General features: G+C 61.6%; 61 protein-coding genes (1 of these 61 cut by a window edge). 31 read left to right on the top strand and 30 right to left on the bottom strand.

From position 1 onward, the window contains the following. The 3 genes in view from AC19YR_RS12620 to AC19YR_RS12610 are tightly spaced (at most 48 nt apart) and all read left to right on the top strand, a layout consistent with a single transcriptional unit that may run on beyond the window. Positions 1-239: the end of a methionine ABC transporter ATP-binding protein gene (locus AC19YR_RS12620; protein WP_095110270.1), read on the top strand. The gene continues 769 nt to the left of window position 1, outside the view; only the last 239 of its 1,008 coding nucleotides appear in the window; its start codon lies off the left edge, out of view; the stop codon is at positions 237-239. After that, on the top strand, positions 239-913 hold the full coding sequence (locus AC19YR_RS12615) for a methionine ABC transporter permease (RefSeq protein WP_095110269.1): 675 nt from the start codon (positions 239-241) through the stop codon (positions 911-913). The genes AC19YR_RS12620 and AC19YR_RS12615 overlap by 1 nt, the downstream gene beginning before the upstream one ends. A gap of 48 nt (positions 914-961) precedes the next feature. Further along, positions 962-1,735 carry a MetQ/NlpA family ABC transporter substrate-binding protein gene (locus tag AC19YR_RS12610; protein ID WP_095110267.1) on the top strand — a complete coding sequence of 258 codons (774 nt, stop codon included), beginning with the start codon at positions 962-964 and terminating at the stop codon, positions 1,733-1,735. Positions 1,736-1,803: 68 nt separating this feature from the next. Here the strand turns inward: AC19YR_RS12610 and AC19YR_RS12605 are convergent, their stop codons facing one another. The 5 genes from AC19YR_RS12605 to AC19YR_RS12585 are packed head-to-tail and all read right to left on the bottom strand — an operon-like array spanning position 1,804 to position 5,709. Then, positions 1,804-2,439, bottom strand: coding sequence for an SCO family protein (locus tag AC19YR_RS12605; protein ID WP_095110266.1), 636 nt, complete (start codon positions 2,437-2,439; stop codon positions 1,804-1,806). Then, entirely contained in the window at positions 2,436-3,335 is a 900-nt protein-coding gene (cyoE, locus tag AC19YR_RS12600; protein ID WP_095110264.1) for a heme o synthase, read from the bottom strand. Before cyoE ends, AC19YR_RS12605 begins: the two co-directional genes overlap by 4 nt. Further along, a complete protein-coding gene (locus tag AC19YR_RS12595; protein ID WP_500598678.1) occupies positions 3,323-4,402 on the bottom strand; it encodes a COX15/CtaA family protein in 1,080 nt (359 codons plus the stop codon). The genes cyoE and AC19YR_RS12595 overlap by 13 nt, the downstream gene beginning before the upstream one ends. Before the next feature lie 10 nt (positions 4,403-4,412). Next, on the bottom strand, positions 4,413-5,006 hold the full coding sequence (locus tag AC19YR_RS12590) for a PA_0111/PP_0108 family redox-active disulfide protein (RefSeq protein ID WP_500598676.1): 594 nt from the start codon (positions 5,004-5,006) through the stop codon (positions 4,413-4,415). Continuing rightward, positions 4,972-5,709 (bottom strand): SURF1 family protein, encoded by a 738-nt coding sequence (locus AC19YR_RS12585; RefSeq protein ID WP_095110372.1) that lies wholly within the window; start codon positions 5,707-5,709, stop codon positions 4,972-4,974. Before AC19YR_RS12585 ends, AC19YR_RS12590 begins: the two co-directional genes overlap by 35 nt. Before the next feature lie 70 nt (positions 5,710-5,779). Here AC19YR_RS12585 and AC19YR_RS12580 point away from each other — a divergent pair, with 70 nt between their 5' ends. Further along, positions 5,780-5,983, top strand: coding sequence for a twin transmembrane helix small protein (locus tag AC19YR_RS12580; RefSeq protein WP_500598674.1), 204 nt, complete (start codon positions 5,780-5,782; stop codon positions 5,981-5,983). An 8-nt stretch (positions 5,984-5,991) separates the two neighbouring features. Here the strand turns inward: AC19YR_RS12580 and AC19YR_RS12575 are convergent, their stop codons facing one another. The 4 genes from AC19YR_RS12575 to coxB all read right to left on the bottom strand — a co-directional run bounded on the left by AC19YR_RS12575 (position 5,992) and on the right by coxB (position 10,401). Then, a complete protein-coding gene (locus AC19YR_RS12575) occupies positions 5,992-6,879 on the bottom strand; it encodes a cytochrome c oxidase subunit 3 (protein WP_095110259.1) in 888 nt (295 codons plus the stop codon). 41 nt (positions 6,880-6,920) lie between these two features. Continuing rightward, on the bottom strand, positions 6,921-7,463 hold the full coding sequence (locus AC19YR_RS12570) for a cytochrome c oxidase assembly protein (RefSeq protein WP_095110258.1): 543 nt from the start codon (positions 7,461-7,463) through the stop codon (positions 6,921-6,923). A 138-nt stretch (positions 7,464-7,601) separates the two neighbouring features. Further along, complete coding sequence (ctaD, locus tag AC19YR_RS12565; protein ID WP_095110256.1) at positions 7,602-9,191, bottom strand: cytochrome c oxidase subunit I; 1,590 nt, start codon at positions 9,189-9,191, stop codon at positions 7,602-7,604. A gap of 82 nt (positions 9,192-9,273) precedes the next feature. After that, positions 9,274-10,401, bottom strand: a complete 1,128-nt coding sequence (gene coxB / locus AC19YR_RS12560; RefSeq protein ID WP_095110255.1) for a cytochrome c oxidase subunit II — start codon at positions 10,399-10,401, stop codon at positions 9,274-9,276. Positions 10,402-10,772: 371 nt separating this feature from the next. Here coxB and AC19YR_RS12555 point away from each other — a divergent pair, with 371 nt between their 5' ends. Then, the gene (locus tag AC19YR_RS12555) at positions 10,773-11,420 is read left to right on the top strand and encodes a hypothetical protein (protein WP_095110253.1); all 648 of its coding nucleotides are present in this window, start codon (positions 10,773-10,775) and stop codon (positions 11,418-11,420) included. A gap of 43 nt (positions 11,421-11,463) precedes the next feature. Here AC19YR_RS12555 and AC19YR_RS12550 read toward each other — a convergent pair whose 3' ends face one another. From AC19YR_RS12550 to AC19YR_RS12540, 3 genes are all read right to left on the bottom strand, one after another. Then, on the bottom strand, positions 11,464-12,996 hold the full coding sequence (locus tag AC19YR_RS12550; protein ID WP_500598671.1) for a SulP family inorganic anion transporter: 1,533 nt from the start codon (positions 12,994-12,996) through the stop codon (positions 11,464-11,466). 89 nt (positions 12,997-13,085) lie between these two features. Next, positions 13,086-13,817 (bottom strand): carbonic anhydrase, encoded by a 732-nt coding sequence (locus tag AC19YR_RS12545; protein ID WP_095110251.1) that lies wholly within the window; start codon positions 13,815-13,817, stop codon positions 13,086-13,088. Positions 13,818-14,054: 237 nt separating this feature from the next. Beyond that, complete coding sequence (locus AC19YR_RS12540) at positions 14,055-15,128, bottom strand: PA0069 family radical SAM protein (RefSeq protein WP_500598670.1); 1,074 nt, start codon at positions 15,126-15,128, stop codon at positions 14,055-14,057. A gap of 176 nt (positions 15,129-15,304) precedes the next feature. Here AC19YR_RS12540 and AC19YR_RS12535 point away from each other — a divergent pair, with 176 nt between their 5' ends. Next, positions 15,305-15,607: a hypothetical protein gene (locus AC19YR_RS12535; protein ID WP_500598669.1), complete on the top strand. Its 303-nt coding sequence runs from the start codon at positions 15,305-15,307 to the stop codon at positions 15,605-15,607. Positions 15,608-15,702: 95 nt separating this feature from the next. Beyond that, positions 15,703-16,257, top strand: coding sequence for a hypothetical protein (locus tag AC19YR_RS12530; RefSeq protein ID WP_141233998.1), 555 nt, complete (start codon positions 15,703-15,705; stop codon positions 16,255-16,257). Between the two features lie 50 nt (positions 16,258-16,307). Here AC19YR_RS12530 and AC19YR_RS12525 read toward each other — a convergent pair whose 3' ends face one another. Both AC19YR_RS12525 and prlC read right to left on the bottom strand, forming a co-directional pair. Continuing rightward, the gene (locus AC19YR_RS12525; protein WP_095110249.1) at positions 16,308-16,583 is read right to left on the bottom strand and encodes a YheV family putative zinc ribbon protein; all 276 of its coding nucleotides are present in this window, start codon (positions 16,581-16,583) and stop codon (positions 16,308-16,310) included. Further along, complete coding sequence (gene prlC, locus AC19YR_RS12520) at positions 16,580-18,658, bottom strand: oligopeptidase A (RefSeq protein WP_500598666.1); 2,079 nt, start codon at positions 18,656-18,658, stop codon at positions 16,580-16,582. Before prlC ends, AC19YR_RS12525 begins: the two co-directional genes overlap by 4 nt. 75 nt (positions 18,659-18,733) lie before the next feature. Here prlC and AC19YR_RS12515 point away from each other — a divergent pair, with 75 nt between their 5' ends. Further along, positions 18,734-19,279: a gamma carbonic anhydrase family protein gene (locus AC19YR_RS12515; protein WP_095110248.1), complete on the top strand. Its 546-nt coding sequence runs from the start codon at positions 18,734-18,736 to the stop codon at positions 19,277-19,279. Positions 19,280-19,308: 29 nt separating this feature from the next. Beyond that, a complete protein-coding gene (locus tag AC19YR_RS12510) occupies positions 19,309-19,959 on the top strand; it encodes an HAD family hydrolase (RefSeq protein WP_095110246.1) in 651 nt (216 codons plus the stop codon). 52 nt (positions 19,960-20,011) lie between these two features. Here AC19YR_RS12510 and AC19YR_RS12505 read toward each other — a convergent pair whose 3' ends face one another. Next, a complete protein-coding gene (locus AC19YR_RS12505; protein ID WP_095110365.1) occupies positions 20,012-21,034 on the bottom strand; it encodes an aminopeptidase in 1,023 nt (340 codons plus the stop codon). A 168-nt stretch (positions 21,035-21,202) separates the two neighbouring features. On the opposite strand from AC19YR_RS12505, the gene AC19YR_RS12500 reads away from it, so the two are divergent. Beyond that, the gene (locus AC19YR_RS12500) at positions 21,203-21,625 is read left to right on the top strand and encodes a PA0061/PA0062 family lipoprotein (protein ID WP_095110244.1); all 423 of its coding nucleotides are present in this window, start codon (positions 21,203-21,205) and stop codon (positions 21,623-21,625) included. Positions 21,626-21,631: 6 nt separating this feature from the next. Here AC19YR_RS12500 and AC19YR_RS12495 read toward each other — a convergent pair whose 3' ends face one another. Then, positions 21,632-21,865 (bottom strand): DUF1161 domain-containing protein, encoded by a 234-nt coding sequence (locus tag AC19YR_RS12495; protein WP_095110243.1) that lies wholly within the window; start codon positions 21,863-21,865, stop codon positions 21,632-21,634. A gap of 90 nt (positions 21,866-21,955) precedes the next feature. After that, on the bottom strand, positions 21,956-22,387 hold the full coding sequence (locus AC19YR_RS12490; protein ID WP_500598665.1) for an OsmC family protein: 432 nt from the start codon (positions 22,385-22,387) through the stop codon (positions 21,956-21,958). Between the two features lie 244 nt (positions 22,388-22,631). Between AC19YR_RS12490 and AC19YR_RS12485 the strand changes: the two genes are divergently transcribed. Then, positions 22,632-23,633, top strand: coding sequence for an LLM class flavin-dependent oxidoreductase (locus tag AC19YR_RS12485; protein WP_500598663.1), 1,002 nt, complete (start codon positions 22,632-22,634; stop codon positions 23,631-23,633). A gap of 197 nt (positions 23,634-23,830) precedes the next feature. Here AC19YR_RS12485 and AC19YR_RS12480 read toward each other — a convergent pair whose 3' ends face one another. Beyond that, complete coding sequence (locus AC19YR_RS12480) at positions 23,831-24,055, bottom strand: DUF1161 domain-containing protein (RefSeq protein ID WP_500598661.1); 225 nt, start codon at positions 24,053-24,055, stop codon at positions 23,831-23,833. Between the two features lie 111 nt (positions 24,056-24,166). After that, entirely contained in the window at positions 24,167-24,382 is a 216-nt protein-coding gene (locus AC19YR_RS12475; protein ID WP_095110237.1) for a dodecin, read from the bottom strand. A gap of 154 nt (positions 24,383-24,536) precedes the next feature. Here AC19YR_RS12475 and AC19YR_RS12470 point away from each other — a divergent pair, with 154 nt between their 5' ends. Beyond that, the gene (locus AC19YR_RS12470) at positions 24,537-24,863 is read left to right on the top strand and encodes an ElaB/YgaM/YqjD family protein (RefSeq protein WP_095110235.1); all 327 of its coding nucleotides are present in this window, start codon (positions 24,537-24,539) and stop codon (positions 24,861-24,863) included. On the opposite strand, the gene AC19YR_RS12465 is transcribed toward AC19YR_RS12470, so the two are convergent. After that, positions 24,860-25,753, bottom strand: a complete 894-nt coding sequence (locus AC19YR_RS12465) for a LysR family transcriptional regulator (protein WP_095110234.1) — start codon at positions 25,751-25,753, stop codon at positions 24,860-24,862. The two genes, AC19YR_RS12470 and AC19YR_RS12465, sit on opposite strands and share 4 nt — an antisense overlap. A 112-nt stretch (positions 25,754-25,865) precedes the next feature. On the opposite strand from AC19YR_RS12465, the gene trpB reads away from it, so the two are divergent. After that, complete coding sequence (trpB, locus tag AC19YR_RS12460) at positions 25,866-27,098, top strand: tryptophan synthase subunit beta (RefSeq protein WP_500598659.1); 1,233 nt, start codon at positions 25,866-25,868, stop codon at positions 27,096-27,098. Continuing rightward, positions 27,098-27,910 carry a tryptophan synthase subunit alpha gene (trpA, locus tag AC19YR_RS12455; RefSeq protein WP_095110232.1) on the top strand — a complete coding sequence of 271 codons (813 nt, stop codon included), beginning with the start codon at positions 27,098-27,100 and terminating at the stop codon, positions 27,908-27,910. Before trpB ends, trpA begins: the two co-directional genes overlap by 1 nt. A 175-nt stretch (positions 27,911-28,085) precedes the next feature. Here trpA and AC19YR_RS12450 read toward each other — a convergent pair whose 3' ends face one another. The 3 genes from AC19YR_RS12450 to AC19YR_RS12440 all read right to left on the bottom strand — a co-directional run bounded on the left by AC19YR_RS12450 (position 28,086) and on the right by AC19YR_RS12440 (position 30,365). Next, on the bottom strand, positions 28,086-28,439 hold the full coding sequence (locus AC19YR_RS12450) for a DUF6124 family protein (RefSeq protein WP_095110231.1): 354 nt from the start codon (positions 28,437-28,439) through the stop codon (positions 28,086-28,088). 614 nt (positions 28,440-29,053) lie between these two features. Further along, entirely contained in the window at positions 29,054-29,380 is a 327-nt protein-coding gene (locus AC19YR_RS12445) for a DOPA 4,5-dioxygenase family protein (protein ID WP_500598657.1), read from the bottom strand. Positions 29,381-29,420: 40 nt separating this feature from the next. Continuing rightward, positions 29,421-30,365, bottom strand: a complete 945-nt coding sequence (locus AC19YR_RS12440; RefSeq protein WP_500598656.1) for a choline sulfate utilization transcriptional regulator — start codon at positions 30,363-30,365, stop codon at positions 29,421-29,423. Positions 30,366-30,479: 114 nt separating this feature from the next. Here AC19YR_RS12440 and betC point away from each other — a divergent pair, with 114 nt between their 5' ends. The 3 genes from betC (at position 30,480) to AC19YR_RS12425 (ending at position 34,738) form a co-directional block, all read left to right on the top strand. Next, positions 30,480-31,994 (top strand): choline-sulfatase, encoded by a 1,515-nt coding sequence (gene betC, locus AC19YR_RS12435; protein WP_095110226.1) that lies wholly within the window; start codon positions 30,480-30,482, stop codon positions 31,992-31,994. A gap of 15 nt (positions 31,995-32,009) precedes the next feature. Then, complete coding sequence (gene choX, locus AC19YR_RS12430) at positions 32,010-32,930, top strand: choline ABC transporter substrate-binding protein (protein ID WP_095110223.1); 921 nt, start codon at positions 32,010-32,012, stop codon at positions 32,928-32,930. A gap of 239 nt (positions 32,931-33,169) precedes the next feature. Further along, complete coding sequence (locus AC19YR_RS12425) at positions 33,170-34,738, top strand: SulP family inorganic anion transporter (protein WP_500598654.1); 1,569 nt, start codon at positions 33,170-33,172, stop codon at positions 34,736-34,738. A gap of 132 nt (positions 34,739-34,870) precedes the next feature. Here the strand turns inward: AC19YR_RS12425 and aroE are convergent, their stop codons facing one another. Beyond that, positions 34,871-35,692, bottom strand: a complete 822-nt coding sequence (gene aroE / locus AC19YR_RS12420; RefSeq protein ID WP_095110217.1) for a shikimate dehydrogenase — start codon at positions 35,690-35,692, stop codon at positions 34,871-34,873. 15 nt (positions 35,693-35,707) lie between these two features. Continuing rightward, on the bottom strand, positions 35,708-36,616 hold the full coding sequence (hemF, locus tag AC19YR_RS12415) for an oxygen-dependent coproporphyrinogen oxidase (protein ID WP_500598652.1): 909 nt from the start codon (positions 36,614-36,616) through the stop codon (positions 35,708-35,710). A gap of 166 nt (positions 36,617-36,782) precedes the next feature. Here hemF and AC19YR_RS12410 point away from each other — a divergent pair, with 166 nt between their 5' ends. Then, on the top strand, positions 36,783-37,760 hold the full coding sequence (locus AC19YR_RS12410; RefSeq protein ID WP_500598650.1) for an NADPH:quinone reductase: 978 nt from the start codon (positions 36,783-36,785) through the stop codon (positions 37,758-37,760). A gap of 25 nt (positions 37,761-37,785) precedes the next feature. Here AC19YR_RS12410 and tsaC read toward each other — a convergent pair whose 3' ends face one another. Next, positions 37,786-38,343, bottom strand: a complete 558-nt coding sequence (gene tsaC, locus AC19YR_RS12405) for an L-threonylcarbamoyladenylate synthase type 1 TsaC (RefSeq protein ID WP_095110211.1) — start codon at positions 38,341-38,343, stop codon at positions 37,786-37,788. Positions 38,344-38,398: 55 nt separating this feature from the next. After that, a complete protein-coding gene (gene dprA, locus AC19YR_RS12400) occupies positions 38,399-39,499 on the bottom strand; it encodes a DNA-processing protein DprA (protein WP_500598648.1) in 1,101 nt (366 codons plus the stop codon). A 283-nt stretch (positions 39,500-39,782) separates the two neighbouring features. Between dprA and def the strand changes: the two genes are divergently transcribed. The 5 genes from def to AC19YR_RS12375 all read left to right on the top strand — a co-directional run bounded on the left by def (position 39,783) and on the right by AC19YR_RS12375 (position 44,383). Further along, a complete protein-coding gene (gene def, locus AC19YR_RS12395; protein WP_095110206.1) occupies positions 39,783-40,289 on the top strand; it encodes a peptide deformylase in 507 nt (168 codons plus the stop codon). A gap of 69 nt (positions 40,290-40,358) precedes the next feature. After that, positions 40,359-41,318, top strand: coding sequence for a methionyl-tRNA formyltransferase (gene fmt / locus AC19YR_RS12390; RefSeq protein WP_500598646.1), 960 nt, complete (start codon positions 40,359-40,361; stop codon positions 41,316-41,318). Then, complete coding sequence (gene rsmB / locus AC19YR_RS12385; protein WP_095110203.1) at positions 41,315-42,640, top strand: 16S rRNA (cytosine(967)-C(5))-methyltransferase RsmB; 1,326 nt, start codon at positions 41,315-41,317, stop codon at positions 42,638-42,640. Before fmt ends, rsmB begins: the two co-directional genes overlap by 4 nt. A 21-nt stretch (positions 42,641-42,661) precedes the next feature. After that, positions 42,662-44,035 carry a Trk system potassium transporter TrkA gene (gene trkA / locus AC19YR_RS12380; protein WP_095110201.1) on the top strand — a complete coding sequence of 458 codons (1,374 nt, stop codon included), beginning with the start codon at positions 42,662-42,664 and terminating at the stop codon, positions 44,033-44,035. 33 nt (positions 44,036-44,068) lie between these two features. Further along, on the top strand, positions 44,069-44,383 hold the full coding sequence (locus AC19YR_RS12375) for a tetratricopeptide repeat protein (RefSeq protein WP_095110199.1): 315 nt from the start codon (positions 44,069-44,071) through the stop codon (positions 44,381-44,383). Between the two features lie 9 nt (positions 44,384-44,392). Here AC19YR_RS12375 and AC19YR_RS12370 read toward each other — a convergent pair whose 3' ends face one another. From AC19YR_RS12370 to AC19YR_RS12360, 3 genes are all read right to left on the bottom strand, one after another. After that, positions 44,393-44,632 (bottom strand): pilus assembly protein PilZ, encoded by a 240-nt coding sequence (locus AC19YR_RS12370; protein WP_095110197.1) that lies wholly within the window; start codon positions 44,630-44,632, stop codon positions 44,393-44,395. A gap of 75 nt (positions 44,633-44,707) precedes the next feature. Then, a complete protein-coding gene (locus tag AC19YR_RS12365; RefSeq protein ID WP_500598643.1) occupies positions 44,708-45,595 on the bottom strand; it encodes a lysophospholipid acyltransferase in 888 nt (295 codons plus the stop codon). Between the two features lie 42 nt (positions 45,596-45,637). Continuing rightward, the gene (locus AC19YR_RS12360) at positions 45,638-46,195 is read right to left on the bottom strand and encodes a DNA-3-methyladenine glycosylase I (RefSeq protein ID WP_500598641.1); all 558 of its coding nucleotides are present in this window, start codon (positions 46,193-46,195) and stop codon (positions 45,638-45,640) included. An 80-nt stretch (positions 46,196-46,275) separates the two neighbouring features. Here AC19YR_RS12360 and glyQ point away from each other — a divergent pair, with 80 nt between their 5' ends. The 8 genes from glyQ (at position 46,276) to AC19YR_RS12320 (ending at position 54,921) form a co-directional block, all read left to right on the top strand. After that, positions 46,276-47,229 carry a glycine--tRNA ligase subunit alpha gene (glyQ, locus tag AC19YR_RS12355; RefSeq protein WP_003213601.1) on the top strand — a complete coding sequence of 318 codons (954 nt, stop codon included), beginning with the start codon at positions 46,276-46,278 and terminating at the stop codon, positions 47,227-47,229. Beyond that, a complete protein-coding gene (gene glyS / locus AC19YR_RS12350; protein WP_095110191.1) occupies positions 47,226-49,280 on the top strand; it encodes a glycine--tRNA ligase subunit beta in 2,055 nt (684 codons plus the stop codon). The genes glyQ and glyS overlap by 4 nt, the downstream gene beginning before the upstream one ends. 22 nt (positions 49,281-49,302) lie before the next feature. After that, complete coding sequence (gene gmhB, locus AC19YR_RS12345) at positions 49,303-49,824, top strand: D-glycero-beta-D-manno-heptose 1,7-bisphosphate 7-phosphatase (RefSeq protein ID WP_500598714.1); 522 nt, start codon at positions 49,303-49,305, stop codon at positions 49,822-49,824. Between the two features lie 81 nt (positions 49,825-49,905). Continuing rightward, a complete protein-coding gene (locus tag AC19YR_RS12340; RefSeq protein ID WP_500598640.1) occupies positions 49,906-50,676 on the top strand; it encodes a lysophospholipid acyltransferase family protein in 771 nt (256 codons plus the stop codon). Positions 50,677-51,234: 558 nt separating this feature from the next. Next, on the top strand, positions 51,235-52,287 hold the full coding sequence (locus AC19YR_RS12335; protein WP_500598638.1) for a glycosyltransferase family 2 protein: 1,053 nt from the start codon (positions 51,235-51,237) through the stop codon (positions 52,285-52,287). A gap of 82 nt (positions 52,288-52,369) precedes the next feature. Then, positions 52,370-53,383 carry a glycosyltransferase gene (locus AC19YR_RS12330; RefSeq protein ID WP_500598637.1) on the top strand — a complete coding sequence of 338 codons (1,014 nt, stop codon included), beginning with the start codon at positions 52,370-52,372 and terminating at the stop codon, positions 53,381-53,383. Continuing rightward, positions 53,383-54,537, top strand: coding sequence for an FAD-dependent oxidoreductase (locus tag AC19YR_RS12325; protein ID WP_500598636.1), 1,155 nt, complete (start codon positions 53,383-53,385; stop codon positions 54,535-54,537). Before AC19YR_RS12330 ends, AC19YR_RS12325 begins: the two co-directional genes overlap by 1 nt. A gap of 3 nt (positions 54,538-54,540) precedes the next feature. Beyond that, complete coding sequence (locus AC19YR_RS12320; RefSeq protein ID WP_500598634.1) at positions 54,541-54,921, top strand: hypothetical protein; 381 nt, start codon at positions 54,541-54,543, stop codon at positions 54,919-54,921. Positions 54,922-55,030: the final 109 nt, after the last annotated feature.

Here is a 55,030-nt window from a genome sequence, read left to right as displayed (position 1 = left end):
TCGCCCACGTGCCAGGCCGCATCGTACGTCTGACCTTCCAGGGCGACGCGACCTACGCACCATTGCTGGGCACCGTCGCCCGCGAAACGGGGGTGGACTACAGCATCCTCGCCGGCCGTATCGACCGCATCAAAGACACGCCTTACGGCCAACTGACCCTGGCCATCACCGGCGGTGACATGGAAGCGGCCTTTGCCCGCTTCACCGCGGCCGATGTCCACATGGAGGTGCTGCGCTGATGGAAGCGTTTGTGAGTTTCTTCGCCAATATCGACTGGTACGAAATCTGGCTCGCCACCGGCGACACCCTGATGATGCTCGGCGGCTCGCTGCTGTTCACCGTCCTGCTGGGCCTGCCCCTGGGCGTGCTGCTGTTTTTGTGCAGCCCGCGCCAACTGCTGGAGCAAAAAAGCCTCTATGCCCTGCTGTCGCTGATCGTGAACATCCTGCGCTCGCTGCCGTTCATCATCCTGTTGATCGTGATGATTCCGTTCACGGTGCTCATCACCGGCACGTCGCTGGGTGTGGCGGGCGCGATTCCCCCCCTGGTGGTCGGCGCCACGCCGTTCTTCGCGCGGCTGGTGGAAACCGCCCTGCGGGAAGTGGATCGCGGCATCATTGAAGCGACTCAGTCCATGGGCGCCACCACACGGCAGATCATCACCAACGCGCTGCTGCCCGAGGCTCGCCCCGGCATCTTCGCGGCGATTACGGTGACAGCGATCACGCTGGTTTCCTACACGGCAATGGCCGGTGTGGTCGGCGCCGGTGGCCTGGGCGACCTGGCGATCCGCTTCGGCTACCAGCGCTTCCAAACCGATGTGATGGTGGTCACCGTGGTGCTGTTGCTGGTGCTGGTCCAAGTTCTGCAAACCGTCGGCGATAAGCTGGTGGTGCACTTTTCCCGAAAATAAAGACAACCGCCGGTTTGGCCGGACCTGTCTGAACAAGGAGTCTGCTGGATGAAAAAACTACTCGTCGCATTCGCTGCCGTTGCAGCCTTTTCCGCTCAGGCCGCCGAGACCCTGACCGTGGCCGCCACACCGGTGCCCCACGCCGAGATTCTCAACTTCCTCAAACCGGCCCTGGAAAAAGAAGGCGTGACCCTCAAGGTCAAGGAGTTCACCGACTACGTGCAGCCCAACGTGCAAGTGGCCGAAAAACGCCTGGACGCCAACTTCTTCCAGCACCAGCCGTACCTGGATGAGTTCAACAAGGCCAAGGGCACTCACTTGGTGAGCGTGGCTGGTGTGCACCTGGAGCCCCTGGGCGCCTACTCCAGCAAATTCAAAAAACTGGCCGAACTGCCAAGCGGCGCCACCGTGGTGATCCCCAACGACGCCACCAACGGCGGCCGCGCCTTGCTGCTGCTGGATAAGGCTGGCGTGATTAAGTTGAAGGACGCCACGAACATCCTGGCGACCATCAAAGACATCACCGTGAACGAAAAAGGCCTCAAGTTCCGCGAACTGGAAGCCGCCACCATCCCACGCGTGCTGACCCAGGTTGACCTGGCGCTCATCAACACCAACTACGCACTGGAAGCCAAGCTCGACCCGGCCAAGGACGCCCTGGTGATCGAAGGCAAAGACTCGCCTTACGTGAACATCTTGGTGGCCCGCCCGGACAACAAGGACAGCGAGGCCATGAAGAAGCTGGTCACCGCGCTGCATAGCCCGGAAGTAAAAGCCTTCATCTTGGAAAAATACAAAGGCGCGGTCGTGCCGGCGTTCTGATTGCTGCGTTAACACGAAAAAAGGGGGCGCATCGATTGCGCCCCCTTTTTTTGCGCAACGGCCCAGGCTTAAGGGCGTTTGAGCAGTTCCGGCAACTGGGCCACCAGTTTCTGGTTGTTCAACGGCGCGCGAATGAAGCCGCGCTGGGTGCCGTCCGGGCCGATCACGGCGAGGTTGCCGCTATGGTCCACCGTGTAGTTGGGCTTGTTGATGTCGGCCGGGATGAACGGGATGCTTACCGCGTTAGCGACCTTCTGCACATCCTCCACGTTAGCGCCGGTCAGCCCCACGAACTGCGGGTCGAAGTAGCCCAGGTATTGCTTGAGCTGCGTGGGGTTGTCGCGGTTGGGGTCGACGCTGACCAGCACGATTTGCAGGTTGTCCACCGCCTCCTTGGGCAGCTCGCTCTTGATCTGGCGCAGTTGGGCCAAGGTGGTGGGGCAGATGTCCGGGCAAAAGGTGTAGCCGAAGAACAACAGGCTCCATTTGCCCTTGAGTTCATTGACCGTGACGCTCTGGCCTTCCTGGTTGGTCATCTGCACATCCGGCAGGTTGCGGCTTTGCGGCAGCAGGATGATGCCGGCGTCGATCAGCGCGGTGGGGTCGCCCTGGCCCTTGCCCGTGAGCACTTTATTGACGGTCAGGCCCATGACCAGGGCCACCAGGGCGACGAGGATGAAAACGGTTTTCTGAGTTCGAGTCATAGGTTCAACACTAGGTAGTGGTCTACGAGCAGGGCGATAAACAGCAGGAACAAGTAGTAGATAGAGTACTTGAAGGTGTTGATCGCCGCGTGCGGCCGACCGCCACGGTACAACACCCAGGCCCAATGCAGAAACTTCGCGCCCAGGCCCAGGGCACACAGCAGATAGAGCATGCCGCTCATGCGGATCACGTAGGGCATCAGGCTCACGGCCAGCAGCACGCAGGTGTACAGCAGGATATGCACCTTGGTGTAGTGCTCGCCGTGGGTCACCGGCAGCATCGGGATGTCAGCCTTGGCGTATTCCTCCTTGCGGTGGATGGCCAGGGCCCAGAAGTGCGGCGGCGTCCAGGCGAAGATAATCAGCACCAGCAACAGCGGTTCGGCGCTGATGTGCCCGGTCACTGCCACCCAGCCCAGCAGCGGCGGCGCGGCCCCGGCCAGGCCCCCGATGACGATGTTCTGCGGCGTGGCACGCTTGAGAAACCCGGTGTAGACCACCGCGTAGCCGAGCAGCGAGGCCAGGGTCAGCCAGGCTGCCAACGGGTTGGTGAACGCCAGCAGCAAGGCCAGCCCCAGCACCGCCAGGGCCATGGCAAAGGTCAGCGCGGCGGCGGGCGACACCCGGCCCTCGGCCAGGGGCCGCTTGTGGGTGCGCGCCATCACGGCATCGATGCGCCGGTCCACCACGTGGTTGACCGCCGCCGCGCCGCCAGCACACAGGGCGATGCCCAGGTTACCGAACACCAGCACCGTCCACGGCACCCCGGCGCGGGTGGCCAGGAACATGCCGACCAACGAGGTGATGAGCATCAGCACCACCACTTTGGGTTTGGTCAGCTCCAGGTAGTCGCGCCAGATCGCCTGGCTGTGACGTTCGCCGATCAAGGTCGCCATGGCATCTCTCCTTTGATTGTGATGAGGCCGTTGGCCTGTTTGCGCGGGCTGAGCCGCCAACCCGCGAATGCTGGGCGCCGCACCCGCACCAGGCTGGTGCGTGCGTGGTAATTGACCAGCACCAGGGTCAGCAGCAGCGCCGCCCCCCCGGCGTTGTGGGCCACTGCCACCGGCAGCGGCAGGTGAAACAGCACATTGCTGATGCCCAGGCCGACCTGCGCCGCCAACGCCACCAGCACCAGGGCGGCCAGGCGCGTCATGCCCACCGCGCGCAACTGCCACGCCAGGCCTAGCAACACCAGGGTCACCAGCAACGCACCGAGGCGGTGGGTGACGTGGATGGCGGTGCGCGCCTCGCTGTCGAGTTGGCCGCCCAGGTAATTGGGGCCGATGTGCTGGGTGAGGTGAAAGCCGTTGGCAAAATCCGCCGGGGGCAACCATTGCCCGTGGCAGGTGGGGAAGTCGATGCACGCCACCGCCGCGTAGTTGGAACTGACCCAACCGCCCAGGGCGATTTGCCCGATCACCAACAACAGCCCTGCCGTCGCCCAATGCTGCAGGCGCCGGGGCACGGTCAGGGCCGGCAGCACGCCGGAGAGGCGCAAGGTCAGCAAAAACAGCAGGCTCAAGGTAGCGAAGCCGCCGAGCAAATGGCCGGTGACCACTTGCGGCCAGAGTTTGAGGGTCACCGTCCACATGCCGAACGCGGCTTGGGCAATCACCACCGCCAACACGAACAGCGGCAGTTTCAGCGGTTGCTCCGGCCGGTGCCGATGGCGATAGGCCCGCGCCGCTAAAAGCAGAATCACCAGCCCCAGGGAGCCGGCGAAATAGCGGTGGACCATTTCGTTCCAGCCCTTGTGGGCCTCCACCGGGGTGTCGGGAAAGTGCAGCTCGGCATGGGCCAACTGGGCTTCGCTCTTGGGCACGCTGATAAAGCCGTAGCAGCCGGGCCAGTCCGGGCAGCCGAGGCCGGCGTGGGTCAGGCGGGTGTAGGCGCCCAGCAGCACGACCACCAGCGCCAGCAAGGTGGCAAACAACGCGAGGCGAAATCCAGGTTTGGCCATGACGATGCCCTTATCCGATGTTCGACAGTTTCAGCAGGTGGCGCAGGTCGTTGAGCAGCGCCTTGCCCTTGATCGTGGCGTCGTAGCGCAGCACCAGGTTGCCGTGGGGGTCGACGATCCACAGGCGCGGCCCCTGCTCGGCACCCGCGCCCTTGAGGTAAGCCGCGCGGTCCAGCGGGTAGCGCTGTAATTGCGGGTATTCGCGCTGCAACTGGGCGTCATAGGCCGCGGCCACCGGGGCGGCGCTGGCCAGGGCATGGCTGGCGCGCGAGGCATCGCGGCCCAGGCCGATCTGGATCTGCCGCGCCAGGTACACCAGTTGCTGGCAATCGGCGGCGCAGGCATCGGGCGCGGTCACCAGTATTTGCCAGCGCTGCTCCTGGGCGGGCACGCCGATGTCGGCGCGGGTCTGGCCGTTGCCGATCAGTTCGCCGTGGTAGCTGCGGCTTTGCGGCACCCAGAACTGCAATTTGTACATGCCGGTGGCCAGCACCATCGGGCCGATCACCAGCGCCAGGATCAGGATCAGTTGCAGGCGCCCGCGCGCGCGGCTGCGCGGGGCTTGCGTGTCAGACGTGTTGGGTGGATTCATGGCCGCTCCCATGGTGTTTCTCCCTTGCGTTGTGCCATCCGAGGTAGAGGTAAAGTGCCAGCAGCGCCAGCGCCATGGCGAACCACTGCACGGCATAGCCCAGGTGTTTTTCCGGCCCCATGGCCACCACCGGCCAGTCCGTGCGGTAGGTGCCCGGGCCGCTTTCGGCGCGCAGTTGCCAGGCAACGCCCTCGCGGCCCAACTCGGCCCAGAGCGCGGGCGGGGCCACTGCGGTTATCAGGCGAGGCCACGTGGCGTTGGCCGGGTCGGCGTGCAATTGGAAGGTGGCGCCCGGCGCGACATAGACCCAGGCATTGATAGCCAGGGCCTGGGCCGGGGTGCTGAATTGGGGTGGCGTACGCCGATCCGGCCAGGGCAACCAGCCACGGTTGAGCAACACCCATTGGCCGCTGGCCTGGTCGAGGAAGGGTTGCAGCAGTTCGACGCCGACCTTGCCGTCGCGGGTGCTGTTGTCCAACAGCAGGCTGTGGCGGGTGTCGAACTGGCCGTGCAGGCGCACGCGGCGAAAGGCCGGGTCGGCGGGCTGCACCTGGCTCAGCGCCACAGGCGTGGCGGCGCGGCGCTCGGCGTAGCTGTCGAGCAGCAGGCGTTTTTGCTCGCCCCGGCCCAATTGCCAGAAGCCGAGAAACACCAACAGCGGTAACAGCGCCAGCACCACCAAGGTCGGCACCACGCCTGGGCGAAAAGTCTTCATGGCGTTGCCGCACACGTAGAAAGCGGACTAGCTTTACTCCATTGCATCCCGTCCCCCTGGAGTCCCCACCATGCTCAAAGCAGCCATCGTCCTGATGCTGATTGCCACGGTTGTCAGCCTGTTCAGCGGCTTGTTCTTCTTGGTCAGGGACGACAGCAGTTCCAAACGCCTGCTGACGGCCTTGATGGTTCGTGTCGGCCTGGCCACCGTCACCGTCGGCCTGATCACCTGGGGTTTCTACAGCGGCCAACTGGTGAGCCACGCGCCCTGGTAAGCGGCGCGTCAGAGCACGTAGACGAAAACAAACAAACCGATCCACACCACATCGACAAAGTGCCAGTACCAACTGGCGGCTTCAAAACCGAACTGGTGCTCGTTATTGAAGTGCCCGCGCATCACCCGCATCAGCATCACGAACAGGATGACGGTGCCGATGGTCACGTGGGCCCCGTGGAACCCGGTGAGCATGAAGAACGTCGCGCCGTACACGCCCGAACCCAGGGTCAGCCCCAGCTCCTTGTAGGCGTGGATGTACTCTTCGGCCTGAAAACCGAGGAAGGCACAGCCCAACAGCACGGTGAGGGCCAGCCAGATTTTCAGTGCGCCGCGATGGCCTTTTTTCAAGGCGTGGTGGGCGATGGTGATGGTCACGCTGGAGCTGACCAGCAACACCGTATTGAGCAGCGGCAAGCCCCAAGGGCTGATGATGCCCTTGGGCGCGGGGTAGAGTTTCGGGTCCGGGGTGTTGAGCAGTGGCCAGGTGAACTCGAAACCGGGCCACAGCATGTTGGCCAGGCCCTTGGCGCCATCGCCGCCCAGCCATGGGCCGGACAGGTGCCGTACATAAAACAGCGCGCCGAAGAAGGCGATGAAGAACATCACTTCGGAAAAGATGAACCAGGTCATGCCCCAGCGAAACGAACGGTCCATCTGCGGGCTGTAGAGCCCGGCGTGGCTTTCTTTGATGACCGCGCCGAACCAGCCGAACAACATGTACGCCAGCACCAGGCTGCCGGCGAAAAATACCCAAGGGCCGTGGGAATCGGCGCGGGCGGCCTTGAGGTCGTTGAACCAGATGCCCAGGCCCACCACCGTGACCAGCATGCCGACCGTGGCGATGATCGGCCATTTACTCTGGGCCGGAACGTAGTACGTCTCGTGAGTTGCCATCTTATTGTTCTCCTTATCGGGCACGCTTGGACTCGCCGGGGTCAGTTGGTCGCGACCGGCGGGTGGCGAGCGGTGATATCGAACAGCGTGTAAGCCAGCGTCAGGTGTTTGACTTGCTTGGGCATGTCGCGGTCAACGATGAAACGCACCGGCATCTCGATGCGCTCCCCGGGTTGCAGAATCTGCTGGGTGAAGCAGAAGCACTCGGTCTTGTGGAAATACATTGCCGCCTCGGCCGGGGAAATGCTGGGGATGGCCTGGGCCGTCATCGGGCGGTTGGTCGGGTTGTGCGCCACGAACACCATCTCGTTCACCGCCCCGGGGTTGACCAACAGTTCATCGGCCTTGGAGTGAAACTCCCAGACCATGTCCACGGCATTGGTGGACAGGAACTGCACGCGCACCTGGCGCGACAGGTCGCTCACCTGCTCGCCCTCGTACTGCCCGGCGGTTTTGCCATTGATGCCGAACGCGGCGCACATCACGTCGTAGATCGGCACCAGGGCAAAGCCGAAGGCAAACATGGCCACCACTAGGATCAGCAGGCGGGTAACCAGGCGTTTGTTGGTGGCGGGTTCAGCCATGGCGCCCACCGTGTATACCTAAAACAACTGTGGGAGCGAACTTGCTCGCGATAAGCGCATCACCGTGAATATCGCTGTCGCGCAGTCTGTCATCGCGAGCAGGCTCGCTCCCACATGGGAACTCCAAACCCCGAATATTCATTTCACCTCCGGCGGCGTGGTGAAGGTGTGGTAGGGCGCGGGCGACGGAATGCTCCACTCCAGCCCCTCGGCACCGTCCCACGGCTTGGCCGGGGCGGGTGCGCCGCCACGGATGCACTTGATAACGATGAACAGGAACAGGAACTGGGTAGCGCCGAAGGTGAAGGCGCCAATGGAGGACACCATGTTGAAGTCGGCAAATTGCAGGTTGTAGTCCGGAATGCGGCGCGGCATGCCCGCCAACCCCACGAAGTGCATCGGGAAGAACGCCATGTTCATGCCCACGAAGGACAACCAGAAATGCAGCTTGCCCAGGGTTTCGTCGTACATATGGCCGGTCCACTTCGGCAGCCAGTAGTAGGCCGAGGCGAAGATCCCGAAGATCGCCCCCGGCACCAGCACGTAGTGGAAATGCGCCACCACGAAGTAGGTGTCGTGGTACTGGAAGTCTGCCGGGGCGATGGCCAGCATCAGCCCGGAGAACCCGCCGATGGTGAACAGGATCACGAACGCCACGGCGAACAGCATGGGCGTCTCGAAGGTCAGCGAGCCTTGCCACATGGTGCTGGCCCAGTTGAACACCTTGACCCCGGTGGGCACCGCGATCAGCAGGGTCGCGTACATGAAGAACAACTCGCCCACCAGCGGAATGCCCACCACGAACATGTGGTGCGCCCAGACAATGAACGACAGGAACGCAATGCTCGCCGTGGCGTAGACCATTGAGGTGTAGCCAAACAGCGGCTTGCGCGAAAAGGTCGGGATGATCGAGCTGACGGCGCCGAACGCCGGCAGGATCATGATGTACACCTCGGGGTGGCCGAAGAACCAGAACACGTGCTGGAACAGCACCGGGTCGCCGCCGCCCGCCGCGCTGAAGAAACTGGTGCCGAAGTGGATGTCCATCAGCATCATCGTCACGCAACCGGCCAGCACCGGCATCACCGCGATCAGCAGGAACGCGGTAATCAGCCAGGTCCAGACGAACAGCGGCATTTTCATCAGCGTCATACCGGGGGCGCGCAGGTTGAGGATGGTGGCGATCACGTTGATCGCGCCCATGATCGAGCTGATGCCCATCAGGTGAATGGCGAAGATGAAAAAGGTCACGCTTTCCGGCGCGTAAGTGGTCGAGAGCGGGGCATAGAAGGTCCAGCCAAAATTCGGCCCGCCGCCAGGGGAAAACAGCGTCGAGACCAACAACAGGAACGCCGCCGGCAGCAGCCAGAAGCTGAAGTTGTTCATCCGCGGCAGGGCCATGTCCGGCGCGCCGATCATCAGCGGGATCATCCAGTTGGCTAGGCCGACGAACGCCGGCATCACCGCGCCAAAGACCATAATCAGCCCGTGCATGGTGGTCATCTGGTTGAAGAATTCCGGCTGCACGATCTGCAGGCCCGGCTGGAACAGCTCGGCACGGATCACCATGGCGAACGAGCCGCCGAGCAGGAACATCGCGAAGCTGAACCACAGGTACATGGTCCCGATGTCTTTGTGGTTGGTGGTCAGCACCCAACGCATCAGGCCTTTGGCGGGGCCGTGGGCGTGGTCACCGGCATGGCCGTGGTCATCGATCACTGCGCTCATGTCCTTTCTCCTGCAAAGAAGTGGGCGAGGCGGTCATGGGCGCATCGCCGCGACCGTGGGCGGGGGCCTGCATTGGGCGCGCTCATTTGTTTTCAGCCTCTTTGAGGGCCAGCACATCCTTAGGCGTAACCATGTCGCCCTTGTTGTTGCCCCACGCATTACGCTCGTAGGTAACGACCGCAGCGATATCGACTTCCGACAGTTGCTTGCCGAACGCGGCCATCGCGGTGCCCGGTTTGCCGTGGTAGACGATGCTCAGGTGCTCGGCCGCAGGGCCGGTGGCGATTTTCGAACCCTTGAGCGCCGGGAACATCGGCGGCAGGCCCTGGCCCTCGGCCTGGTGACAGGCCACGCAGGTGGTGTGGTAGACCTTGTCGCCACGGGCCACCAGCTCTTCGAGCGTCCACTCTTTGGAGGTCAGTTCCTTGAGCTTGGCCGCCTCGGCCTTGCGCTCGCCGAGCCAGGTGTCGTAGTCAGCCTTGGACTTGACCTCGACCACGATGGGCATGAAGCCGTGGTCCTTGCCACACAACTCCGCGCATTGGCCACGGTACAGGCCGGGTTTTTCGACGCGGGTCCAGGCCTCGTTGACGAAGCCGGGAATGGCATCGCGCTTGACCGCAAAGGCCGGCACCCACCAGGAGTGGATCACATCCGCCGCCGTCACCAGAAAGCGCACCTTGGCCCCCACCGGCAACACCAGCGGCTGGTCGACTTCCAGCAGGTAGTGCTCGCCCTTGGTGGCCTTGTTGTGGATTTGCTCCGCGGGAGTGGCCAGGTTGCTGAAGAACTCGACGTCCTGGCCCAGGTATTTGTAATGCCACTTCCACTGATAGCCGGTGACCTGGATGTCCACATCCGATTCCGAGCTGTCGTAGATATTGATTAACGTTTTGGTGGCGGGAATGGCCATGGCCACCAGGATCAGGAAAGGTACGACGGTCCACAGAATCTCGACCGTGGTGCTCTCGTGAAACTTAGCCGGTACCTGGCCGGTGGAGCGGCGGTGGACCATCATCGACCAGAACATGGCACCGAAGACGATGATGCCAATCACCACACAGATCCAGAAAATGGTCATGTGCAGGTCGAAGACCGCGTTACTCACCTCAGTGGCCCCTGGCGTCATATTCACCGTCCAGGCGGCTTGCGCCTGGCTGAATACTGACCACAACACAAGGCCCATCCAAACATGTGGATGTCGCGTCATTGCGGGTTCCCCTTATCGTTCTTGTTATCCCGTCAGGCGTTACACCTGCGGCCAAGGGAGCGGCTCAGATACTGCAAATCACCGCCAAGCCTTGCCTGCACAGCAGTCGGGCGTCATCAGCTAATCGCGTACAGAAGCGAGTATAGACAGCGACCGGGACCTCGCAACGCGATGGCGTAAAACAGCTGATACAAATGCAATGGACCCGGTAGGCCCAATGAATGAAGGGAGATAACGGACGAATGGTGGCATTTCGATATAACGGCAGAGCATAACCGTGAAATAATTATGACAAAGCCGTCTTAGTAAGTTTTGTAAGCAAGCTAACTTGTGTCTTCCCTCATCAACTGCCTTCGCTTCCTGGAGTTTTCATGAACACCGCCGCATTGCGCGAGCAGATCCAACGTGCCCACCAACATGAGACCCAAACCGGTCAACTTGCGCGCCAGTTGGAAACCCAATTACCGCACCTGCACTCGGCCATCCAACTGCCGCAGGCCAACGCCAAAGGCGCGATGACCGGTTTTGTCACCGCCTATATCGACCAAGTGCCCGACCTGCTGGACGCCGCCAATGGCGTGGCGCGCGAGGCTGGCATCGAGTCGCAGATCAAGCCGGTACTGAAGATCGCCGAGCAGTTCTTCCTCCAGCCCCTGAAAATCATGGACGGCCACGTCGGCCTCGCTGGCCTGCTGGATGAAGCCTACCTGGCCCATCGCCTGGTAGAAGAAGTCAACGACCTGTACATCAAGCACTTCGGCCAACCGCTGATCCCCCTGGACATGACGGTTGCCAACCTGATCGCCCATCAATTGATCGGCGAAGCCTTTGCCAACCAGTTGGACGAGGCGGTACACCACGCCGTGGACGAAATGCTCAACGAAGAGAGCTTCGCCCTGGAGTCGGTCGAGGCCTACCGCGACAAGCTCGCCAGCCCCGACACCGGTGCCGCGTGGAAGCGCTGGCCATGCCTGTCGCGCCAACTGGGCGTGGTCCTGGAGCTGGACCCGCCCGCCTGATGCCACCGTAGCCATTGGCGCGGCCTCGGGTCGCGCCAACCCGCTATGCCCGCACGCCCACACCGGTGGTTGTGCGCAAACGCCCCTCTAGCCGCCGCTTCAAGCCCCGCGCCTCAATCAGCAGTGTCGAGCCTTTGGCCGCGTTGGCCCGTGCCCATTCCTCCAGCAACTCCAGGCACGCATGATCGATGTAGCTCAAATGGCCCAACGGCACATGCACCCTCGCCCCGGGCGGGATCTGCGCCAACACCCGGGTCAGGGCCGGAACCTTGAGAAAGGTCGCTGCGCCGGATAGGCGCAACTCCATCTCACCGGCCATTGGCAGGTCCACCAGGCTGATTTTCAAGCGCGAAGCCTTCCAGGCCAATTTCGCCAGCGTCAGGCCGAAGCCGATCAGCACCCCGGTCAATAGGTCGGTAAAGATGATCGCCAGCGCCGTGGCGCCGTAGGTCAGCATCGGCATGCGGCCATAGCGGCCCAAGCCGCGGAACACTTTCAGGTCCACCAATTTGCACCCGGTGTACACCAACACCCCGGCCAGGCTGGCTACCGGGATGCTTTGCAGCACGCTGGACAGCAACAACACGAAGGCCAGCAACCAGGCACCATGAAAGATCGTCGATAACCGCGTGCTGGCACCGGCCTGCACATTCGCCGAACTGCGCACGATCACCCCGGTCATCGGCAACGCGCCGAGCACGCCGCACAGCATATTGCCCACGCCTTGGGCGCAGAGCTCACGATCGAAATCCGAGCGCGGGCCACTGTGCATACGATCGACCGCCGCAGCCGACAACAGCGTTTCGGCACTGGCGATAAACGCTACGGCGAACGCGGCGACCAACAGGTCCGGGTTGGCCAGGTTGAGCAAGTCCGCCGGGCGCAGCCAATCGATAGCCTCGGCCAGATTGGCCGGCACCTCCACCCGCCGCACCTGCAACGCCAGCAGCAGGCTCGCCGCCGTGGTCACGCCCACACCCAGCAGAGCGCCCGGCACAAAGCGCAGCGCCTGGGGCCGCCATTTATCCCACAGCCACATCACCGCAATCGTCGACAACCCTAACAACCCGGCTTGCCAGCCCAAGCCACCTCCAAGGGTCGGCCACGCCTCAGCCAGGGCGCCCGGGAACCCCGCCAAGTTATCCAGCCCGGAAGGCTTGGGCACACCATCGAGCATCACATGCACCTGGGACAGCACGATCAGCACGCCAATCCCGGCCAACATCCCGTACACCACCGCTGGCGCCGTCACCCGGAACCAGCAGCCCAGGCGAAAGCGCCCGGCCAGCAATTGCAGCAACCCCGCCAGCAGCAGGATCGGCCCCAGCATCGCCACGCCATGCTGGCGCACCAGCTCGAACACCAACACCGCCAGCCCCGCGGCCGGGCCACTGACCTGCAACGGCGACCCGGCCAGCCAACCCACCACCAAGCCGCCGACGATCCCGGTAATCAGGCCCTTGGCCGGTGGCATACCAGACGCGATGGCAATGCCCATGCACAAGGGCAGGGCCACCAGAAACACCACCACCGAAGCCAACAGCTCCCGTGGCAAAACCGCTTTGAACGCACCCATAAAAAGGCTCCCGAACATTTCTTCAGGCGTGGCGAAGCCGACCGCTAAAACAGCAGTCCAGGCTAAGCCAGGCAGGAACTAAGGAAGATCTAGAAGCGCGCTTTGGGCGTCGCTACAGGTATCGGATGGCTGCCATCGAGCGGCAGGAAGCAGCCTTTGTCGGCATCGTAGGCTTTGATTTCGCTGGTCTCGATGCTGTAGACCCAACCATGGATAAACAGATGACCGTTGGCCATGCGCGAGGCCACCGAAGGGTGAGTGCGCAAGTGCTGGAGTTGGGCGATGACGTTCTCCTCGGTCAGCACATGCATGCTTTCGTTTTCATCGGCGCAATTGCAGTTTTCCTGAACCATGGTCTTGGCGACTTCAGCGTGGCGCAGCCAGGCTTTGACCGTAGGCATTTTCTCCAGGCTTTGTGGGTTGAGCACCGCCCGCATCGCGCCGCAATCGGAGTGGCCGCAAATGATGATGTGCTGCACGCCCAACGCCAGCACCGCGTATTCGATGGCAGTCGAAACGCCGCCGTTCATCTGCCCGTAGGGCGGCACGACATTGCCCACGTTACGGGTCACGAACAGATCCCCCGGGGCACTTTGGGTAATCAGCTCAGGCACGATGCGCGAGTCAGCGCAGGCAATGAACATCGCCCTGGGCCGCTGGGCCGTGGCGAGCTTCTTGAAGAGCTCTTCCTGTTCAGGAAAGACCTCATGATGAAAGTGCAGAAAACCATCGACGATATGCTGCAACGCTGCATCGGCGCTTTCGGCGTCCGGAAGGACAGAAGCCGACGCAGCCAACGGCTGTTTATCCTTGTCACTCATGATTCATCCTCTTTTATTGACGGATTTTTGGAATCTTCCCGTGTTCACCGGTGCGAAGCCAGCTATTGACTAGAAAATAATCAACTCGCGAAATGCGACTGACCGGTCAGTCGACGAACAGCGTACCCGTCGAAACTTAACTAAACCTGAACCAACCGCTCTAGCCTAATGCTTACAGGTTAGCCAAAACGTGACTACGGTTAAGATGCCCAAGCACTTGCAGGAGACCTCCGTAGTCTAGAGCAGCGACATCTGACTGCCCGGTGGGCAAAAGGCATTGCAGTCCAAGTTGAAACCCTCGCGTCGATCCAGCCCCAACCGCTTGAGCGCCTTGGCGAAACGCTGGGCCAGCAAATCGGCGAACGGCCCTTCACCCCGCATCCGCGCGCCAAAACGGCTGTCATACAGTTCACCGCCACGGCTTTGGCGCACCAGGCTCAACACATGGGCCGCCCGCTGCGGGTAGTGGGCGGCCAGCCACGCCTCGAACAGCGGCGCTACCTCCAGCGGCAGGCGCAACATCATGTAGGCCGCGCTCTGCGCGCCCGCGCCGTGGGCCTCTTCCAGCAGGTGCTCCAGCTCGCTGTCGTTAATCATCGGAATCATCGGCGAGCACAACACCCCCACCGGCACCCCCGCTTCGCGCAACACCCGGATTGCCCGCAGCCGGGCCTTGGGTGCCGCTGCGCGCGGTTCAAGAATGCGTTTTAGCTCGTCATCGAGGGTGGTCAGGCTAATCATCACCGCCGCCAACCGTTGCTGGGCCATTTCGGCCAAGAGGTCCAGGTCGCGCAGGATTAGCGAACCCTTGGTGACGATGGTGACCAGGTGGCGGTAGCGCAACAGCACTTCCAATGTCTGGCGCGTGATTCGATGTTCGCGTTCGATGGGTTGGTAAGGGTCCGTATTGGAGCCCAAATTGATTGGCGCACATTGATACCCGGGCTTACTTAGCTGCTGCTCCAGCACCTGCGCCGCGTTGGTCTTGGCGATCAACCGGGTTTCAAAATCCAGCCCTGGCGACATGTCCCAATAGGCATGGCTGGGCCTGGCGTAACAGTAAATGCAGCCGTGCTCACAGCCTCGATAGGGGTTGATCGAGCGATCGAAGGGCAAGTCCGGGGAGCTGTTGCGAGTGATGATGGTTTTCGCCGTTTCGATGCGTACCTCGGTGCCCTGGGTCAGCGGGGCTTCCTGATACCAGCCGTCATCCTCGGCCACCGAGTGCCTGGGCGCGAACCGGTTGTGCGGGTTGGTGGCAGTGCCACGACCACGTGGGGGCAAGGGGGTAAGGGGGTAAGCATCATGCAAATCTCTTGACTGTATAAACGTACAGTAACCGAGCTTTTGCCTCCCTGCCAGTACCGCCGGGCATTTGGCCGAGCGGCGAGGAAAAATAATGAAATACATGGCGGTTCCCGACAAAAAAAACTCATCTAATGTTAGCCAAGCAACAGCCAATACAACTTACCTTGAAGGGAATCAATATGTCTGTATTTAATTCGCGCGGTATCTTCCTGCGGCTTCTTGCACCATCGATTGTTAGCCCTAACAAGGCAGAGGTTTCGATGAAGCTGGGACTAGAAGTTCTCGGTTACAACGAAGAAACCGAAGAGCAAACCCACACATTTGTCGATATAACTGAACTAACAGCGCTCTCCAACGATGGCGGTAAAACATTCACCCTACGCACGGTCAGGGATATTGACGGTGACGGTGATATTGACGAAGCCGACAAGGAAAAACTCCTAGCACTGGCCAGTGCCTATGCCCGAATTCTTAATCCTTGATATGCACTCGATGAGCTCTGCGCAAAATATCGCATCTCGAGTTCCAATGTAACGCAACCACCATAGTTATATTTAGTAATCCAGAGGTACATCAAATGGAAGGTCCAAAAAATCGAGGGGTATTTCTTCAGCGTGTTGATGAAGGAAATGAGACCAAGATCCTCGGCCAGCTTGCGGGTACGGTTTCAACCATAGACGAATCAACACAGCAACCAGCAGATACCTTGACTGAGTCCACGTATTTCACGTTGTCGGTAAAAAATGATGGAGACACACATAATCTTACATACGGCCCCTGGGACGATGTAGATGTAAACTCAGATAACATGATTGATGATCGAGACGAGCAAGCCATGACGGAACTTGCACTGTCCTACTATCACCAAATAACACTAAAGGCGCCACACGGTATATTTCTATACCTTATCAATAGTAACCATACAACACTTCAAGTACTGGTGCAGATTTCGAAAAAAGCCGGAAACCTGCTCACAGACTCCACATCATTTACTGCAATCAGCACTGATGGCGGATCAAGCTTTACCATACCGGACTTTTCTATCGACGTAGATGGAGACAATCAAGCTAACCATGACGATAAAACCAGCATAGAACGGCTGGTATCGGCGTTCACTTCCTTTAAACTTTGAACTTAGGCAAACCTGCCAGGTTGTAATTAAACCTGGCAGGTTTGAATCTATCAGTTGTTTTTTTTCAATTTCGGATTGGGGAAAAACTGCACAGCCTGCACCTTCGCATCCGGCACCTTCAATGCGGTGGTGTTGACCCGCGTGCCCAACTCCTTGGGCACCGACAGGCCCTGTTCGTTGAGCACATCCGAGTAACCGCAGGCGACGCATTCGCGGTGCGGGACATCGTCCTCGCTCCACATCATCAACTTGTCCGACTCGCTACACGCCGGGCAGACCGCTCCGGCGATAAAGCGTTTTTTCGTTATCACTGGCCCTTCACTCATGCTGCTGCGTCCTCGGTCAGGCCGCTATGGCGCAAGAGTGCGTCAATCGACGGCTCGCGGCCGCGGAAATCGACGAACAGCACCATCGGGGCCTGGGAGCCACCGCGCGCCAGGATCGCCTCGCGGAACGCACGGCCAGTCTGCGGGTTAAGCACGCCATCTTCCTCGAACTTGGAAAACGCATCGGCCGACAGCACTTCCGCCCACTTGTAGCTGTAGTAACCCGCCGCGTAACCGCCGGCAAAAATGTGGGCAAAGCTGTTGGGGAAGCGGTTGTAGGCCGGTGGACGCATCACCGAAACCTCGTCGCGTACGCCTTCGAGCACCTGCGCCACGCTGCGGCCATCGCCGTGGGTGGCGTGCAGTTCGAAGTCGAACAGCGAGAACTCCAGTTGGCGCACCATCATCAGGCCGGACTGGAAGTTTTTCGCCGCCAGCATCTTTTCCAGCAGGTCTTGGGGCAGCGGTTCGCCGGTCTCGAAGTGACTGGAAATCAGCGCCAGGCCTTCAGGCTCCCAGCACCAGTTCTCCATGAACTGGCTCGGCAGCTCGACCGCATCCCAGGCCACGCCGTTGATGCCCGAGACACCGGCGTGTTCGACGCGGGTCAGCAGGTGGTGCAAGCCATGGCCAAACTCATGGAATAGGGTGGTCACTTCATTGTGGGTCAGCAGCGCAGGCTTGCCGCTGTCAGCGGGGGTGAAGTTACATATCAGGTTCGCCACCGGGCTTTGCAACACGCCCTCCAGGGTGCGGCGGCGGTCGCGGGCGCCGTCCATCCAGGCGCCACCGCGCTTGTTGGCCCGGGCGTAAAGGTCGAAGAAAAAGCGCCCCACGTGCTGGCCGTTTTCCTTGATCTCAAACAGGCGTACATCCGGGTGCCAGGTGTCGAAACCGCTCAGTTCGGTGATTTCGATGCCGTACAGGCGTTGCACGATGGTGAACAGGCCGCCCAACACCTTGTCGATCGGGAAGTAGGCGCGCAGGGTTTCCTGGGCCACGCTGTAGCGCTGTTCGCGCAGTTTTTCGCCGTAGAAACCGCTGTCCCAGCTTTGCAGGTCGGGGCAACCCTGTTCGGCGGCGTAAGCCTTGAGCTGTTCCAGGTCTTGGGCGGCAAATGGCTTGCTGCGCTTGGCCAGGTCACGCAGGAAACTCAACACCTGATCGCTGGAGTCAGCCATTTTGGTGGCCAGGCTCAGTTCGGAAAAACTGGCGAAACCCAGGAGCTTGGCCAATTCCTGACGCAGGTCGAGGATTTCTTCCATCACCGGGCCGTTATCGTTCTGACCGGCATTCGGGCCTTGGTCCGACGCACGGGTGCAGTAGGCGGCGTAGACTTCCTCGCGCAACGCACGGTCCTGGGCGTAGGTCATCACCGCGTAGTAGCACGGGAACTCCAGGTTGATGAGCCAACCGTCGAGCCCTTTGGCCTGGGCCGCCGCGGCCATTTGCGCCTTGGACGAATCGGTCAGGCCTGCCAGCAGCCCTTCGTCGGTGATGTTTTTGCTCCAAGCCTGGGTCGCGTCCAGCAGTTGGTTGGAGAAGCGGCTGCCCAGCTCCGACAACTTACTTTGCACCTCGGCATAGCGCTGTTGCTCGGCGGGCGGCAGGTCGATACCCGACAAGCGGAAGTCACGCAGGGAATGTTCGAGGATGGTTTTCTGCGCCACGTCGAAACCGGCCGCCTGCGGGCTGTTGGCCAGGGCTTCAAAGGCCTGGAACAGCGCACGGTTCTGGCCCATTTCGGTGGAGTAGGCGCTCAGTGCCGGCAAACAAGCCTCGTAGGCTTCGCGCAGCTCGGCGTTGTTGCACACCGCGTTGAGGTGGCTGACCGGGCTCCAAGCGGCGCCGAGGCGGTCATTGAGCTCGTCCATGGCCAATACCAGGCCAGCCCAGGTAGGCTGCTGGCCTTGTGCTTCGAGGATTTGCGCGATGGCAGCGCGGTTGTCAGCCAGGATCTGTTTGATGGCCGGTTGCACATGCTCGGCACGGATCGCCGAAAACGGCGGCAGGTCGTAGGGCTGCAAAAGAGGGTTGTTCACGCTCACGGTGGGCACCTTGGCTGGAAGAAACATCGGGCCATCTTAATTACAATCGACGCCCGCCGCAGCTATAAGCCCCATTAATAAATGTCACTGAGGGAAATTCACTTGGCCATTCGTACCTACCAGAACCGCCGCCCGGCCCTGGCTGAACGCGCCTTTGTCGATCACTCGGCGGTGGTCATCGGCGACGTTGAAATCGGCACAGACAGCTCGGTTTGGCCTTTAACGGTGATCCGCGGCGACATGCACCGCATCCGCATCGGCGCGCGCACCAGCGTGCAGGACGGCTGTGTGTTGCACATTACTCACGCCGGCCCATTCAACCCCGATGGCTTCCCGCTGCTGATCGGTGACGACGTGACCATCGCCCACAAAGTCATGCTCCACGGCTGCACCGTCGGCAGCCGGGTGCTGATCGGCATGGGCAGCATCGTGATGGACGGCGCGGTGGTGGAGGACGACGTCATCATCGGCGCCGGCAGCCTGGTGCCGCCGGGCAAACGCCTGGCCAGCGGCTTTCTGTATGTGGGCAGCCCGGTCAAGCAGGCCCGCCCACTGACTGACAAGGAACGTGCCTTTTTCACCTACAGCGCGGCGAACTACGTGAAGCTCAAGGACTTGCACCTGGCCGAAGGTTTCGACCAGGCCTGACCTTGCCTCGCCCTCAATCAGGATTTTCCATGCACTACCAAACCGTTTTGTTCGACCTCGACGGCACCCTCACCGACCCGCGCGAAGGCATCACCCGCTCGATCCAGTTCGCCCTGGCCAACCTAGGCATCGACGAGCCGGACCTGAGCAAGCTCGAACACTTTATCGGCCCGCCCCTGCTACAAGCCTTTATGCAGTTTTACGACTTCGACGAGGCCAAGGCTTGGGAGGCGGTGAACTTCTACCGTGAGCGTTTCAAGGTCACCGGCCTGTACGAAAACCGTGTGTTCGACGGCGTCACCCCATTGCTGGAAACCCTCAGCGGGCAAGGGCGCCAGCTATATATCGCCACCTCAAAACCCTGGGTGTTCGCCCGGGAAATCGCCCGCCACTTCGACTTCGCCAAACACTTCAAGGTGGTCTACGGCAGCGAACTGGACGGCACCCGCACCAACAAGGTCGAATTGATCGCCCACCTCATGCGCGAAGAAGGCCTCGACCCCGCCCACACCTTGATGATCGGCGACCGCAAACACGACCTGATCGGCGCCAAAACCAATGGCCTGGACGCCGCCGCCGTGGGCTACGGTTTTGGCAGCCACGAAGAGTTGAGCGCCGAACAACCGACTTATCACTTCCAAACCCTGGCCCAATTGCATGAGGCGTTTTTGCCGCGTTAGTGCTCTTGCGGGGGCTGGCGAATGACAAGGGTGGTGAATGGCTGCGCACCCGCTATTGGCGCGCTGCCGCCAACAAGCCCTCAAGCCGTTGCTGGCGCGCGTGCGCGGGCAGGGCGCCCAGGGTTTGCACTGCACGGTAAAACGCCGGCCAATCGCCCTGGGCCTGCTGGAACAGCGCCGCAAACGCCGGCACCCATTGGTCGTAGAGGCCAAAGGGCAGCAAACGGGCGTTGTTCAGTGGCGCATTGACCCAGGCGTCGTAGCGCTTGGACCCAGCCCATTGGTGCTCGCGCAGGTGCCGGTACTCGCGGCGCAAGCGCTCGAATTCGGCGGCCTTGCCCTGGCGCATGGCTTCGGCGGACAGGGGCGAGGCGTACAAGCGCTCCAGGCGCGCGCGGCTGTCGAGCACCAACGCAATGAACTGCTCGCGCTGGCGGCCCTGCGCATCGCCGGCCGGCGCCAGGCCCCGGGCCGAGCGCCATTGCCGGGTGCCTTCCTGCTCAACGAAGGAGGCGAAGGACTCATTGAACGACGTGTCGTCTTTCACGTAGACACGCTGATGCGCCAGCTCATGGAAGATCAGCGTGGCCAGGCGTTCGTCGCCCCAACCCAGCATCGAACTAAGGATCGGGTCATTGAACCAGCCCAGGGTGGAATAGGCCTCGACCCCGCCAATCGACACGTCCAGCCCTTGTTGGGCAAGCAGCGCCGCCTCGCCCCGGGCGCCGCTCTGGCTGTAATAGCCGCGATAGGCCACGCAACCGGCAATCGGGAAGCAGTGGTTTTGCGGGCTCAGGGAAAACTCCGGCGTGGCGAACACATTCCACACCACAAACGGGCGGCCGATATCGGCGTAAAGCCGGTAGCTCTGGTTATCCGGCAAATGCAGCTGTTCGCTGGCAAAGGCCCGAGCCTTTTGTGATTGCGCCAAGTGCGCGCGCAAGGTCGGGTCGCGGGCCGGGTCGGCGACCACCTCGGCCACCGGCACGCGGGCGTTGAGCAGGCGTAGCTGGCCTTGGGCCAATTGGCCGTAATAGCTCAGGCTGGCGCAGCCGTTGAGCAGCACGGCGGGCAACAAGAGCGCAAATAGCCCAAGGCGTCTGTTTTGCCTTATCAAATTCCAATCTTCCCGTGAGTGGCGCAGCGCACGACTATCGCGCCTGTTTGCCGCTACGCCAAGTGCACCTTCATACCCGAGGCGGATCGGCGCTATGCTCAGCCCCTGACCGTCCGGATGCCTGCCATGCGCCTAGCCTTGTTGTTCCTCGCCTGCACCACCCTCACAGCGTGCGTCGCCACGCCACTGCCCGCCGTAAACCCACAGATGGCCTGGGTCGACTTCGCCACCCCATCGCCCGGCGGCAAAGTGCTGATGGCCGATCGCCTGGACAACCAACGGCTGCCGGACGGGCGCTACTTCCAGGTGACGCCGGGGCGCCATGAACTGACCGTGCGTTTTGACTTTGAAGTCATGGGCGGCGGCATGCTCATGACCACCGAACCGCGCGAGCGCCTGTGCTACATGACCGTGCCGTACGAGCATTTCGAGGCCGGCCAGCGCTATCGGTTGGAGGCCCGTTCACTGGCCTTCACCCCCAGCGCCCGGCTGCTCAACGCCCGGGGCGAGATCGTCGCCACCGAGCGGGCGATCCACTGCGTGCCCTGAGTGGGCTCAGCGGTCGTTCTTTTGATAGATGATTTTCCGGGTGCCGTTCTCGCAACTGCCGACCACCATGTTCTGGTCGTGTACATCAGCGTTGGGGACGACTTCCAGGGTGTATGAAGCAACGCCTTGCGCCTGGATCTTGGCCTCGATCTCGGCCTTGAGTTCTTCACAAGGTTTAGGTGCAGCCAACGCCGAAGTGCTCAGCGCCAAGCCGATTACCGCCAAAGCAAAACCTTTCATGTGCCAACTCCCTGAATGCGGTGCGCAGGGCCCTGCGCCAAAGCCGCGAAGGCCCATTGCACCACACATGTGAACCCACGGTTACGCGGATCAGCCCACCAGGGTCGCGTCCAGGGTGATCTTGGCGTTCAGCACCTTGGAAACCGGGCAGCCCTCTTTGGCTTTTTTGCTCAGTTCTTCAAATTGCGCCTGGGTGGCGCCGGGGATTTTGGCCTTGAGAATCAAATGCACGGCGGTGATGGCAAAGCCATCGTCGAGCTTGTCCAGGGTGACTTCGGCCTGAGTGTCGATGCTGTCTGCCTTCAGGCCCGCGTCGCCCAGGATCATGGAAAACGCCATGGAAAAGCAGCCCGCATGCGCGGCGCCGATCAGCTCTTCCGGGTTGGTGCCCTTGCCGCCCTCGAAACGTGCCTTGAAACCGTAAGGCGCCTCGCGCAACACACCGGTTTCGGTAGAAATGGAACCGATGCCGGTTTTCAAGTCGCCTGCCCAGTGGGCCGATGCTTTCTTCGTGATGCTCATCGCTGTCTCCTCAGGTTCGGCGCGAAAGATCGCGCCTGTGGGGTTTTGCGTTACTAGGGTTCTGAGGATAGAAGAGCCGCCAAAGTTCACCTCATCAGAAATCGCTACCCGTCTGGTAGGTAAATTCGCGTCCGCTATTGAATCTCGGGTATATGCCCACATTGCATGAAGCAGGCTTATCGAAATCGGCAGGTTTTGGCGCGTGACAAAAAACCTGCAAACCCCTCACTGGAGACGCAGGTTTATGAAGCAACTGTCCGATATCAAGTTCTCGACCCTCGACCTGGTGCCCGTGCGCGCCGATGGCAGCCCGGCGCAATCGTTGCGCAACTCCCTGGATCTGGCGCAACACGTCGAGAAGTTCGGCTATCACCGCTTTTGGGTGGCCGAACACCACAACATGGACGGCATCGCCAGCTCCGCCACCTCCGTGCTGCTCGGCTACCTGGCCGGTGGCACCTCGACCATCCGCGTCGGCTCCGGCGGGGTGATGTTGCCCAACCATGCGCCGTTGGTCATCGCCGAACAGTTCGGGACCCTGGAAAGCCTCTACCCCGGGCGAATCGACCTGGGCCTGGGCCGCGCGCCCGGTTCCGACCAAATGACCGCCCGCGCCTTGCGCCGCGAACGTTCGGGCAGCGCCGACGATTTCCCGGACGACGTGGCCGAACTGATGGCGTACCTCGGCCCGCGCACCCCGGAGCAAAAAGTCATCGCCGTGCCGGGTACGGGCACCAACGTGCCGGTGTGGCTGCTGGGTTCGAGCCTGTTCAGCGCCCAACTGGCGGGCGAACGAGGGTTGCCTTACGCCTTCGCCTCACATTTCGCACCGCGCTACATGCACGAAGCCATTCGCGTTTACCGCAACCACTTCAAGCCTTCGGCCGTGTTGGATAAGCCCTACGTGATGCTCGGCATTCCGCTGGTGGCCGCCGACACCGACGAGCAGGCCGATTACCTGGCCACCTCGGTGTACCAACGCATCCTGGCCCTGATGCGCGGCCAAAGCCTGGTGCAGCGCCCACCGGTCAGCACCATGGACGGCTTGTGGTTGCCCCATGAAAAAGAAGCCGTGGCCAGTTTCCTGGGCCTGGCGATGGTCGGCAGCCCGGAAAAAATCCGCGCCAAACTGCAGGTGCTGATCGAACAGACCGGGGCCGATGAACTGATCTTTACCTGCGACTTGTACGAACACGCTGATCGCCTGCATTCCTATGAATTGCTGGCGCAGGTGATGAAGGGGTGATGGCGGTTAGGTGAACCGCAGATGATGGGGGAGCGGGCCGGGCAATGGGCTTGTGGCGGCTGCAATGGCGTCATCGCGAGCAGGCCCGCTCCCACAGTTGAACAGTGGTCTGGGTGGGATGTTCATTCTTCCTTTGTGGGAGCGAGCCTGCTCGCGATGGCGGCACGCAGGCCTCCCACGGGGGTTCAGCACAAGCACTAGCCGCGCTTGTAGACGATCTCTTTAGTGCCTGCCTCGCAGGTGCCGACGACTTTGCCGTCAGCGTCCGCGCCTTTTTCCACGATCTCCAGCGAATAACCCGACGCACCATTGGCATTGATCTTCGCGGCGATTTCGCTTTTCAACTCTTCGCACGGCTTGCCCGCAGCCAGGGCGGTGCCCGCCAGGCTCAACAAACCTACAGCCAGTACAAACTTCTTCATCGATCACATTCCCTGGTCGGATTAAAAAACCTCGGCGGCGGGCCCAATGCCCGCGGCCGGATAGCGCTTTGCCATTCCTATGGCAATCGGCCAGCGTACAAGTTCAGCGCCTCAGCTATTGGCGATGCGAAACCCCACCTTGAGGGTGACCTGAAAATGCGCCGCTCTGCCGTCCTTGATATGGCCGCGGGTTTCGGTCACCTCGAACCATTCCAAGTGCTTGATGCTCTTGCTGGCCTCGGCCAGGGCATTGTTGATGGCGTCTTCGATGCTGGTGGGGGACGACCCTACCAGTTCCACTTTCTTGTAGGTGTGATGGTCTGTCATAGCGATCTCCTTTGGCGTAGGTCAAAGCCTAGCAGCGAATAGGGCGAATACTTGTGACAGGCGTTTCTTCACGAAAGGTCAGAATTTCTGCACTTTCCCAAACCCCTGGAGTCCGAACCTTCACACGCCACTCAACCAATGCAGGAGAGCCACCATGGCCAACACTTCTTTACGCAAAGCCTCATTGCAAAGCATGGAAGCGGAAATCGAGAGTCTGCTCAAATCCCTGGAAAGCCTCAAAGACGATGCCTCCGACGAGTCGCGTAAAACCCTCAAGGCCCTCAAAAGCAACGCCGAGAACGCGCTGAAGCATTCGCGCCACCTGCTCAGCGACGCTTATGAAGAAGTCAAAGTCAAAACCCGCGAAACCGGGATCGCCACCCGCGACTATGCCCAGCAACACCCCTGGACCACTGCCGGTGTCGCGGTCGGTGCCCTGGGCCTGCTGGCCGCTTACTTGATGTGCAAACGCGGCGACTAAGCCTGCTGGCGCAGCTCATTTTTGAGCCACTGCGCCAACTGCCGAGCGCGCCCGTCCGCGGCGCGCTTGGGTAGCCACAACGCCAGTTGCGCCGGGGTTTGGCAAAAACCCCACGGCGCAACCAGGCGCCCGGCGCGCAGGTCCTCGGCCACCAACGGCTCAGGGGCGATCGCCACGCCCAAACCGGCCACCGCCGCTTCCAGCAAGTAGTACAAATGCTCAAACCCCTGCCCGAACTTCAGCGCCCCGGCGTCGAGGTCGCTTTGCCGTGCCCAACTGGGCCAGGCCTGGGGCCGCGAGGTGGTGTGCAGCAACGCCTCTCCCAGCAAGGCGCTAGCGGGGGCCTCGCGCAACGCCTCGTAGGCCGCGCAACGCGGGCTCATCACCGGGCCGATGCGCTCACTGGCCAACTCGTATACCTGCATATCCGCCGGCCACGGCGGCTCGGCGAACACCAAGAGCGCGTCCAGCCCCGGGCGGCGCGGGTCCAGGTCGCCTTCACCGGCCGACAGGTGCAGGCGTAAATCCGGCAAATCGGCGTTCAAGCGCCCCAACCGCGGAATAAACCAGCGCGCCAGCAAGCTACCCGAGCAGCCCAACACAAAGGGCGCATCCGCCGTGCTCTGGCTCAGCTCGGCGCACACCGTGCGCAAGCGCTCGAAGGCCTCGGTACTGGCATCGCGCAGGCGCACACCGGCATCTGTGAGTTTAAGGCCGCGCCCTTCCTTGACGAAAAGGCCCACCCCCAGGTGCTCCTCCAACGCCTTCAACTGCCGGCTGACGGCACCGTGGGTTACGTGCAGGTGTTCGGCGGCCTTACTCACGCTATTGAGGCGGGCGGTGGCCTCGAAGGCGCGCAGGGCGTTGAGCGGGGGCAGGTCTTGGCGCATGGTAAATGTGAGTTTTCCTGACAGGTTGCGGCGATCTTATCGGTTTTCAGCCCCCGGCGGCAGGGGTAGAGTGAACGCCATTGTCACTTAACGAATGCCCCTGGAGCGCGTCATGACCCAGCCCCATCACCCGCAAAACCTGCGTAACGGCCCCGACGCCAACGGCCTGTTCGGCGACTTCGGCGGCCGCTACGTGGCAGAAACCCTGATGCCGTTGATCCTCGAACTGGCCCGCGAATACGAAGCGGCCAAAGTCGACCCGGCCTTCATTGAAGAATTAGCCTACTTCCAGCGCGACTACGTCGGGCGCCCCAGCCCGCTGTACTTCGCCGAACGCCTGACCGAGTTCTGCGGCGGCGCCAAGATCTACCTCAAGCGCGAAGAGCTCAACCACACCGGCGCCCACAAGATCAACAACTGCATCGGCCAGATCCTGCTGGCGCGGCGCATGGGCAAAAAACGCATCATCGCCGAGACCGGCGCCGGCATGCACGGCGTGGCCACCGCCACCGTGGCCGCGCGGTTCGGCCTCGACTGCGTGATCTACATGGGCACCACCGACATCGAGCGCCAGCAGGCCAACGTGTTCCGCATGAAGCTGCTGGGCGCCACCGTGATCCCGGTGGTGGCCGGCACCGGCACCCTCAAAGACGCCATGAACGAAGCGCTGCGCGACTGGGTGACCAACGTCGACAGCACCTTCTACCTGATTGGCACCGTGGCCGGCCCGCACCCGTACCCGGCCATGGTGCGCGACTTCCAAGCCGTGATCGGCAAGGAAACCCGCGACCAGTTGCAAGCCCAGGAAGGGCGCCTGCCCGACAGCCTGGTGGCGTGCATCGGCGGCGGCTCCAACGCCATGGGCCTGTTCCACCCGTTTTTGGATGACCAGAGCGTGCAAATCATCGGCGTCGAAGCGGCCGGCTACGGCATCGACACCGGCAAGCACGCGGCCAGCCTCAACGGCGGCGTACCCGGCGTGCTGCACGGCAACCGCACCTTTTTGCTGCAAGACGACGACGGCCAGATCATCGACGCCCACTCCATCTCCGCCGGCCTGGACTACCCCGGCATCGGCCCGGAACACGCCTGGTTGCACGATATCGGCCGTGCCGAATACACCTCGGTCACCGACGACGAAGCCCTCGACGCCTTTCACAAATGCTGTCGCCTGGAAGGGATTATTCCCGCACTGGAAAGCGCCCACGCCCTGGCCGAAGTGTTCAAGCGCGCCCCGACCCTGCCCAAGGATCACCTGATGGTGGTCAACCTCTCCGGGCGCGGCGACAAAGACATGCAAACCGTCATGCACCACATGGAACACACCCAGCAGGAGAAACACTGATGAGCCGCCTGCACACCCGCTTCGCCCAGCTCAAGCAACAAAACCGCGCCGCCCTGGTGACCTTCGTCACCGCCGGCGACCCCAACTACGACACCTCGCTGGCCATCCTCAAGGGCCTGCCCGCCGCCGGCGCCGACGTGATCGAGTTGGGCATGCCCTTCACCGACCCCATGGCTGACGGCCCGGCCATCCAACTGGCCAACATCCGCGCCCTGGGCGCCAAGCAGAACCTGGCCAAAACCCTGCAAATGGTGCGCGAGTTCCGCCAGGGCAACAGCGATACGCCCCTGGTGCTGATGGGCTACTTCAACCCCATCCACCACTACGGCGTGCCGCGCTTCATCAGCGAGGCCAAAGAGGCGGGCGTGGACGGTTTGATCGTGGTGGACCTGCCGCCCGAGCATAACGGCGAGCTGTGCGACCCCGCGCAAGCGGCGGGCCTGGACTTTATCCGCCTCACCACCCCGACCACCGACGATGAACGCCTGCCTACCGTGCTCAACGGCAGCTCCGGGTTTGTGTACTACGTCTCGGTGGCGGGCGTGACCGGCGCCGGCGCCGCCACCCTGGAACACGTCGAAGAAGCCGTGGCACGCCTGCGCCGCCACACCGACCTGCCCATCAGCATCGGCTTCGGCATCCGCACCCCCGAGCAAGCCGCCGCCATCGCCCGGTTGGCCGACGGCGTGGTGGTGGGCTCGGCCCTGATCGACCACATCGCCAACGCCACCAGCGACGAACAAGCCGTGGACGGCGTACTGAGCCTGTGCGCCGCACTGGCCCAAGGCGTACGCGGGGCGCGTGGCGCCTAAAGGTGTTAGGCGCTAGCTAAAAAGGGGTTCAGGCACGCTGCCTGAACCCCTTTTTTATTGAGCAGGCCCCTCATGTGGGAGCGAGCCTGCCCGCGATGGCAGCGGCACAGCCAACAACCTCGCCGAATGACACACCCCATCGCGGGCAGGGCCCGCTCCCACAGGGGCAGCGGTTTTAGCCGTGGCCGTGTTCCACATCCAACACCCGGTTCACCAGCAACTGGCCCAACTCGATCATCTGCTGGATCGCCAGCGCCACATGGCGGCGCGAGCCGTCGAGGTCGAACGCCAGGTCGCAGGCCATGGCATTGGCCGAGGTCAGGGTTTGGTAGGCGTTGGCCAGCAGCGTTTCGGCGTGGGTATCGGGCACCACGCTGAACAGAGTTTCAGGCGGGCACGGGCGCGGGGTGTCGGGGCGCAAGTGAAAATCCAGGGCACGCTCGGCGGCCTCGTGGAAACGCGGGGAATCGGCGGATGCGTAGGGGGAAACGCTGAGGTCTTCGGGCGGGTTGGGGGTGGGTTTGAACATGTTTTAGCTCCGAGTAATTAAGGAGCCAACACCGTTTCGCTTGCTTCGAAAGAGGTGGCGGCTGTGCGCAGGTGTGCAAGACCGGACTCGGAACCCGGCAGGCCCGAAGGCCTCCCACACACAGCCGCCATAACGGTTCGCGAGCATAGAAAAATGCTCGATGAATAGCCATAAGCGATTGTGGGCCGAGTCGGACTTGCACGTCCGTGTCACCGATTGAGCGATGACCGGCGCAGACTAGCCCCCGGTTTTGCCGCCCACAAGTTCACCACCCGCGCCACAACCTGAAGGAAAACTCCCCAAACACCACAAAACCTGTGGGAGCGAGCCTGCCCGCGATGGCACCGGCACAGCCAACAACCTCGCCGAATGACACACCGCCATCGCGGGCAGGGCCCGCTCCCACAGGGGGTTGTTCGATAGCGGGGCGGGGCTTAGCCGCTCAAAAAACGCTCAAATCCAACGGCCGTATCGCGCCCATCATTCACTGTGGGAGCGAGCCTGCTCGCGATGGCACCGGCACAGCCAACAACCTCGCCGAATGACACACCGCCATCGCGGGCAGGGCCCGCTCCCACAGGGGGTTGTTCGATAGCGGGGCGGGGATTAGCCGCTCAAAAAACGCTCAAATCCAACGGCCGTATCGCGCCCATCCACACGGCGTAGTCGGTGTGGTCGGCCAGGTCGTCGCCGGTGTTGGGGTGCAAAAACACCACCAGGCCATTACGGTTCAGCGCCAGCCACGGCAGCATCACGCCGATGATTTCGGGGCCGAAGGCCAGTTGGCAGCTCCAGTCCGGGTGCGGGCCCACGGGGCGTTCGTGGAGGCGGCCCATGTGCACGTCGAACAGCCCCGTGGCGGTTTCGCACAACTGGCGGGCTTGTTCGAGGGTGTTGGCGTCGTAGTAGATGTGGGCGTGGTAGCCCTTGATCCGTTGCATAGCGCTCTCTGGATGTCAGATTTTTTACCCAGCCGCCACGCTACACCGCGATAGCCGGCAGGGCCATCCCCGCCAGGGTGTCGGCGCGGTGCTCGGCCATCAGCCAATCGACAAAGCTCTGGATCAGCGCCCCGCGCCGTTTACGGGCCGGCAGCACCACGTGGTAGCCAAACCCCGAGGCGGCACTTTCGGCAATCGGCCGGCACAGCAGACCTTGGGCCAGCAAGTTATCCACCAGGTGACGCCAGCCAATGGCCACGCCCTGGCCACCAATCGCAGCCTGGATCAGCAGCGTGTAGTTGTCGAAACGCAATTGCCCAGGCGCCGGCGCGGCGTGCAGGCCCAAGGCGCGAAACACCCCGGCCCAGTCGAACCAATGGCTGCTGGCTTCACCGCGCAAGTGCAGCAGCGGCAGGTCGGTGAGGCTAGCGGCCGGCAAGGGCAGGGCGCGGCCCTTGAGCAGCAGCGGGCTGCACACCGGAAACACTTCTTCGTTGAACAGCCAATGGCTGTCGCCCTGCTTGAAGCGGCCGTCGCCAAACCACACGGCCACGTCGATGTCGGGGCGCAGCATGGTGTGGTTGCGCTCGCTGGTCACCAGGCTCACGTCCACCTGGGGGTAGGCGGCGTGAAAGCGGTGCAGGCGCGGCATCAGCCAATAGGCGGCAAAGGCAAAGTCGGTGGCCACTTGCAGCACTTCATGCTGGCCCTGATTGCCGATAGCCAGCAAACCAGTGTCGATGTGCTGCAACCCGGCCTGCACGTGCTCCAGCAGCAGCGCGCCGGCCTCGGTCAGTTCGATGCCGCGGTAGATGCGGTCGAACAGGCGCGTGGCCAACTGTTCTTCGAGCCGTTTGATCTGCTGGCTGATGGCCGGTTGGGTGGTGCCCAGCTCCACCGCCGCCGCGGTAAAACTGCGCTGGCGCGCTGCGGCCTCAAAGGCGCGCAGCAGGTCCAGGGACAAATCGCCAAGGGCTTCATACATAAGCTGTGCTTATCCTAGTCATTGCCTTGCGTGGGCTTTACCGCTCAGTGCGCGGGCTACATTCTCGGCCCCAGCACTTTCGCATAACTGTCGACTATGGAATGCCGCGAACCCATGAAGCGCAAGAACATTCTTTTCATCATGGCCGATCAAATGGCCGCGCCCATGCTGCCCTTCTACGGGCCATCGCCCATCAAGCTGCCGAATTTGAGCCGCCTCGCCGCCCAGGGTGTGGTGTTCGACGCCGCGTACTGCAACAGCCCCCTGTGCGCGCCGTCGCGCTTTACCCTGGTCAGCGGCCAGTTGCCGAGCAAGATCGGCGCCTACGACAACGCGGCGGATTTCCCCGCCGATGTACCGACCTATGCCCACTACCTGCGGCGCCTGGGCTACCGCACGGCGCTGTCGGGCAAGATGCACTTTTGCGGCCCCGACCAGTTGCACGGCTACGAACAGCGCCTCACCAGCGACATTTACCCGGCCGACTACGGCTGGGCGGTGAACTGGGACGAGCCGGATGTGCGCCCCACCTGGTACCACAACATGGCCTCGGTGCTGCAGGCCGGCCCGTGCGTGCGCACCAACCAACTGGATTTCGACGAAGAGGTGCTGTTCAAGGCGCGCCAGTATTTGTACGACCATGTGCGCGAGGCCGGCGACCAGCCGTTTTGCCTGACGGTGTCGATGACCCACCCCCACGACCCGTACACCATCCCCAAGGCGTATTGGGATTTGTACCGCGACGATGAAATCCCACTGCCGCACACGCCCCCTCAGGCAGCGCAAGACCCTCATTCCCAACGCTTGCTCAAGGTTTACGACCTGTGGGACAAGCCGCTGCCTGTGGATAAGATCCGCGACGCGCGCCGTGCCTATTTTGGTGCGTGCAGCTATATCGACGACAACGTCGGCAAACTCCTGCAAACCCTCGACGAAACCGGGCTGTTGGACGACACCCTGATTGTCTTCTCGGGCGACCATGGCGACATGCTCGGCGAGCGCGGGCTTTGGTACAAAATGCACTGGTTCGAGATGGCCGCCCGCGTGCCGCTGCTGGTGTGGGCGCCGGGGCAATTCGCGGCGGGGCGGGTGCGGGCGGCGGTATCGACTGCCGACCTGCTGCCCACCCTGGTGGAGTTGGCCGGGGGCGAGGTGGCGCCGGGGCTGGCGTTGGATGGCCGCTCGCTGGTGCCGCATTTGCAGGGCGGCAGCGGGCACGACGAGGTGTTCGGCGAGTACATGGCCGAAGGCACCGTGAGCCCGCTGATGATGATCCGCCGGGGCGCCTACAAGTTCATCTACAGCGAGGACGACCCGTGCTTGCTGTTCGACGTGCACAACGACCCCCAGGAACAGGAAGAACTCAGCCAATCGCCGCCACATCGCCCGCTTTTCGACGCTTTTCTCGCCGAGGCGCGGGCCAAGTGGAACATCCCCGCCATCACCGCCCAGGTGCTGGCCAGCCAGCGCCGCCGCCGCTTCGTGGCCCAGGCATTGGCCGTGGGCCAACTCAAGAGCTGGGACCACCAGCCGCTGGTAGACGCCAGCCAGCAGTACATGCGCAACCACATCGACCTCGATGACCTGGAGCGCAAGGCACGTTATCCACAACCCTGCCCACTCCAATAACGTAAGGGGATGCACATGCAAAGGTTATCCACAGGACTGCTGGCCGGGTTGCTGGCCTTGGGCTGCGCGGCGGCCCAGGCCGAACCGGGCTGCGAGACGGTGAAAATGGCCGACCCGGGCTGGAGCGACATCGCCGCCACCAATGCCCTCACTGGGTTTGTGCTCGAAGGCATGGGCTACAAGCCCAGGGTCGATACCCTGGCGGTGCCGATCATTTTCGGCGGCCTCAAGGACGGCCAGGTGGATGTGTTCCTGGGCAACTGGATGCCGGCGCAGCAGGGCTTTTACGACAAGTTCGTGGCCTCGGGCGAGGTCACCCAACTGGCGAAAAACCTGGACGGCACCGAGTTCACCCTGGCCGTACCCGACTATGTGTGGGAGGCCGGCGTGCAGGATTTTGCCGACCTCAATCGGTTTGCCGAGCGCTTTGGCAGCAAGCTCTATGGCATCGGCGCCGGCGCCCCGGCCAACTTGTCGCTGCAAGAGATCATCAAGAAAAACGATTACGACCTGGGCCGCTGGAAACTGGTGGAATCCAGCGAGCAGGCGATGCTGGCCGAGGTAGGGCGGGCAGTGAAGCGCCAGCGCTTCGTGGCCTTTCTGGGCTGGACGCCGCACCCGATGAACGTGCAACTGAACATGCGCTACCTCAAGGGCGGCGAAAAGTACTTTGGCGCCACCGGCAGCGTCCACACCCTGACCCGCAAGGGTTATGCCCAGGCCTGCCCGAACGTGGCCAGGTTGCTGAACAACCTGACATTCACCCAGGCCATGGAAAACAGCATCATGGCCGCCGTGGCCAACGACAAAACCAGCAACGGCGCCGCGGCCAAGGCCTGGCTCCAGGCCAACCCGGCGGTGCTGGACGCATGGCTGGAGGGGGTGAAAACCCTGGATGGGCAGGAGGCGTTGGCGGCGGTTAAGGCCAGGCTTTAATGCCTGGTTTTTGCTTGGCGGTTTTTTCTGTGGGGCAGGTTCTGTGGGAGCGAGCCTGCTCGCGATGGCGGCAGTACAGCCAGCAACCATGACGGCAGGTATACCGCTATCGCGAGCAGGCTCGCTCCCACAGCGCTCTCCCATAGCGCTTTCCCACAGGGTTGGGCTCCTTAGGGTCCGCCCCCCGTCAACCCGCCACCTGATACTCTTTGGCCACCTCCCCCCACCTTCGAGGCCCCATGGCTGTGCCCACTCGCCATCAGTTGTTTCCCTTCCTCGCCTGGCTGCCGCGCCAGACCCGCGCCAGCGTGGGCCGCGACGCTATCGTCGGGTTGAGCGGGGCGATCCTGGCGTTGCCGCAGTCGATCGCCTATGCGCTGATCGCCGGCCTGCCGCCGGAATACGGTTTGTACGCGGCGATCGTGCCGGTGTTGATCGCCTGTTTGTGGGGCTCGTCGTGGCATTTGATCTGCGGGCCGACGGCGGCGATTTCCATCGTGCTGTACGCCAGTGTCAGCCCCTTGGCGGTGCCGGGGACGCAGGACTACGTGACCCTGATCCTGTTGCTGACCCTGCTGGCGGGCATTTTCCAGTGGCTGCTGGGGATGTTGCGCTTCGGCGCGCTGGTGAATTTCGTCTCCCATGCCGTGGTGCTGGGCTTCACCCTCGGCGCGGCGGTGGTGATTGCCCTGGGGCAGTTGCCCAACCTGTTGGGGCTGGAGGTGCCGAACCAGGCGACCGCGATCAACAGCCTGCTGGCGCTGCTGCGCGAGGCTGGGCACATCGACCGCCCGTCGCTGGCCCTGGGCCTGCTGACCCTGGCCCTGGGCATCGGCCTCAAGCGTTTGCTGCCGCGCTGGCCGACGCTGCTGCTGAGCCTGGTGGCCAGCAGCCTGCTGGTGTGGCTGTGGCCGGGGCTGTTTGGCCATGTGCAACGGGTCAGCGGGTTTGTCGGGCGCTTGCCGCCGTTCAGCGCTTTGCCGTTGGACCTGGACTTGATCCTGCGCCTGCTGCCCAGCGCGGTGGCGGTGGGCATGCTGGGGCTGGTCACCAGCCTGTCGATTGCCCGTTCGATCGCCGCACGTTCCCAGCAACTTCTCGACGCTAACCAGGAAGTTCGTGCCCAGGGCTTGTCCAATATCGTCGGTGGGTTTTTCTCCGGCTCGTTGTCGGCTGGCTCCTTCACCCGCTCCGGGTTGAGCTACGAGGCGGGTGCCTGCTCGCCGCTGGCCGGGGTGTTTTCGGCGCTGTGGGTGGCGCTGTTCGCCGTGGCCGGGGCAGGGTTGATCGCCCATATACCGCTGCCGAGCATGGCAGCGAGCATTGTGCTTATCAGTTGGGGGCTGGTGGATGTGCGCGGCATTCGCGCACTGCTGCGGGTCAGCCGCGCGGAGTTCGTGGTGATGCTGCTGACCTGCCTGGCGACCCTGTTGCTGGAGCTGCAAACGGCGATTTACGCCGGGGTGCTGGCGTCGCTGTTTTTCTACCTCAAGCGCACGTCGCAGCCACGGGTGCAGCAGTTGCGCGAGGGCGAGGACGATGTGCTGCGGGTCGGCGGGTCGATTTTTTTCGGCGCCAGCCATTACCTGCAAGTGCGCCTGCAACGCTTGCACGGCGCGCGGGTGGTGATCGACGCGCAGCAGATCAACTTTATCGACTACTCAGGGGTGGAGATGCTCCACCAGGAAGCGCGGCGCCTATTGCAGCAGGGCCGCAGCCTGACCCTGCGCCGCGCAAGGCCGCAGGTGGTGGAGGAATTGATGAAGCTGCAAGGGCCGCAGAAATGCCCGATTCGGTTTGAGGACTGAGGGGTTTCTTGCTATGGGAGCCAGCCTCTGTGGGAGCGAGCCTGCCCGCGATGGCGGTGGGTCAGAAAAGGTGATGTCGGCTGACACTGCGCCATCGCGAGCGGGCTCGCTCCCACCAGGAGAGGTGAAGCCCTATAGCGCCAACCCCTGCCGCAACTGCGCCAACACCGGCGCCGTGTCCGGGCGCACGCCGCGCCACAGGTAGAAGGCTTCGCCGGCCTGTTCGACGAGCATGCCCAGGCCATCGAGCGACAGCGCCGCACCGTGTTCGCTGGCCCAGCGGCAGAACGGGGTCGGGGCCTGGCTGTACATCATGTCGTAGCACACCGTGTGGCCCGGTTCGATCAGGCTGCTGGCAATCGGCGGCAGGTCGCCCGCGAGGCTGGCGGAGGTGGCGTTGATAATCACGTCCACCGATTCGTGCAGCCAATCGAAACCGCTGGCCGACACCGGCCCCAGGTCGGCGAAGAGTTCGGCCAGCAGTTCGGCTTTTTCTACGGTGCGGTTGGCGATTATCAGCGACGAGGGCTGCTCGCCCAGCAACGGCTCCAACGCCCCACGCACCGCGCCGCCCGCGCCCAGCAGCAGCACGCGCTTGCCCTTGAGGCTGACCCCGGCATTGACCGTGAGGTCGCGCACCAGGCCCGCGCCGTCGGTGTTGTCGCCCAGCAGTGTGCCGTCGTCGAGTTTGCTTAAGGTGTTGACCGCACCGGCCCGCAGGGCGCGCTCGGTGAGGCGGGTGGCCAGGCGATAGGCCTGTTCCTTGAAGGGCACTGTGACGTTGGCGCCGCGCCCCTCGCGGAAAAATTCCCGGGCGCAGTGGGCGAAATCGTCGAGCGGCGCCAGCAGCGTGTCGTAGGCCAGTTGCTGACCGGTCTGCTGGGCAAACAGGCGATGGATCAGCGGCGATTTGCTATGGGCAATCGGGTTACCGAAAACGACGTAGTGATCCATCGGGCATCTCCTCGGTCAGGCCAGCCAGTCGCGGTCTTGCAGGAAGTAGTCGGTCAGGCGCGCTTCTTCGCTGCCAGGCTCGGGTTTCCAGTCGTAGCTCCAGCGCACTTGCGGCGGCAACGACATGAGGATCGACTCGGTACGCCCGCCCGATTGCAGGCCAAACAGGGTGCCACGGTCGTAGACCAGGTTGAACTCCACGTAACGGCCGCGGCGCAACTCCTGGAATTGGCGCTGCTGCTCGCTGTAGGCCTGGGCCTTGCGGCGCTGGACGATGGGCAGGTAGGCGGCGATGTAGGCGTCGCCGATGGCGCGCATGAAGGCGAAGCAGGTGTCGAAATCCCACTCGTTCAGGTCATCGAAAAACAGGCCGCCGATGCCCCGCGGTTCGTTGCGGTGCTTGAGGTGGAAGTAGCTGTCGCACCAGGCCTTGTAGCGCGGGTAGACATCGGCGCCGAACGGCGCGCAGGCCTGTTCGGCCACGCGGTGCCAGTGCACGCAGTCTTCGTCGTTGCCGTAGTAGGGGGTCAGGTCGAAGCCGCCGCCGAACCACCACACCGGTTCTTCGCCTTCTTTTTCTGCGATGAAAAAGCGCACGTTGGCGTGGGACGTTGGCACATAGGGGTTGTGCGGGTGGATCACCAGGGACACCCCCAGCGCCTCGAAGCCACGGCCGGCCAGCTCGGGCCGATGGGCGCTGGCGGACGGCGGCAGGCCGCTGCCGAATACGTGGGAAAAGTTGACGCCGCCCTTCTCGATCACCGCGCCGTTTTCGATCACTCGCGTGCGACCGCCGCCGCCGGCGGGCCGGGTCCAGGCGTCTTCGACGAAACGGGTGCCACCGTCCTCGGTTTCCAGGGCGGCACAAATGCGGTCTTGCAGGTCGAGCAGGTAGGCTTTTACGGCCTCGGTGCGGGTAGTCATGGCATCACCTTGAATCGGGCAAAGCTACACGGCGCTTCGTATGGAGCCTGAGGCCGGCGCAAATGGGCGCGTAGCATACCACTGCGCTCGCGTGCGCCGCAGTTGACGAAGATCAAGCTTAGGAGTCCGATAGGAGCCTTTGCCAACCGACCCGAGGACAGTGCAGATGGCCAAGCGTATTGAGTTCCGTGCCCATGGCGGCCCCGACGTATTGGAGTACGTGGACTACTCAGCGGCCGCGCCCGGCCCCCAGCAAGTGCAAGTGCGCAACAAGGCCATTGGCCTGAACTTCATCGACACCTATTTTCGCAGTGGCTTGTACGCGCCGCCGGCCTTGCCCTCGGGCCTGGGCGCCGAGGGCGCCGGGGTGGTGGAGGCGGTGGGCAGCGAAGTGACCCGGTTCAAGGTGGGCGACCGCGTGGCGTACGGCAGCGGCCCGTTGGGCGCCTACAGCGACCTGCATGTGCTGCCGGCGAACAACCTGGTGCATCTGCCCGAGGCCATCAGCTTCGAGCAAGCGGCGGCGGTGATGCTCAAAGGCCTGACGGTGCAGTACCTGTTGCGCCAGACCTATGCCCTCCAGGGCGGCGAAACCATCCTGTTCCACGCTGCGGCCGGTGGCGTGGGTTCGCTGGCGTGCCAGTGGGCCAAGGCCCTGGGCGTGAAGCTGATCGGCACCGTCAGCTCGCCCGAAAAAGCGGCGCTGGCCAAATCCCTCGGCGCCTGGGCGACCATCGACTACAGCCGCGAAGACGTCGCACAGCGTGTACTGGAACTGACGGACGGGAAAAAGTGCGACGTGGTGTACGACGGCGTCGGCAAGGACACCTGGCTGACGTCCCTGGACAGCGTGGTGCCACGGGGCTTGGTGGTGAGTTTCGGCAATGCGTCGGGCGCGGTGGAAGGGGTGAACCTGGGGATCCTCGCGGCCAAGGGCTCGCTGTACGTGACCCGGCCGACCCTGGCGACTTACGCCAACACCGCCGAAACACTGCAAACCATGGCCGATGAGCTGTTCGCCATGGTCACCAGCGGCAAGCTGAAGGTAGACATCAGCCAGCGATACCCACTGGCCGAAGCGGCCAAGGCGCAGACCGAGCTGTCGGCGCGGCGCACCACGGGGTCGACGATTCTGTTGCCTTGAGGGCGCTATCGCGAGCGGGCAGTCCCTAACCCGCCCGCACCACTTGGCCGGTGGCCAGGTCGCGGATCACGCTGGGGTTCTTGCGCCCGCCCAGGCGCCCGCCCAGCACCAGGTCCAGTTGCCCGCGAAAATACTGCTCCACCCGCAACCGGGTACGCGCCGCCGGGCGGCCCTGAGGGTTGGCCGAAGTGGACACCAACGGCCCGACCAGCGAGCACAAATCGCGCACTTGCGGGTGGTCGCTGACGCGTAGGGCCACGGTTTCGTGTACGCCGGTGATCCACTGCGGCAGCATCCCGCGGTGGGGCACCAGCCAGGTGTTGGGCCCCGGCCAGGTGCTGGCCATGCGGTCGATCCACAGGTCGGGGAAGTCTTCGAACAAAAAGTCGAACTGGCGGATGTTGTCCGCCACCAGGATCAGGCCTTTTTCCACCGAACGGCCCTTGAGCATCAGCAAGCGCTCGACCGCGTCGAGGTTCCACGGGTCGCAACCCAGGCCCCACACGGCTTCGGTTGGATAGGCAATCACCGCCCCGGCGCGAATTTCTCGTGCGGCCTCTTGCACACGCCAACTATTGACCATCGCTGAGTCTCCAAAATGAAAGCTGCGCGCAGTTTACCGATCTTCCCGGTAAAGCCTAGCGCGCCAGCCAGCGCGCGCCTTCGCAAACGGCGCGGCCGTCCATCTCCAGCTCTGTCAGGGCCGCCAGCACCTTGGGCAAGGCCCAGCCACTGGCGGCGGCCAGGGCTTCGCTGGTGTGGGGCGCGGCGTGCAGCAGCGCCAGCAACGGGTGATCGCTCGGCGCCGGCGCCGCCTCGCAGGAGGGCGGTAGCTGCTGCCAGCCGCGCAGGGCTTCGAGCACGTGCTCGATGGTTTCCACCAGCACCGCGCCATCGCGGATCAACTGATGGCAACCCCGCGCTCCGGGGTGGTGGATGGAGCCGGGAATGGCATAGACCTCGCGGCCCTGTTCCGCCGCCAGCCGCGCGGTAATCAGCGAACCGCTGGCCACGCTGGCTTCCACCACCAGCACGCCGAGGGACAACCCGCTGATGATGCGGTTGCGCCGCGGGAAGTTGGCGGCGTTGGGCGCGGTCTCCAAGGGGAACTCGGACACCACTGCGCTACCGCCGTCGATCATGGCTTGCGCGAGGGTGCGATTGCGCTGTGGATAAAAATTTTCCAGGCCCGTGCCCAGCACGCCGATAGTCTGCCCGCCCACGTCCAGCGCGCCCTGGTGCGCCGCGCCGTCGATGCCCAGGGCCAGGCCGCTGGTAATGACAAAACCGGCGCCGGCCAGGCTGCGGGAAAACGTAGCGGCGGTGTCCATGCCCGGGCGCGACGCGCGGCGGCTGCCGACCATCGCCAACTGCGGTTTTTCCAGAATCTGCGGCGCGCCTGCGACGAACAACAGCGGCGGCGCATCGTCAATTTCCGCCAGCAGCGCGGGGTAGCCGGGCTGGTCCCACATCAGCAAATGCTGGCCCGGGCGCTCCAGCCAGGCCAATGCGTGGCTGGCGCCGTCGCGCACTTGGGGGTTGCGCCGGGCATCGCTACAGGCCGCCGGCAACCCCAAGGCGCGCCAGGCACTGGCCGGTGCGCTGAGGGCTTTGGAGGCCGAACCGAAGGCTTGCAGCAGCGTGTAAAAACGCCGCGGGCCGAGCTCCGGCAGGCGATGCAGGCGCAGGCGCGCCTCGAGTTCGGCAGGGGATAGAACGGTGGGAGCAGGTGTGGGCATCGGATCATCCTTGATCGATATAAGTCCCTTCGGAAAAGGAACAAGCTGTGGATAAGTCTGTTGGTAACTTGTTGAGAATCTGTGATTTCACCGGCCTTTTCAGGCCCTTCGCAGCGCCCATACGGCGACTGCTCGTTTCAACATCGGGGGAATCCCTTTATTATGTGCGTTCGCGCCCAACGCCTGAGCCCGCGTGGCTCGCTCCCCCAGGAGCGCGTTGGGCACCGGTCGCCCGTCAGGCCGCCGATTTCGCCCTTACTTCACACGTGCAGCAATTACGCTTATGGCCATTTTGAACATCCTCGAATTTCCCGACTCGCGCCTGCGCACTGTCGCCAAACCGGTGGCCGTAGTGGACGCCGAGGTGCGCCAGTTGGTCGATGACATGTTTGAAACAATGTATGAGGCCCCCGGCATCGGCCTGGCCGCCACCCAGGTCAACGTGCATAAGCGCGTGGTGGTCATGGACCTGTCCGAAGATCGCAGCGCGCCCCAGGTGTTCATCAACCCTGAGTTCGAGCCGCTGACCGAAGAAATGGGCGAGTATCAGGAAGGCTGCCTGTCGGTGCCGGAGTTCTACGAGAACGTCGAGCGCCCGTTGCGCGTCAAGATCAAAGCCCTGGACCGCGACGGCAAGCCGTTCGAGCAGATTGCCGAAGGTCTGCTGGCGGTGTGTATCCAGCATGAGTGCGATCACCTCAACGGCAAGTTGTTCGTCGATTACCTGTCCACGCTCAAACGCGACCGGATCAAGAAGAAGCTGGAAAAGAAACATCGCCAGCAAGCTTGATCCCCTTCTTTCAAAGGCTTGCTGCAGCAAGCCTTTTTCTTTTTCGCGTGTTTTCAACCGAGAACTTTCATGACTGAGCCACTGCGCATTGTCTTTGCCGGCACCCCCGAATTTGCCGCCGAACACCTCAAGGCCCTGCTCGACAGCCCTTACCAGATCGTGGCCGTGTACACCCAGCCCGACCGCCCGGCCGGCCGCGGGCAAAAACTGGCGCCCAGCCCGGTCAAGCAACTGGCCCTGGAACACAACATCGCCGTGCTACAACCGCCAACCCTGCGCAACGCCGAGGCCCAAGCCGAACTGGCGGCCCTCAAGCCCGACCTGCTGGTGGTGGTGGCCTACGGCCTGATCTTGCCGCAAGCGGTGCTGGATATTCCGCGCCTGGGCTGCATCAACAGCCACGCCTCGCTGCTGCCACGCTGGCGCGGGGCGGCGCCGATCCAGCGCGCCGTGCAAGCCGGCGATGCCGAAAGCGGCGTGACCGTGATGCGCATGGAACTGGGCCTGGACACCGGGCCGATGCTGCTTAAGGTCGCCACGCCCATCAGCGCCACCGACACCGGCGGCAGCCTGCATGACCGCCTCGCGCAAATCGGCCCGCCCGCCGTGCTGCAAGCCATCGCCGGGCTCGCTGCTGGCACCCTGCAAGGCGAAGTGCAGGACGACGCCCTCGCCACCTACGCCCACAAGTTGAACAAAGACGAAGCGCGTATCGACTGGAGCCGCCCAGCGCTGGAGTTGGAGCGCTTGGTGCGGGCCTTCTACCCGTGGCCGATCTGCCACAGCACGCTCAACGGCGAAGCGCTGAAAGTGCTCGCCGCCAGCCTGGCCGACGGCCACGGCGCACCGGGCGAGATTCTCGCCGCCAGCAAGGATGGCCTGGTGGTGGCCTGTGGCGAGCAGGCGCTGTGCCTGACCCGTCTGCAATTGCCCGGCGGCAAGGCGCTGAACTTCAGCGATTTGTTCAACAGCCGCCGTGAGAAGTTCGCCCTGGGCACCGTCCTCGGCCACGCGGCAGATGCCCAATGAACCCGCGTCTGGCCGCCGCCAAGGCCCTGGCCGCCGTGCTCAGCGGCAAGGCCTCGCTCAACAGTTCGCTGCCGACCCAGTTGGATAAGGTGCAAGACCGCGACCGTGGTTTCACCCAGGACCTGGCCTTCGGCACCGCCCGCTGGCAGCCGCGGTTGTCGGCGCTGGCAGCCACGTTGCTGCAAAAACCCTTCAAGGCTGCCGATGCCGACGTCGAGGCGTTGTTGCTGGTGGGCCTGTACCAGTTGCTCTACAGCCGCGTGCCGGCCCACGCCGCCATCGGTGAAACCGTGGGTTGCGCCGACAAGCTGAAAAAGCCCTGGGCCAAGGCCCTACTCAACGCCGTGTTGCGCCGCGCCCAGCGCGAAAGCGAGGCGCTGTTGGCCGAGCTGGAGCACGACCCGGTGGTGCGCACCGCCCACCCGCGCTGGTTGCAAAAATCCCTCAAGGCCTTCTGGCCTCAGCAATGGGAAGCCATCTGCGCGGCGAACAACGCCCACCCGCCGATGATTCTGCGGGTCAACCGCCGCCATCATGGCCGCGACGCGTACCTCGGTTTGCTCAGCGCCGCAGGCGTGGCCGCCAAGGCGTGCGTGTTCAGCCAGGACGGCATCATCCTCGACGAGCCAAGTGACGTGCGCCAGTTGCCCGGTTTTGCCGAAGGCTGGATCAGCGTGCAGGACGAAGCCGCGCAACTGGCCGCCGACCTGCTCGACCTGGCCCCCGGCCAGCGCGTGCTCGACGCCTGCTGCGCGCCGGGCGGCAAGACGTGCCACATCCTGGAAGTCGAACCGGCCCTGGCCGGCGTGGTGGCCGTGGACCTGGAAGCCAAGCGCCTGGTGCGCGTGCGGGAAAACCTCGCGCGCCTGGGCCTGAGCGCCGAGTTGATCGCCGCCGATGGCCGCGACACCGCCGCGTGGTGGGACGGCAAGCCGTTCCAGCGCATCCTGCTGGACGCGCCGTGCTCGGCCACCGGGGTGATCCGCCGCCACCCGGACATCAAACTGACCCGCCAACCCGACGACATCGCCGCCCTCGCGGTGCTGCAAGGCGAGTTGCTCGACGCCCTGTGGCCGACCCTGGAGGTGGGCGGGGTGCTGCTCTACGCCACGTGCTCCACCTTGCCGACGGAAAACACCGAGGTTATCCAGGCGTTCTTGCAACGCACCCCGGGCGCACGGGAGTTGGACATCGCCGGCCAACTGGGGCAGCCTGCCGCCGGCATCAAACAGCCCCACGGGCGCCAGTTGCTGGCGCAAGAGGGCGGGCATGACGGTTTCTACTACGCCAAGCTAATCAAGATCGCCGCCGCGCGCGGTTAACGGTTTTAAGGGAGTGAGCGGATGAAAATCATCATCCTCGGCGCAGGGCAGGTGGGCGGTTCGCTGGCAGAACACTTGGCCAGCGAAGCCAATGACATCACGGTGGTCGATACCGACGGCGAACGCCTGCGCGACCTCGGTGATCGCCTGGACATCCGCACGGTGCAGGGCCGCGGCTCGCTGCCGACCGTGCTGCGCCAGGCCGGCGCCGACGACGCCGACATGCTGGTGGCCGTGACCAACAGCGATGAAACCAACATGGTCGCCTGCCAGGTCGCCCACACGCTGTTCCACACCCCGACCAAAATTGCCCGCGTGCGCGAAGCGTCCTACCTGACCCGCGCCGACCTGTTCGACAACGACGCGATCCCGGTGGACGTGCTCATCAGCCCCGAGCAAGTGGTCACCAACTACATCAAGCGCCTGATCGAGCACCCCGGCGCCCTGCAAGTCATCAACTTCGCCGAGGGCAAGGCCCAACTGGTAGCGGTCAAGGCCTACTACGGCGGGCCGCTGGTGGGCCAGCAACTGCGCCAGTTACGCGAGCACATGCCGAATGTGGAGACGCGAGTCGCAGCTATTTTCCGACGCGACCGGCCGATCCTGCCCCAGGGCGATACGGTGATCGAAGCGGACGACGAAGTATTTTTCATCGCCGCCAAAGCGCACATTCGCGCGGTGATGAGCGAAATGCGCCGCCTCGATGAAAGCTACAAGCGCATCGTGATCGCCGGCGGTGGGCAGATCGGCGAACGCTTGGCCGAAGCCATCGAAAGCCGCTACCAAGTGAAGATCATCGAGATGAACCCGGCGCGCTGCCGCTACCTCTCCGATACCCTGGACAGCACCGTGGTACTGCAAGGCAGCGCTTCGGACCGCGACCTGCTGTTGGAAGAAAACATCGCCGAAGCCGATATTTTCCTGGCGCTAACCAACGATGACGAAGCCAACATCATGTCTTCGCTGCTGGCCAAACGCCTGGGCGCGCGCAAGGTGATGACCATCATCAACAACCCGGCCTATGTCGACCTGATCCAGGGCGGCGATATCGATATCGCCATCAGCCCGCAATTGGCCACCATCGGCACCTTGCTCACCCACGTGCGCCGCGGCGATATCGTCAGCGTGCACTCGCTGCGCCGCGGCGCCGCGGAGGCCATCGAGGCGATTGCCCACGGCGACTCCAAGTCGAGCAAGGTAGTCGGCAAGGCCATCGAGAACATCGGCCTGCCGCCGGGCACCACCATCGGCGCGATCATCCGCGACGAGGAAGTCATCATCGCCCACGACGACACGGTGATCGAAGCGGGCGACCACGTGATCCTGTTTCTTGTGGATAAAAAGCACATCCGCGATGTGGAAAAACTGTTCCACGTGGGGTTGAGCTTCTTCTAACCCCTTTGGCCTACCTCAAGAAGGAATCCATCCATGCTCGATTCCCTGGAAAAAATGCTCGCCAAGGGTGTGGATAACGCCCTGCTGCGCTTCGGCCTGGGCAAGGGCTACCTGGACCTGGGCGACAACGCCCGCGCAGCCGAGCACTTCACCCGTTGCGTAGCTTTTGACCCTAAGTATTCGGCAGCCTGGAAGCTGTTGGGCAAGGCGCACCTGGGCCTGGCCGACCGCGCCGGCGCACGGCACGCCTGGGAGCAGGGGCTGGAAGCGGCCCGCAGCCATGGCGACAAGCAGGCAGAAAAGGAAATGAGCGTGTTTTTGAAGAAGCTCGACCGCCAGGCGCAATGACCGCGGCGGCTACAGGTAGCGCAACGCGATCCCTTCGGCATCGACTTGCACCACTTCCATGCGCACCCGCGGCGCCACCACGGGCAGGCCTTGCACCTGGCCGTAGACCACCGCGCCCTTGCTCAGCCCCGCCAGGGCCGGGTGTTTGACGTACACCCCGCTGGCGGAAAGGTGGCGGGTCTGGCCCAGGCATTCGCCGAAGCTTTCATGCTGGATCTTGATGCGAAAGGATTTGCGTAGATCGGACATCTGTTGCGCCCTTATTGAACCTTTGCGTTGTGGATAACCCTGCAAGAAGGTTATCCACAGATCGTGCCAATGCACTCAGTACCAGCGAGCCTCGCCCGGTGGGCGCTTCTTGAAGCGCTTCATGCTCCACATGTATTGGCTTGGGTAAGCCGCCACATACTTCTCCACGACCTGGCTCATGGCCGCGCAAGACGTTTGGGTATCGGTGCTGTACATGGCCTCTGGCGCAGCTTCGAGGATCACTTTGTAGCCCGAACCGTCCGGCAGGCGCAGGGCATGCAGGAACACGCCCACGGCTTTGCCGCCGGCGAGCATGTTGGGCACGAACTTGCTGGTCAGGGCCTGGGTGGCGAAAAACGGCACGAAGATACCGGCGGATTCGGCCGGTTCCGGGTCAGCCGGGATGCCCACTGCACCACCTTTGCGCACTTCCTTTATGACACTGAGGATGCCTTCTTTGGTCGATGCCGCGACGCGGTTGCCCAGTTGCACGCGTTGCTTGCGCAGCAGCTCGTCCACAGCTTTGAGCTTGGGCGGGCGGTAGAAAATAATCGGTTTGCATTGGCTGCAATAGAAGTGGTTGAGCACTTCCCAGTTGCCCAGGTGGCTGGTGATGCCGACCACGCCTTTGCCCGAGGCCAGGGCCTCCTTGAGCACCTCCAGGCCTTCGACTTCGCGCACCAGATCGATGGAGCGCTGCGCCGGCCAGATCCACGCGCAGGCGCTTTCGGTCAGCGACTTGCCGATGTCCCTCAGGCTGCGCCCGACCAATTGCTCGCGCTCGGCGGGGTCCATGTCGGGGAAGCACTTGCTCAGGTTAATGCGCACCACGTCGCGCGAACGGTTCGGGGTTTTCCACATCACCCAGCCAATGGCCGCGCCCACCGCTTGCACGGCCCGCCACGGCAGCAGGGCAAACAACCGCAGAGCGCCTACCAGCAAGGCGCCTTTCAACTTATCCACAGGTCACTCCTGATCTCATGTGCTGTGTGCGAACCGCGCATTCTAACTGCGTGCGGCCAAGGGCGCGTAGCGATCACAGTCAACGGTGTGGTCCATGACCATGCCCGAGGCCTGCATCAGCGCATAACAGATGGTCGGGCCAACGAAGGTGAAGCCGGCCTTTTTCAGGCCCCGGCTCATGGCTTCGGCTTCGGGGGTAACCGCGGGGACTTCGCTGCGGTCCTTGAAGTGGTTGATTTTCGGCTGCCCACCGACGAACGACCACAGCAGCGCCACCGGGTCGTCCTGGGCCAGCCACGCCTGGGCGTTGCGCCGGGCGGCGTTGAGCTTCAGGCGATTGCGGATGATCCCGGGGTCGAGCATCAATTGCTCGATTTCGGCGTCGCTCATCTGCGCCACGCGCTGCACATCAAAGCCGAACAGGACCTGGCGATAATGTTCGCGTTTGCGCAAAACCGTGATCCAGGACAACCCGGCCTGGAACCCTTCGAGCAATAACAACTCGAACAGACGCTGCGCATCGCGTAGCGGCACGCCCCACTCCTGATCGTGATAAGCCATGTAAAGCGGATCTTGTGAGCACCAAAAGCAGCGTGGCATAAGGCTCCAGGGGGCGTGCGCGCAAATGAATCGGGTATACTCCCGCTCTTTAAATCGCAGCCCAAGAAACAGGTGAATTTGTGAGCCAGCCTACGCCAGCCGTGCGTACCTTCCAAGACTTGATCCTCGCGCTCCAGCAATACTGGGCCGAGCAAGGTTGTGTGGTACTTCAGCCCTACGATATGGAAGTAGGCGCCGGCACTTTTCATACCGCCACGTTCCTGCGCGCCATCGGCCCGGAAACCTGGAACGCCGCTTATGTGCAGCCCAGTCGTCGCCCGACTGACGGCCGCTACGGCGAAAACCCGAACCGTCTGCAGCACTACTATCAGTTCCAGGTTGTCCTGAAGCCGAACCCGGACAACTTCCAGGAGCTGTACCTGGGCTCGCTCAAGCACGTGGGCCTGGACCCGCTGGTGCACGACATCCGCTTCGTCGAAGACAACTGGGAATCGCCGACCCTGGGCGCCTGGGGCCTGGGCTGGGAAGTCTGGCTCAACGGCATGGAAGTCACCCAGTTCACCTACTTCCAGCAAGCGGGCGGCATCGAGTGCTACCCGGTGACCGGCGAAATCACCTACGGCCTCGAACGCCTGGCCATGTACCTGCAAGGCGTGGACTCGGTCTACGACCTGGTCTGGGCCGATGGCCCGTTCGGCAAGGTGACCTACGGCGACGTGTTCCACCAGAACGAAGTGGAGCAATCGACCTACAACTTCGAGCACGCCAACGTCGAGAAACTGTTCGAGCTGTTCGACTTCTATGAAAGCGAAGCCAAGCGCCTGATCGAACTCGACCAGCCGCTGCCGTTGCCCAGCTATGAAATGGTGTTGAAGGCGTCCCACACCTTCAACCTGCTGGACGCGCGCCGGGCGATCTCGGTGACCGCGCGCCAGCAATACATCCTGCGAGTGCGCACCCTGGCGCGTTCCGTCGCCCAAGCCTACCTGCTGGCCCGCGCCAAGCTGGGCTTCCCGATGGCAACCCCGGACCTGCGTGATGAAGTGTTGGCTAAGCTGGAGGCTGCACAATGAGTGCTCAAGATTTTCTGGTTGAACTGGGCACCGAAGAACTGCCACCCAAAGCCCTGAATACCCTGGCCGAAGCGTTCCTCGCCGGTATCGACAAAGGCCTGCAGGCCGCGGGCCTGGGCTATGAAGCCAAGCAGGTCTACGCCGCGCCGCGCCGCTTGGCCGTGCTGATTACCGCGCTCGCCACCCAGCAGCCGGACCGCAGCATCAACCTCGACGGCCCGCCCCGCCAGGCCGCGTTCGATGCCGAAGGCAACCCGACCCAAGCCGCCCTTGGCTTTGCCAAGAAATGTGGCGTGGAGCTGAGCGAAATCGACCAGAGCGGCGCGAAACTGCGCTTCAGCCAGGTCATCAAGGGCAAGCCAACCGCCAGCCTGCTGCCGACCATCGTCGAAGACTCCCTCAACGACCTGCCGATTCCCAAGCGTATGCGCTGGGGCGCGCGCAAAGAAGAATTCGTACGCCCAACCCAATGGCTGGTGATGCTGCTCGGTGACCAGGTCATCGACTGCACCATCCTGGCGCAAAAGGCCGGCCGCGATTCCCGTGGGCACCGCTTCCACCACCCGGACAGCGTGCGCATCACCTCGCCAGCCAACTACCTGAACGACTTGCGCGCCGCCTATGTACTGGCCGACGCCAACGAGCGCCGCGCCATCATCAGCCAGCGCACCGCAGAACTGGCCACCCGCCAGGAAGGCACCGCGATCGTGCCACCAGCGCTGCTCGACGAAGTGACCGCCCTGGTGGAATGGCCCGTGCCGCTGGTGTGCTCGTTCGAGGAACGCTTCCTCGACGTGCCCCAGGAAGCCCTGATTACCACCATGCAGGACAACCAGAAGTACTTCTGCCTGCTGGACGCTGATGGCAAGTTGCTGCCGCGCTTTATCACCGTAGCCAACATCGAAAGCAAAGACCCACAGCAGATCATCGACGGTAACGAGAAAGTGGTTCGCCCACGCCTCACCGACGCCGAGTTCTTCTTCAAGCAAGACAAGAAGCAAAAACTCGAAGCCTTCAACCTGCGCCTGCAAAACGTGGTGTTCCAGGAAAAACTGGGCAGCGTCTACGACAAGGCCGAGCGTGTTTCCAAGCTGGCGGCGCACATCGCCACCCGCATCGGCGGCGACGCCACCCGCGCGGCCCGTGCCGGCCTACTGTCCAAGTGCGACCTGGCCACCGAAATGGTCGGCGAGTTCCCGGAAATGCAAGGCGTGGCCGGCTACTACTACGCCCTCAACGATGGTGAGCCGCAAGACGTCGCCCTGGCCCTGAACGAGCAGTACATGCCCCGTGGCGCCGGCGCCGAACTGCCGAGCACCCTCACCGGCGCGGCCGTGGCGATTGCCGACAAGCTCGACACCCTGGTAGGGATCTTCGGCATCGGCATGCTGCCCACCGGCAGCAAAGACCCCTACGCCCTGCGCCGTGCCGCCCTCGGCGTGCTGCGCATCCTGATCGACAAGAAACTCGACCTCGACCTGACCGACGCCGTGGCCTTCGCGGTCAATGCGTTCGGCGCCAAGGTCAAGGCCGCGGGCCTGGCCGATCTGGTGCTGGAATTCATCTTCGACCGCTTGCGCGCTCGCTATGAAGACGAAGGCGTGGACGTTGCCACCTACCTCTCGGTGCGCGCCCTGAAACCCGGCTCGGCCCTGGACTTCGACCAGCGTGTGCAAGCGGTGCAGGCCTTCCGCCAACTGCCGGAAGCGGCAGCGCTGGCGGCGGTGAACAAGCGGGTATCGAACTTGCTGAGCAAGGTTGAAGGCAATATCCCAACCACCGTTGAAGCCAAATACTTCGACAACGCCAACGAGTTCTCCCTGTACTCGGCCATCCAGCAAGCCGACCAGGCTGTGCAACCGATGGCGGCGGCGCGTCAGTACCGCGAGTCCCTCGCACGCCTGGCAGCCCTGCGTGAACCCGTTGACGCTTTCTTCGAAGCGGTAATGGTCAACGCCGAAGATGCCAACGTGCGGGCCAACCGCTACGCGCTGTTGGCACGTCTGCGCGGCCTGTTCCTGGGCGTTGCCGACATTTCGCTGCTGGGCTAAGGAGTCGCCGTTGAAACTGCTGATGCTCGATCGGGACGGGGTCATCAACTATGACAGCGACGCTTACATCAAGTCGGTCGAGGAGTGGACTCCACTGCCCGGCTCGGTCGAAGCCATCGCGCAGTTGAGCAAGGCCGGATGGACGGTGGCCGTCGCCACCAACCAGTCCGGCATTGCTCGCGGCTACTACGACATCGCCACGCTGGACGCCATGCACCAGCGCCTGCGCGCCCTGGTGGCGGAGCAGGGGGGTGAGCTGGGCCTGATCGTCTACTGCCCCCATGGCCCCGATGAAGGCTGCGATTGCCGCAAACCCAAACCCGGCCTGCTGAAAACCATCGCGGCTCATTACCAGGTGGAATTGGCCCGTGTCTGGTTCGTGGGCGACAGCATCAGTGACCTGGAGGCAGCCAAAGCCGTCGACTGTCAGCCAGTTTTGGTAAAAACCGGTAAAGGCGAAAAGACTCTGGGCAAAACCCTACCGGTGGGCACCTTGATTTTTGACGATCTGGCGGCGATTGCCGCTGAACTTATCCACAACTAGGGTTCTTCTGACGTCCTGACCAGGGAATGTTCGGGAGTGCGCTTGAACAGGCGGGCAATGCCCGCAACGGTAAATGTCGCTATGTCGATCTTGCAGGCAATCAGGACCTTCTTCTTTTACCTGCTGCTGGGCACCAGCTCCTTGCTCTGGTGCAGCCTGAGCTTTTTCATCGCGCCTTTTCTGCCTTTCAAGGCCCGCTATCGCTTCATCAACGTCTATTGGTGCCGTTGTGCGCTGTGGCTGAGCAAGGTCTTTCTCGACATCCGCTTTGAAGTCAAAGGCGCCGAGAACGTCCCTGCACAACCCTGCGTCATCCTGTCGAACCACCAAAGCACCTGGGAGACGTTCTTTCTCTCCGCCTATTTCCAGCCCTTGAGCCAAGTCCTCAAGCGCGAACTGCTGTTCGTGCCCTTCTTCGGCTGGGCCATGGCCATGCTGCGCCCGATCGCCATCGACCGCGACAACCCCAAGGCCGCCCTCAAGCACGTCGCCAAAAAAGGCGATGAACTGCTCAAGGACGGCGTCTGGGTCCTGATCTTCCCCGAAGGCACCCGCGTCCCCTTCGGCCAGGTCGGCAAATTCTCCCGAGGCGGCACCGCCCTGGCCGTCAACGCCGACCTGCCCGTCCTGCCCATTGCCCACAACGCCGGCAAATTCTGGCCAAAAACCGGTTGGGCGAAAAAAGCCGGCGTCATCACCGTCGTCATCGGCGAACCCATGCACGCCAACGGCACCGGCCCCCGCGCCATCGCCGAACTCAACGACCGCGCCGCCGCTTGGAACGAACAAACCCAACGCGACATGGGCTCCCTGCCGCCGAGCATGGCTGAAGTGGAAAAAGTGGCTGTTTAAACTCTGTGGATAAACTGTGGGCTGTTCTATGGGTGAGAGAGCCAGCCATACGTATTACATTGATTTTTATGTATATTTCTTAAGAGCATAAACCTCATGGAGAGGTGCATAAGTTTTTAAACAGCTCAATGGCACTATGACCAGTGAACACCTGTGTTTAGCACTGGGCCGGGCCACCACGCAGCAGATCACCCCGTAGAGCTTTTTACTACAACATATCTTTTACTTAAAAGGAGCGGGTGTTGAGCCGCAGCAAACCAGTAGCACTGTTCATTTGCCTGAGGTAGCAGCACATTAAGATTACGATCCAAATGCAATTCACGAAGCAGTTGTCGGACTGAGTATCCCGACCAACTTCCCGGCATACTTACCTGGAAAATTTACTATCATTCAGCCACTATTCTGATACCAGTCAGAGAGCGATCCTCCCCCCAAGACATAGCGCTTCGAAAAGCACACTTTTTTCAATGAACACACTGGTTTTTTGTGGTATTTTCATAAAGTTGCGGCATCGCATAGATGCTAAACACTGGGCCGGGCGAGCCTAGTGCACCTATTTTGAGTACAGCCATCCATTGGGATGGCGCTCAGAGAGTATCTTCTGTGGCAAATAGTACATTTGATAATTTTATACTTAAATCAAATAAAAAGCCTTTGGCCCCCCCTCGGGAACCAGAAAGTGGCTTACCTCAAATAACCATATTAATGTGCACCTATAATGGTGAACATTTTTTGGCTGAGCAATTAGAGTCTTTCAATTATCAAACACACACTTCATGGAACTTGATTGTTTCTGATGATGGCTCTCGAGACAATACGCTAAATATCCTCAAGTGCCATCAACAAAAGCTTGATAAAGACAGGCTTAAAATCGTTCCTGGGCCCCAACAAAACTTTGTCAGGAATTTTTTATCTCTTTGCTGCCGCGTTGATATAGAAGCAGATTTCTATGCCTGGGCAGATCAAGACGACATCTGGAATGAAGATAAGCTTCAAGTAGCCTCAAATTGGTTGAGCACGATTCCCAAGCAACTGCCGGCCCTTTATTGCAGCAGAACACAGCTGATTGATGAGTCAAACAACTTGATTGGATTTTCACCAAAATTTAGTCGCCCACCTAGCTTTGCCAATGCCCTAGTGCAAAATATTGGTGGTGGAAACACCATGGTGTTTAATCATACTGCAAAGCTGTTACTCCAAGAAGCCGGAGACAAATTAGATATTCCAACTCACGACTGGTGGGCATATCAATTAATTACAGGTGCTGGCGGAGTGATACATTATGACGAATCTCCGCACCTACTGTATCGGCAGCACAGTAGCAATCTGATAGGTAGCAATTCTGGCTGGCTAGCAAGATTTCAGCGCCTACGCGGCACGCTTCGAGGTGATTTCAAAGCTTGGAGCAGGAAAAACATCGAAGCGCTGGATAGTGTCCGTCACTTGCTTACCCTAGAAAACCAATTAATACTGGATAACTTTAAACATGCATGCAACCAAAAATCATGGAACGTAGTGTGGAGCCTTAGGAAAGCAGGTGTGTATAGGCAAACATGGCTTGGAAACTTAAGCCTCATATTGGCCTGCTTGGCCAAGGAAGGTAGACGTTGACATGAACCCCGACTAGAAATACTTGCTGCCAAACTATCATCGACTAACTTAACATGACAACTCAACGATCAGGATAATTAAAGTGCCATTTTTGTCTGTAGTTTTCATCGTTCGAAATCAGTCGGACACAATTGAAAGTATACTGTCCGATGCCACCACTGTTATCTCGAACCTGGTCAGCGATTATGAGTTAATCATTGTTGATAATGCTTCAGAAGACAATAGTATTTCAGTAATGAAACGTCTGACAGGCGAGAGTGGCTTTGCTAATCTACAGGTTTATGCTCTGACTAAGGAAGTAGATACTGATACCGCCTCTTGGGTGGGGCTAGAGAATGCGCTAGGCGACTTTGTGGCCGTCATCGATCCTCTAATAGACGACATCAACTTTCTGCCAGAGTTATTGGATCAAGCAGTGCGTGGCTCTGACGTGGTTTTTGCAAATAATGAACAAAAACCAGCTCGCAGCCTCGCCTATCGCGCAGCCTTCGCTCTTTTCAACGGTTTATATAGTTGGTTCAACGGCGTCCATCTTGCTAAAGAAGCACCTCAGTATCGCATTCTCAGCAAAAGGGTCATTAACTTTATTCTTCAGCACCCTCAACCATCCATGACATATCGCCACCTTCCCGCGACCGGGGGTTTTGCTCGCTCATACTTGAACTACAGCTCTAAACCTAAGGCCTCGCAGCAAAAACGCTTAGGAGAGAGCATTGATCGTGGCATGCGGCTACTCGTTTCAACCACCCGCGCACCTATGCGACTGGTCACATCTCTTTCTCTCTTCGGGGCAGTAGCCAATTTGATCTATAGCGTTTACGTTGTTGCAATCGGCCTTTTGAAAGCCGACGTTGCCCCTGGCTGGATCAGTTTTTCACTCCAACAATCTGGTATGTTTTTCTTGATTTCACTTGTACTGCTTGTGTTGGGCGAATACATTCTCAATATGGCCAGTCTATCAAATGAAGGCCCGCTCTATCATGTTGGCCAAGAGTTTACGAGTGCCCGCATGACACGCCGTGAAAAACTCAATATTGAAGAGGTGGCTCCAACTAAAATAATGCCTCCAATCTCACCTACAGATCAGGCGTCATGATGAGAAAGTCCAGTCCACAACAAGAAGCAATCATCATCGGCGGTGGATTTTACGGCGCAGCGATTGCTATCTATCTTGCTAAGCAACGCGGACTGAAACACATTGTACTTATCGAGCGTGAACCAGCGCTAATGATGCGTGCCTCTTATAATAACCAAGCGCGAGTTCATAACGGATATCATTATCCACGTAGTTTTACAACCGCGTACCGAAGCCGTATAAATTTGCCTAGGTTCGTTCGTGACTGGCCACAAGTAGTTAAGCAAGACTTTGTTAAGTTATATGCAATCGCACGGAGAAACTCAAAAGTAACAGCGAAACAGTTTCAACGATTTTGCCGTGATATTGGTGCAAGCATTCTCCCAGCGGACCCTGCCTTACGAGCGCTTTTTGAACCGCGCCTAATTGAAGACGTGTTCTTGGTGGAAGAGTATGCCTTCGATACGACAAAACTTTCCCGTTGGGCTGAAAGGGAATTGAGGGAAAGTGGTGTTGAAATTCGCTATGAGTCCCGCGTAGTAGAGATATCAAGAGGCGCAGAAGCGCCCCTTGAAATCATCACAGAATCCAAATTTGGAGTAAGGGATTCCATTTCCTGCAGTTTTGTTTTCAATTGTACCTACAGTGGTCTAAACCAGTTCAAGGGAGAATTTTCCGGAGTAAAAGCTGAGCTGAAACAAGAGATAACTGAAATGGCGCTTATGCAAATGCCATCAGCTCTGAATGGCCTGGGGATAACCGTGATGGATGGACCTTTTTTTTCGTTAATGCCGTTTCCGGCTAGGGGCCTGCATACCCTATCTCATGTTCGCTATACACCGCATTTGAATTGGAACGACGTAGAAGGCCTTGATCCTTACGAGAAACTCAAGCAGTACGATCGCGCCACACGTGTTGATCGTATGGTTAGAGATGTGGCCAGGTATATTCCGTCGTTGCACAGCGCCACATATACCGATTCTCTATTCGAAGTAAAAACGGTGCTCGTAAAAAATGAAGGCGACGATGGACGTCCAATTTTTTTTGAAAAACATCAAAACTTGCCAGGATGCTATTCAATTCTAGGCGGAAAAATCGACAATATTTATGATGTCCTTGAAACGCTAGACACGGAAGACTTATCTGTTAAGCCAACCAGGGATATGCAGGAGTAAAATATGAGCAATGCACTTATCGGTTTCTCCGGATTTGTTGGTTCTACTCTTCTGAAGCAAGCGCCGTTCGACGCGCTCTTTCGTTCAACCAACATTGACAAGATTGATGGCCAAACATTCCAGACGGTCGTCTGCGCAGGGGCCCCGGCACAGAAATGGATCGCCAATCGAGACCCGGAAGGCGATCAGCAAAAAATTGACGAGCTAATTGCTCACCTTTCCACAATTAAGTGCCGAACATTCGTACTAATCAGCACGGTTGATGTATTCAAAACTGTTCTCGGAGTGGATGAAGACACTCCAGTCGAAGAAGAAGAACTTCACGCCTACGGTCTGAATCGCCGTCGTTTGGAAAAATTTATAGAAGGCGGCGGCAAAAACTGAGTGCAACACCTGACCTTTCCGGTACGGTGCTGCCCCTATGTCCTATTCCGAACTCAGCGTTGAAGAACGCGCCACCATTCAAATCGGCAATGCCCAAGGCTTCAGCCTG

The sequence above is a fragment of the Pseudomonas sp. MF08817 genome, assembly GCF_059862705.1.
This window is presented reverse-complemented; position numbering and strand designations above follow the sequence as displayed.

Coding starts and splice junctions, on each gene's coding strand:
- AC19YR_RS12615 (WP_095110269.1), top strand. CDS start 239: ATGGAAGCGTTTGTGAGTTTCTTCGCCAATATCGACTGGTACGAAATC.
- AC19YR_RS12610 (WP_095110267.1), top strand. CDS start 962: ATGAAAAAACTACTCGTCGCATTCGCTGCCGTTGCAGCCTTTTCCGCT.
- AC19YR_RS12605 (WP_095110266.1), bottom strand. CDS start 2,439: ATGACTCGAACTCAGAAAACCGTTTTCATCCTCGTCGCCCTGGTGGCC.
- cyoE (WP_095110264.1), bottom strand. CDS start 3,335: ATGGCGACCTTGATCGGCGAACGTCACAGCCAGGCGATCTGGCGCGAC.
- AC19YR_RS12595 (WP_500598678.1), bottom strand. CDS start 4,402: ATGGCCAAACCTGGATTTCGCCTCGCGTTGTTTGCCACCTTGCTGGCG.
- AC19YR_RS12590 (WP_500598676.1), bottom strand. CDS start 5,006: ATGGGAGCGGCCATGAATCCACCCAACACGTCTGACACGCAAGCCCCG.
- AC19YR_RS12585 (WP_095110372.1), bottom strand. CDS start 5,709: ATGAAGACTTTTCGCCCAGGCGTGGTGCCGACCTTGGTGGTGCTGGCG.
- AC19YR_RS12580 (WP_500598674.1), top strand. CDS start 5,780: ATGCTCAAAGCAGCCATCGTCCTGATGCTGATTGCCACGGTTGTCAGC.
- AC19YR_RS12575 (WP_095110259.1), bottom strand. CDS start 6,879: ATGGCAACTCACGAGACGTACTACGTTCCGGCCCAGAGTAAATGGCCG.
- AC19YR_RS12570 (WP_095110258.1), bottom strand. CDS start 7,463: ATGGCTGAACCCGCCACCAACAAACGCCTGGTTACCCGCCTGCTGATC.
- ctaD (WP_095110256.1), bottom strand. CDS start 9,191: ATGAGCGCAGTGATCGATGACCACGGCCATGCCGGTGACCACGCCCAC.
- coxB (WP_095110255.1), bottom strand. CDS start 10,401: ATGACGCGACATCCACATGTTTGGATGGGCCTTGTGTTGTGGTCAGTA.
- AC19YR_RS12555 (WP_095110253.1), top strand. CDS start 10,773: ATGAACACCGCCGCATTGCGCGAGCAGATCCAACGTGCCCACCAACAT.
- AC19YR_RS12550 (WP_500598671.1), bottom strand. CDS start 12,996: ATGGGTGCGTTCAAAGCGGTTTTGCCACGGGAGCTGTTGGCTTCGGTG.
- AC19YR_RS12545 (WP_095110251.1), bottom strand. CDS start 13,817: ATGAGTGACAAGGATAAACAGCCGTTGGCTGCGTCGGCTTCTGTCCTT.
- AC19YR_RS12535 (WP_500598669.1), top strand. CDS start 15,305: ATGTCTGTATTTAATTCGCGCGGTATCTTCCTGCGGCTTCTTGCACCA.
- AC19YR_RS12530 (WP_141233998.1), top strand. CDS start 15,703: ATGGAAGGTCCAAAAAATCGAGGGGTATTTCTTCAGCGTGTTGATGAA.
- AC19YR_RS12525 (WP_095110249.1), bottom strand. CDS start 16,583: ATGAGTGAAGGGCCAGTGATAACGAAAAAACGCTTTATCGCCGGAGCG.
- prlC (WP_500598666.1), bottom strand. CDS start 18,658: ATGTTTCTTCCAGCCAAGGTGCCCACCGTGAGCGTGAACAACCCTCTT.
- AC19YR_RS12510 (WP_095110246.1), top strand. CDS start 19,309: ATGCACTACCAAACCGTTTTGTTCGACCTCGACGGCACCCTCACCGAC.
- AC19YR_RS12500 (WP_095110244.1), top strand. CDS start 21,203: ATGCGCCTAGCCTTGTTGTTCCTCGCCTGCACCACCCTCACAGCGTGC.
- AC19YR_RS12495 (WP_095110243.1), bottom strand. CDS start 21,865: ATGAAAGGTTTTGCTTTGGCGGTAATCGGCTTGGCGCTGAGCACTTCG.
- AC19YR_RS12490 (WP_500598665.1), bottom strand. CDS start 22,387: ATGAGCATCACGAAGAAAGCATCGGCCCACTGGGCAGGCGACTTGAAA.
- AC19YR_RS12485 (WP_500598663.1), top strand. CDS start 22,632: ATGAAGCAACTGTCCGATATCAAGTTCTCGACCCTCGACCTGGTGCCC.
- AC19YR_RS12480 (WP_500598661.1), bottom strand. CDS start 24,055: ATGAAGAAGTTTGTACTGGCTGTAGGTTTGTTGAGCCTGGCGGGCACC.
- AC19YR_RS12475 (WP_095110237.1), bottom strand. CDS start 24,382: ATGACAGACCATCACACCTACAAGAAAGTGGAACTGGTAGGGTCGTCC.
- AC19YR_RS12470 (WP_095110235.1), top strand. CDS start 24,537: ATGGCCAACACTTCTTTACGCAAAGCCTCATTGCAAAGCATGGAAGCG.
- AC19YR_RS12465 (WP_095110234.1), bottom strand. CDS start 25,753: ATGCGCCAAGACCTGCCCCCGCTCAACGCCCTGCGCGCCTTCGAGGCC.
- trpB (WP_500598659.1), top strand. CDS start 25,866: ATGACCCAGCCCCATCACCCGCAAAACCTGCGTAACGGCCCCGACGCC.
- trpA (WP_095110232.1), top strand. CDS start 27,098: ATGAGCCGCCTGCACACCCGCTTCGCCCAGCTCAAGCAACAAAACCGC.
- AC19YR_RS12450 (WP_095110231.1), bottom strand. CDS start 28,439: ATGTTCAAACCCACCCCCAACCCGCCCGAAGACCTCAGCGTTTCCCCC.
- AC19YR_RS12445 (WP_500598657.1), bottom strand. CDS start 29,380: ATGCAACGGATCAAGGGCTACCACGCCCACATCTACTACGACGCCAAC.
- AC19YR_RS12440 (WP_500598656.1), bottom strand. CDS start 30,365: ATGTATGAAGCCCTTGGCGATTTGTCCCTGGACCTGCTGCGCGCCTTT.
- betC (WP_095110226.1), top strand. CDS start 30,480: ATGAAGCGCAAGAACATTCTTTTCATCATGGCCGATCAAATGGCCGCG.
- choX (WP_095110223.1), top strand. CDS start 32,010: ATGCAAAGGTTATCCACAGGACTGCTGGCCGGGTTGCTGGCCTTGGGC.
- AC19YR_RS12425 (WP_500598654.1), top strand. CDS start 33,170: ATGGCTGTGCCCACTCGCCATCAGTTGTTTCCCTTCCTCGCCTGGCTG.
- aroE (WP_095110217.1), bottom strand. CDS start 35,692: ATGGATCACTACGTCGTTTTCGGTAACCCGATTGCCCATAGCAAATCG.
- hemF (WP_500598652.1), bottom strand. CDS start 36,616: ATGACTACCCGCACCGAGGCCGTAAAAGCCTACCTGCTCGACCTGCAA.
- AC19YR_RS12410 (WP_500598650.1), top strand. CDS start 36,783: ATGGCCAAGCGTATTGAGTTCCGTGCCCATGGCGGCCCCGACGTATTG.
- tsaC (WP_095110211.1), bottom strand. CDS start 38,343: ATGGTCAATAGTTGGCGTGTGCAAGAGGCCGCACGAGAAATTCGCGCC.
- dprA (WP_500598648.1), bottom strand. CDS start 39,499: ATGCCCACACCTGCTCCCACCGTTCTATCCCCTGCCGAACTCGAGGCG.
- def (WP_095110206.1), top strand. CDS start 39,783: ATGGCCATTTTGAACATCCTCGAATTTCCCGACTCGCGCCTGCGCACT.
- fmt (WP_500598646.1), top strand. CDS start 40,359: ATGACTGAGCCACTGCGCATTGTCTTTGCCGGCACCCCCGAATTTGCC.
- rsmB (WP_095110203.1), top strand. CDS start 41,315: ATGAACCCGCGTCTGGCCGCCGCCAAGGCCCTGGCCGCCGTGCTCAGC.
- trkA (WP_095110201.1), top strand. CDS start 42,662: ATGAAAATCATCATCCTCGGCGCAGGGCAGGTGGGCGGTTCGCTGGCA.
- AC19YR_RS12375 (WP_095110199.1), top strand. CDS start 44,069: ATGCTCGATTCCCTGGAAAAAATGCTCGCCAAGGGTGTGGATAACGCC.
- AC19YR_RS12370 (WP_095110197.1), bottom strand. CDS start 44,632: ATGTCCGATCTACGCAAATCCTTTCGCATCAAGATCCAGCATGAAAGC.
- AC19YR_RS12360 (WP_500598641.1), bottom strand. CDS start 46,195: ATGCCACGCTGCTTTTGGTGCTCACAAGATCCGCTTTACATGGCTTAT.
- glyS (WP_095110191.1), top strand. CDS start 47,226: ATGAGTGCTCAAGATTTTCTGGTTGAACTGGGCACCGAAGAACTGCCA.
- gmhB (WP_500598714.1), top strand. CDS start 49,303: ATGCTCGATCGGGACGGGGTCATCAACTATGACAGCGACGCTTACATC.
- AC19YR_RS12340 (WP_500598640.1), top strand. CDS start 49,906: ATGTCGATCTTGCAGGCAATCAGGACCTTCTTCTTTTACCTGCTGCTG.
- AC19YR_RS12325 (WP_500598636.1), top strand. CDS start 53,383: ATGAGAAAGTCCAGTCCACAACAAGAAGCAATCATCATCGGCGGTGGA.
- AC19YR_RS12320 (WP_500598634.1), top strand. CDS start 54,541: ATGAGCAATGCACTTATCGGTTTCTCCGGATTTGTTGGTTCTACTCTT.